The following is a 57,671-nucleotide window of genomic DNA, read 5'->3' on the forward strand; positions in this document are numbered from 1 at the left end:
CATTTCGTCTTGCTTACGAGTTAAAAATACCCTCAAACGAGCACCCATATCTCTATCACCTTGGTAGATGTCTTCTCCGTATTTACTTATCTTTACATAGTTTGGTTTTCTCACGCCGACTTACTTAGCTTACGCCACGCTATCAGACAAATGCTACAATCAATTAATAACAATAAGAAGTAAACAAAATGGAAAGCAGAATAACTATTCATCCAGATATTTGCAATGGACGACCCATTATTACTAATACTCGAATTTCTGTACAAACAATAATGGAGTTTTTAGGCGCTGGTGATTCAATTGAGGAAATTCTGGAAGAGTACCCCTCTCTACAACGAGAAGATATTTATGCTTGTATTCAATTTGCAGCAAAGTTGATGGGTAGTCACTACGAAGTGAGAAAAATCGCATGAATGGGTTTTTATTCGATGAAAATCTACCCGTGAAAATTCAATTTACCCCATCTTTACCCATTGTCCATGTTTCCATCTTAGGTGACAGTCCAAGTGATACCCAAATATGGCAGTATGCGAAAGAAAGAAAACTGGTAATTGTTACCAAAGATGCAGATTTTTCTGATCGCATGATGGTTGATTTACTCCCGCCTAAAGTAGTACATCTACGCTTTGGGAATGTGCGAAAACGTCAATTTCACTCACTCCTGTCCAGAGTTTGGCCAGAAATTGAAATTTTAGTGGCTGATAATCAGTTAATTAATGTTTATTTGGATCAGATTGAAGCTTTTAAATAATTAATGTTTGATACTAGAAAGCGATCGCTTAAAATGATAAATCACATCCTGTAAGCTATCAAACAATTTACCACAGCGATCGCTCGAATTAATCACCGAATACCTCATCCTGTAAATCCTCAAATCCTGGAAATCCTGATTCAGACAAATTCCCACAGCGATCGCCACCAATTAATCACCGAATCCCTCATCCTGTAAATCCTGAAATCCTGGAAATCCTGATTCAGACAATTAATTATCCTCAAATTAACAACCTTATTGTGGTGCGATTAGAGTTATTAAGGATAGTAATTTATTGGGACATTTATCAACAAAAATGTTATTATTTAGTAATAGTAAAGTGCTAATATTAAGATTCAACAGTTATTATGGGATACCCAAAGCACTGCAACGCCAAAATCGGGCGTTGCTGATTAAGAGTATGATTTTGTTTCACGCAGAGGCGCAGAGTCGCAGAGAGTAAGAGGTTGAAATGATTGATTTTTCAATTTCATATCCTAATTCAGCAACGCCTAAAATCGGTAATCGGTTTAATGTGATAATGTAACTAATTTTAGTTGCAAAAAATCGTTGAGGACAGATAATGGAAGTAAGCAGTCGGGAGTTCTCATGACCCGCAGGGAGAAATTAATTAAGCGGTTTCTTAGCATTCCCAAGGATTTCACCTGGGAGGAGTTAGTCAGCTTGCTTTCGGGGTTTGGGTTTGAGGAAGTCAGCACAGGTAAAACGGGAGGTTCTCGGCGGCGTTTTCTCAATGATGCGGGAGTGATTATTACGTTACATAAACCCCATCCTCAAAATATTCTCAAACGATATCAGATTGAACAGATTATCGAGATTCTCCAAGGGGAAGAATTGCTATGAATAACATGATGCAATACAAGGATTATTTCGGGTCTATTCACTATAGTGATGATGATAAAACCTTCTACGGACAGGTGGAATATATCCGCAGTTTAATTAGTTTTGAAGGGGAAGATGTGGCTAGTCTCAGGGCTAGTTTTGAGGAAGCAATTGATGATTATTTGTCTCTTTGTGAAGAAAAAGGGATTGAGCCTGAGAAGCCATTTAAGGGGAGTTTTAATGTCCGTGTAGGTAGCCAACTTCATCGTCAAGCGGCGTTATTTGCTCAACAACGGGGGGTAAATCTTAATAAGTTGGTGACGGATGCACTGGAACGTTATTTGAAAGGGGAATCTTTAGAAAATGCTTGAGGAATTGGGGATATGAAGTGGCCTGAGAAATCATTAGATGAAGTTGGTTATGTCGGTCGCGGAAAATCGAAACATAGACCTCGTGATGCTGCAGATCTTTATGGGGGACAATATCCATTTATCCTGTAAATCCTGAAATCCTGGAAATCCTGATACAGACTCGAATTTCTGTACAAACAATTATGGAGTTTTTAGGTGCTGGTGATTCAGGTGATTCAATTGAGGAAATTCTGGAACAGTACCCCTCTCTACAACAAGAACAGATTTATGCTTGTATTCAATTTGCAGTAAAGTTGATGGGGAATCATTATCAAGTGAATAAAACTGCATGAATGGATTTTTATTTGATGAAAATTCATATAAAATGTAAAATATTAATCAACTATATCTTATCTTTCAGGAGTCCAAAATTATGCCAATCATGACTATTAAAGATGTACAAAAACTGCAAACTGCTATCAATGAAGCTGGTTTAGATTATGATGTTGAATTAGAAAACGGTAACATTTCTATTATGGGTCCATCGGATATTGTTTCTAGTGAAATTGGGATTCTTTTCAGTCGAGTATTAGCTAACTGGGTTTATCCCCGTCGTCTAGGAAGAGTATTTGATTCTGCGGGGGGTTTTATTTTACCAGATAGTAATTTAACTGCTCCCGATGTTTCCTTTGTCCGTGCTGCAAGATTGCGTCAAAGTCCCCGCTATTTTGGGGAACTTGTACCCGATTTAGTAGTAGAAATTAAATCTCAAAGTGATAGAATAAGCACTTTAAAAAAGAAGATTATCAATTTTATTAATTTGGGTGCAGTGGTGGGAATTTTAATTGATCCTGATGAAGAAACTGTAACTGTTTATCGTTCTCAAGGTGAACCTGTTGTTTTTCAAAATAATGATATTTTAACTTTACCTGAACTATTACCAGGTTGGGAATTGCCTATTTCTGAATTATGGCCTCCTGTTTTTACGGAAGAAGAAATAGAAAGTTAGTTTTAGTTGATTTTCAAATTATGTGTAAGTTGGTAAGGTGTGTAAAACAGATACAGCAGTTTCGAGGTAAATGAGGTACAAGGTTAACAGGCAGGATGCCTGTTCCACAAGGGTTTTATGATTTGAGTTTGTACCTCACTGGTATGAAATATGCTGTAAGTTAGTAAGAAAATGATTAAATTTATAATCTGACACACCTTTAGGCAAAAGTTAAGAAATAAACGAACCACAGAGAACACAGAGAAATGAGGTTTTAAGAGAGATTTTCATAATTCTTTCTTGGTGGAAATCTTAATATTCTTTTGTTTTTTTTAATCAGGAAAAGCTAAACCAGTGCGTGGATCACGAATATATAAGCCTAGTGTTAAACTCCGCATTACTTCATCCCAAATAGGTGTTAATTGTTCTGCTTGATCCGCCCAATAATCAAAGGTAATTAAACACTGAATATTAGAACCTAAACCTACACAAATTCTAGAATATGCTTCCCTGGGTTCTGCTTGGGTGTCAATAAATTTAATTTGTCCCCACATTATTTTGGCAGTTTGGCGTTTAACTTGTATGATTTCCCCTGTTTCAATGACATCACGCTTATCATCTTCTATGATTTTTTTTAAGGTGCGTTTGAGGGGGAATAATGTCCAATCATTTGGGGGTAAATGATTATAGGAAACTTCTAAACAACAATCATCATTGGGTGGTTTTTTATCTGTGAATTTAAAAGATTTTTCTTTGGGTTCAAATACCCAATCTTGGGGAACGTTAAAACGAACTGCACCCCTACCAGCGACAAATATTTTATAATCTTCTGGTCCTTCCCAGTGATGATTTGGATCTAGTTCTAGGGTTTCTTTAATCCATTGCAGGTTGCTTTTTTTACGCTTGGACATTTTCAGTTTTTCCTTTTTGTGAGAGGTTTAATTTTCTGTATCTGTCTCTAATTCTACACCTTCATATAATAATTCAATGGGAAATTCAAATTCAATGCTTGATAATTTAATTATATCTCCAGTAGTGTAGGGATAGTAAAGCCACATTCTCCCTTCTCCTCGACAATAACGCTCAACATATATTCTTTCCGAATCAATTAAGATATATTCTTGTAAGGAGGGAATTGTTAAATAATATCTGAATTTTTCTCCTTTATCTTTACTGGCTGTACTGGGAGAAAGCACCTCTACAATTAATTTCGGATGTTGAATAAATTTGCGAGCGTTGATATCTTCATGGTGACAACTAACAACAAGATCAGGATAGAAGTAGACGCTGTTGGGATTAACTTGTACTTTGACATCTGATACGTTGACTCGACAACCTTGAGGATGGAGATGAGAATATAAAGGTCTGTAAAGATTGAGAGCAATATCATTATGGGGAATTGTACCACCAGTCATGGCGAAAACTTCGCCGTTGATGTATTCATAGCGAATATCTTGGTTAAGTTCCCATGTGAGATATTCCTCAAAGGTCATTTTTGGCGGTTTTTGGGGAATGGCGACCATATCAGAATTTTGAGAAGTTTGTTTTGATTATAGCTACAAATTTAATATTTTTTCTTGATTCACTGGCTGGTTATGTTGATGATTGAATTGCTCTTGGTTGGAAAAGAGTCAGACTTTTTGGAAAAATGAAATAGTTAAACCAGTGTTTTATACACCAGGGGATAATGATTGGACTGATTGCGATCGCGAAAACCTCAAGGTAAGACAATCAGAGTTAGAAATATTGAATGCTATGTAGAGATGAGAGTTCTTACCTATGGAACATCTCTATATCTCTACAGTGATTCATGTTTAGTTTCACCAACCTGCTATTTTTCTGATGAAACAGGTGATTTTAATTTTTGTAGGGCAGGGAGGAATGGTGTACCACAATACGCAGTTTACCATTGTTATCCTTGATGAACTTCCAGGTTTTGTCCACTGTGGTTACTTTACCAGTCTTGTCAGTAACTAAGACATTGCCCATTGTTGTAGCTACATTACCAACAATGAAGATTCCAGCGTTGCGAATTTCTACCTTTCGCCATCCTTTGAGGGCAAAGCCAGTATCATTAGGGAAAGACGGATCGCCACCCACGAAATAAGCCAATGCACCTTGGCGTGTTGTGCGGAAAGTCTGTGGTGCTTGTGTCAAAGTTGGCTTGAACAGCACTGCACCCATTTGGTAACCATAGGCTTGATCAATAATCTTCTCGGCTAATGCCTTAGCTGCGGCTTTTCCCTTCTCATCGTTGGTGGTGGAGATGGCGACTAATGCATCTCCCCAGGCTTTTTGGGCTGCCAAGACTTCAGACTCAGTGATTGTCATATTGACTACTGAAGTGTTGGGGGTTGATGAGGTTTGACCAATAATGACGCTATTAACTTGAGCTTGAGCTATTGATGGAGCAGCAGCTAACAAAGCCATAGCAGCAGCGGTGACGGAAAGATTGATTTGCATACTTATAAAAAAAACCTATCGGTTATACTTAACGATCACATTGAACCACATTAGAAATCTGGTAAAAATTATCGTAGTGACAATTCATGAACTGTCCATATAATGTCTATAGATACTTATTGTTTCAATAAAAGCTATTAATACTTAGAATATAATTTAAAAGTTACTTAGTGCCTCAAAAATATAACTGACAGTTAGTTGTCATATCTCGTAGAGAAGACATCTTCATCACTCAGATAAAATAATTACACTTAATCTTTCCTCTACTTCTTGAAGGTATGCCATTAAACCAGTTTTCACACCTCTTACACGTAAAATTTCTAAACTTGTTTCTTCCCAACATTGTTTTTCTCGTTCCATATCTTTTCCCGTTAGCTGTTCCACTACAAATTTAATATTTCTGATTCTTTCCGGTTCTTTCTCTGAAGTAGAACGTAATCTTTTAGGTTCTATGGAAGGATCAAAAGATAATTTATTTTTGATATCTTCTAAAATTACTTTTTCATCATCAAATGCAATAAACCCATTTAACACCCATGCTTCACGTTTTGGATCAGCAGCACCAATGATAATTTCTAATTTTGGTGTTTTATTAAGATGTTCTAAACGTGCTTGTTCAATACCTTCTTTACGTTCTGGTTGATTATCTAAATCACGGATAAATAAAATAGCTTTAATTTGTCGTGTTCTTTGCAGAAAGCGTACTAAATTCAGAACTTTAATAGATGCTGCACCATCAGCTTTTAAAGGTACACCATTACTATCATGACCTAAAAACCTACTAGGTTTATATTTTAATTTTTCTTTTGCATCTTCAATAATTTTGATAATATCTCGCCAACAGGAAAATTCTGTTCCTGACTCTAAACCAGTCCATTGAAAACAATGTTGCAGAATATCATCATCTAACCAATCGAATTTTTCCTTTAAAACTCGCTCGGCTAATTTAGTAGCTGTTCTCGCATCTGCACCACTTTCAACTATGACAATAACCTCAACCACTGACTTCTCCTTCTAACACCCAATCTTCCCCTTCAGCATCCCAAAATTCACCTGTTGTTAAGGTTTCCTTTGCCCATTCTATATCAGGATGTTCGTCTAAACGTTTGGCAACTGTAAAACCTGATTTACTGTTATTTAAGATATGGACTTGAGAAGGAGTAAGTTGATCAATTATATAAGGAGAATGGGTAGAGAAAATAATTTGCAGGTTAGGATTTTCAGCAATGATTTCTTTAAAAACATTCATTAACTGACGTTGTGCTTGGGGATGAAGTCCCTGTTCTATATCATCTAATAACACTAAATTAGGTTGAGTAGGATTCATTAACACAGTTAATAATCCTAAAGTTAACATTGTTCCTTCACTAATTGCATGGGCGGGAATACGTTCACCTGTATTCATATCTAAAACTACTTCTTGTCCGGTCATTTCTTGAGTTTCATCATAGGAAATAGATCGACCATCCACTTCGATTAAACGTTTCCGAATGACTGGCACTTTTGCGCGTCTGATGCCAATTTTGCGTACATTTGGTACAACTTTCTTTAACATTTCTTCTATGATTTGAAATTTATCTGGTGCTTCATCACGGAGAAAATCTAAGGTAGGTGCTAATCCTGATCCGTCAAATTCAACTCTGGGAGTGATTTCATCACTGTAAGCTGGTTTAGCGAGGTTGGAGGCTATTAATTTTAAATAAATAGTGTTTTTAAAAGATTGAGGAACATTCGATAAATTTCTAAAACGTGGATCTTGATCCCAATTATATTGATGTCCATCTATAGTTAATATTACGCTGGAATTGTAATTATAGATTTTCTCTTCTTCAATACTATAGAAAAATTCCCACTTTTTACTAAAATTATCTTGCCAATAACCACTTGCAGATATAGACATCCTTTTTTCACCCATTGTTGTAATAAATTGAGGTGATTTTTCATTTTTAAAGATTTGTGTGAATGATAAATGAGTTAGCATAGATAGACTATGCAATGCTTGTAATACTGATGTTTTACCAGCACTATTTTTTCCTACAATTCCATGGAATCGGGAATTATCGAAATGAAGTTCTGTAGATTTATGGCTTTTGAAATTATGAAGGATGAGTTTTTCTAGCATATTTTTACACATCACAATAATTCAGGAATATGTTCATTTTCATAATTTTCAATTAATACACCAATGACTTCCATCAGAGATGCTAGAGGATGGGTTTCATCTTCACCGATTTGATCAATGAGTGCATCAAGTATATTAACTAAATGTTCATATTCTGCTTCTGTGTGAGGAACAAAAACATTTTCGGCAATGGATGACCAAGCTGTGATAGTTTGATTTATGTTTAGGATTTGCATTATTTTCTGGTTGGACACACTTCAAAAGCTAAATCTGCACGGTAAAAACACACATCAAACTCTAAAAAGAAGTTCATACGCCCTAATAATAAAGGTACATCATCAGATAAGCACCAAGCAAAAACTAAGCGAACAGGCTCAAATGATCCAATATGAGCAGATATCAGTAAACCTCTTGCCTCTACTGGTGCTAAATTACCAGCTAACATTACAGAAGTAGTTTGTTCTTCCCAAATTGCACCTAGCTGAATACCTACACTGTATGGCAGAACGTTAACACTTGCACCAGTATCCAATAAACCAGAAACATCTACTGATAAGTTACGATAAGTAAGTGTTAATGGTAACTTTGGCAAGGCATCAGGTATACCAAAGGTATCATATCCTTCTGTAAAGGAAAATCTTTGAGGTTTATTCATGTTCCTTTTGTTTATCAGCTTCTAGTAGTTGGGCAAGTTGATGTGCAGCAGCATGGGAATTTAGCGGAGATACAATAGAATAAGTTGCTCCCTGTTCTAATGATGGTTCTTCATCTTTAGCTAATTCTGATACTAGAAACTGCATAACTTTTAGCTTATCTGCACGAGTTAAATTTCGTAGGGTGGGAAATAGTTCTATGGCGTTCATAATTGTCATAGTAGAGAGAATTTTATATTTCTATTTTTCCACAATTTTTATGATTGTGCGTTAGTGAATTTTACCGTGCGATCGCATTTATTATGAGTTAGTGGATTGTTTTGAGTTGTCTTGATTTTATGATTGGATATTTAGGATGAGGTGATCGCTTTTTGGGTTTAACAGTGCAATTAAGCTAATTGCTGCATAGGTTTAAACCCCTTTGAATAAAGGGACTTATATTAACTTTTAAACCAGAAGTATTGGGATTATCTTTCCAAATAGGATCAATATCTGGGTATCCTAAACCTTTTGCAATTCCGTTAATTGCATAGGTTTTATTATCAGTTGTAAATGTGATAGCAGGATATTTATCTCCTGGATTGACACAAGAGAGAATACCATTAGATACTGTAAATGCCCATTTGTCACCATAATCAGATTGACGGATGACTTTCTGCCTAGCAGAAGACGCAAAAGCTGGCGATGTAAGCAGTAAAAATAGGCACATAAGAATTACAAAAAAGTGACTACGTATCTTCATGCAAATCTCCATAATTTTCTAAATAAGTAGTTATACCATTCAAATACGACTATAGCAATCCGATTTGAGTTATGAACAAATAGTACAAATGATTTGGTAAGGTTAGGATACTCAAAGTCTTAATCTAGTTCGATTTACGCCAATAGTAACTATGATCTAATCGTTCTATAATCATTTAGGATTGCTATATATATAGTAATTATTAATTGTTTCTTTAACATAGGACAGGTTTCTTATGGCATATCTCACCTTCACTAGCAAAGAGTTAGACTACATATCCGCTAAAGCTCGAATTGTGGAAAGATGTTATGAAAATGACTATATTCCTCAGTATTTAAAAGCTACTGAAATAGCTACATATATTAATCATTTGTGTAAACGAGGCGACAGTTGTTCAGGAAGAATGGTAAATGAAGCTCTTCTCCGGTGTTTTGGAGATACTACTTTAGATGAAAACAATAATTGGGAAATTCCTCAGATTGTACCGCCAATTCTTTATCAGAAGCCACACACCAAAGGCAATCCTAGTTGTGTATACAAGTGGCATAAAATATTAATTCGAGTAATAGATGATCAAATATTTGGCAATCAAAATCCTTTATTACTAGCAGAGAAGATTTTGGATTTAACACAACAAATATCTTCTATGAACTAAAACTACCAAACTAATATTTGGTATCAGAAAATAAACAAGTTTGTAGGTTGGGTTGAGAAAACCCAACATTAGCTTATCTCTATTACTTATTCCGATTTTCATCCTGTAAATCCTTAAATCCTGGACATCCTGATTCAGACAATTTCCCTAACTAGCAACTTACGTTATAAATATCCTTTTCGTACAACCTATTTATCAGGTTGGGTTTCACCTCGATCCACCCAACCCACAAATAATTAATTATCTCCTTGACTTGCTACTAATAACTGCTCAAAATCCTCCACTGAAGCAATAGTAATTGCCTGTTTATGAAGACTTTTTAGCAATTGCAAATCCTCCAGAGAATTAATCTGATTTTTCAAATCATCTGAAACATTGCCAAATCGGATTTCTAGAATCTCAATCACATTTTCACGAGAAGTTTGTAAACTCCCTTTCCTGATTCCATCAATTTCAAAGCTAGTCAAAAATGGCATACGTTTTCCCTCCTCATAACGGTTTAATTCAGTCTTGAAATCAGATTGCAGTATTGGGGGTAATGTCATCATCCATTCAATAAACCGGAATAATTGACGAATCATTTCTCCGGTATAACCCAAGTCATAAAGTCGTTTCACTAGACTTAATTTTAACTGAAATCTTTGTTGTGAATTACCTTGAGTGGCTTGGGTTTGCAAATGTGCCATAATGATGATAGCAAAAGGATTATTACTTTGTGCTAGGGTATCATGGCTATAATCTAATAGTTTAACACTGGGAAATTGTAAATTAGTTGTAAACCCCCACTGACTATAACCATAAGATGTTGGTTTCCAATTGGGGTTATCATCTCCTAAAACCGCGAAACTAAAGACTTTAAGACGATAGCGATCAAATAAACGATGATTATAAATATACATCCTCTCTGCAAAATCGTCTTGTTCTTGTCCTTGTATTTCTATGTGAATCAGAACTAACGCTTTTTCTCCATTTCGTAGGGTGACTTTTACCAGTTTATCCGCTAAACGTCTTCCTGTTTCTGCATCTCTAATGAGTTCTTGTAATTCCGTGTCTAGGGTTTCATATCCTTTTTCCCAGTCAATATCTTGATAAACTTCAGGAAAACAGTATTCTATGAATTGTTCAAGATAAACTGTAATCGCTTCTTTCCATGCGCTGTCATAGTCTGAGTTTGGTTGGTAGTTCATCCCTGAAAATATATTTTTTGATCTCTTGTAATTATAACATATCAAATACTAAAATTTACCCTTATAAATCATTTCCATTTTTAACTTTTCTAACTCAATCTTCAATCTTTCATTCTCCAATTTCAAAACCAAATTCTCATCTTTAATCACCTCAACCTCATTCCGCTTACTCAATGCCTGATTTATCGCTAACTTCCGCATATCTAAAGAAAACCAACGTTGATAAGTTTTCGTGTGAATCTGCACACTATGACCTAAATTATCTGCCGCAGCTTTAATAGGAATCCCCAAAATATGCGCTCGAATTGCCCAACCATGTCGTAAATCATAAGGTTTAAAATCTAAACCAATTTTTCTAAACCACCAACTAACTCTTTGAATTAAAGCTGTAATTTCTGCATGATTATTTTTATCTTTTTTGTTTATAGCTGTCACTAACATTTCTAAATACTGGGGATTCCTTAAATCAAATTCTTCAATCCATTCTTTATATAAAGGTAATGCTTCTCTCTCTCCCGTTTTACAATCTTTATCAACCTTCCAAGTTAAATCTATATTTTCCTTACTTAACCACCAATTAATATCAGGATTGATAAATAATTCACGAGGACGTAACCCGAAAACCGCCAACATTCCATAAACCCAACGCCACAAGAACCAGCTATCTTTGACATCTTGATTAACTTGTTTACCTCTATTATTTTCGTATTTCTCAAATTTATAAAAACCTGCTATAATTTCCTTATCTGTAGGAATATTACGAGAGTTAGTTTCTGGTGTTTTAGCATAGTTAGTTAAATTAATCTCAATCTTGAAAAGTTGACAAAATACAGAAATTGCTCTCACAGCGTTATATCTTGCCCATTCCTTATCTATTTTCTCAATTGCATGAATAAAATTTTCCCCAATTGCCAAATCATCAGCTTTGGTATAGCGTTTGATTCGAGTATAATAATAAAAGAAAGTATGCTCACTTTTAGTTGTACGTTTATGGGTTTTAAAATATTCTTCCTCAAACTTTTCCAACAACTCACCCATAGTTCTTAAATTTTTTTCAATTGCTTCCTGTCCTAAATATTTGTCATTCCAAACAAAAGTTTTCCTAGCAATTAATTTTCCTAATTCATAAGCTTCTTCTTCCGCAGTTTTTAATCCTTCTAAGTTCGCAGGAATGTTTAAACTGAGGTTGTATTGCTTTTTACCTGTCTTCCTAATATCTGCATCATCTGGTTTAATAGGTAAAGTTGCCCGTAATTGCAGACATCCATTTGATTCTCGAATGGTAACTCTGGTTTTTGCAGATTTCAAACGCAGATTTACTTGCTGTATTTCCTGGGTTAAGTTGGTTTTCATGTTGGGTGTTTTGTGGCGATCGCATCAAAATAAACAAATAAACCATAAAGAATTAATTCAAAACCCCTGGTTCTGGATCTTGAATTTGTGAATCTTGCATTTTTAATTGTTTATTAGAATAAACTTAAATCCGAAATAAATATGTTAACTGCAAACATCCAGAAAACAGATACCAAACTTCTACAATCATTTCAGTATCTCGACAATATTATACATTATAAATTTGACTAGCTTTAATGACATCTTCAACCATAATATTTAATTCAGGAAAAGTAGGAGAAATAATTTTATCTGTACCTGTAAATGCTGTTTGTTGATATTTACCATCAACCAATTCATAAACAAACACCGTTGGTAACTTAGGATTTCCTAAATAACTACGAGAAGCTATAGCTAAATAATCCACTATCCAATATTCCTTAATTCCCAAATTTTCATATTCTTCTAACTTATCAACATAATCATCTTCCCAATTTGTTGATACTACTTCTACTGCTAATGGAATTGGTTCAATTAAAGCACCATAAGCTGTAACATTAGCATTCCATAAAGATGCAAAAACTACGCTCACATCAGGATTTATTCCCCTCTGTTCTCCTTTATTAGTAATAGTTCTAATAACTATATCTTTATCTACAATATAATCAAGCTGTAATCGTTCACTCTCTCTATCAAAAGCCTTTACCAAAAATCTGGCTACATTTTTATGCGCTCTAATTGCTTCCACTTTAACAATTTCTCCGTTAACTAATTCATAAATACCATCATCAGGACGTTGTTGTAAGAATTGTATAAAGTCTAGTTTAGTTAAAGTTGTGATGCTCATAGTGTCTTCACTCAACTATCTGTAAATATTATTATAGCACTTGTCTGAATCAGGATGTCCAGGATTTAAGGATTTACAAGATGTTATTAGTTTGGTATCTAATAAATATGCCATTATGATTTATTCCTGCTGGTTTTAACTGTAGTTTCATAATTTGCTATAAATCATCTTTCCTTAGAAAATTCTCGATAATTGGCACTATTCTATTAATTAATCAATCTTTGTTTGATTTGGATTTCTCCCCAATTAATATTAATCATTCTCTTCTCTTGGTGTATATTGTAATTTTAGCTTAATTGTAACTTAATTTCAGTTTAAATACAAACATTAAGCATTCACAAACTATTAAACCATTAATAAAAATACTCCGGTCCTTACCACGGTTACGACGGATTCGCAATCTTCGCTCGTGACATGGATTTGGCGCTCAACAGCCCAACCTGGGGATTAATCGGCGCTCCCTGGAACAAGTCTGCAAAGAAAGCTTTAAGAAAAGCTACAGCAGCAGTCTAGGAAACAGAGTAGAGAAAAAGTAGGGGCAACCCTGGCCGGATAGGAAAAGTCTGGGGTTTAGCCCCCAGGGGGAGTAGGGAATTCAAGATTCAAAATCAAAAATTCTAAGTTTTGAATTTTGCATTCTGAATTTTGAGCCACATTCCCCACTCTCCACCAAAAACGGACAGGAAAACCCCGCCTCTACCCCACCAAAAAATCACTGAAACACAACACACAGCAAGCTTGGAGAACTAGAAATGCCTCAGAATCCCGAAAATATTAAGGATCACGTTGAGCTATTCCACCAGCCAGAATACCAACAACTGTTCCAAAACAAGAAAGAATTTGAAAACGCTCACACCCCCGAAGAAGTTCAACGGGTTGCAGAATGGACAAAGACCTGGGAATATCGTGAAAAGAACTTCGCTCGTGAAGCTTTAACCGTTAACCCCGCTAAAGGTTGTCAGCCTTTAGGTGCTATGTTCGCTGCTGTGGGTTTTGAAGGCACTCTTCCCTTCGTTCAAGGTTCTCAAGGTTGTGTTGCTTACTTCCGTACACACTTAACCCGTCACTATAAAGAACCATTCTCCGGCGTTTCTTCTTCCATGACTGAAGACGCTGCGGTTTTCGGTGGTCTGCAAAACATGATTGATGGTTTGGCTAACGCTTACGCATTGTACAAACCCAAAATGATTGCAGTTTGCACCACCTGTATGGCAGAAGTTATCGGTGATGACCTCGGTGCATTCATCACCAACGCTAAAAACGCTGGTTCAGTTCCCCAAGATTTCCCCGTACCCTTCGCACATACACCTAGCTTCGTAGGTTCCCACATCACCGGTTACGACAACATGATGAAGGGCATTCTTTCTAACCTGACCGCAGGTAAGAAGAAAGCTACCAGCAATGGCAAAATCAACTTCATCCCCGGTTTTGACACCTACGTAGAAAACAACCGTGAAGTTAAGCGCATCGCTGAATTGATGGGCATTGACTACACCTTGTTATCTGACAACAGTGATTATGTTGACGCACCTAACGATGGTGAGTTCAATATGTACCCCGGTGGTACAAAGTTAGAAGATGCAGCAGATTCTATCAACGCTAAAGCTACTGTTGCTCTTCAAGCTTACTCCCTGAGCAAGACCCGTGAATACATCGCTAAGGAATGGAAGCAAGATGTTTGTGTTGCTCGTCCTTGGGGTATCAAGGGTACAGACGAATTCTTGATGAAACTCAGCGAACTAACTGGTAAGCCCATTCCTGCTGAATTAGAAGTAGAACGTGGTCGTGCAGTTGACGCTATGACCGACTCCCATGCTTGGGTACACGGTAAGCGTTTCGCTATCTACGGTGATCCTGACTTAGTTTACAGCGTTGTTAGCTTCATGTTAGAAATGGGTGCTGAACCTGTACACATTTTGGTTCACAACACCAACGAAGCATTTGAAAAAGAACTGCAAGCACTGTTAGATTCTAGCGAATTTGGTAAAGACGCTAAAATCTGGGGTGGTAAAGACTTGTGGCACTTACGTTCCTTGTTGTTCACCGAACCCGTAGACTTGTTAATCGGTAACTCCTACGGTAAGTACCTGTGGCGTGATTGTGGTGTACCTTTAGTAAGAATCGGTTATCCCATCATGGACCGTCACCACTACCACCGCTATGCAACCATCGGTTACAAAGGTGTAATCAACTTGTTGAACTGGGTTGTTAACACAATCTTTGAAGAAATCGATCGCAACACCAACGTTGCTGGTAAGACCGATATTTCTTACGACTTAGTACGCTAAGAATATCAACAGTCAGGTGTTAAAAAAACATCTGACTACTAGCAAAACAGCAAAGAATAAATGGGGATTGGGTATTATTTCCCAATTCCCTATTCCAGTAAATCATAACAGGAGTCAGGAGTCAGGAGAAATTGATTTTGGATTTTGGATTTTGGATTTTGGATTATTTTTATCATCTCCACCCTAAAATCTAAAATTTGTCTCAGAGGAGTCAGAATAACTGAATTTAGCTTCTTCCTCTGCGTCCTCTGCGCCTCTGCGGTTCGTTATTCTTATCCTAATTAATGACTGCTCAAACCTAGCTCTAAAGCTTGTCTTAATTGTAGTTATCTTAGGTTTGCATTATGGCATCTATTCCCCATTCTCATCCTCATCCTAACTATCATCCACCAAGGTACCAAAACCCTGGAAACTTTGATATTTTCCGCCCAATCAGAAGGTTTGTAGATGGTATCCCAGTTAAAAATAATCGCCTAGCCCATCTAATTTGTCGAGTAATTCCCTGTTGTTGTCCTTTCGAGCGCGATATTAATTTATTTGGTCGCACTTTCCATATTCCCGCAATTTGTCAAATTAATCCTCTGTATAACGAACTTGTCGGTTTACGATTTCGGGCTTTGTCATATCTTGCTGACGAATGTGGCGAAGATGTGACGCAATATATTTGCTAAACATCAGTTATTATTCATTACCCATTACTTTTTTCTTGGTCATTAGTCATTGGTCATTAGTTATTAGTATTCAACCAAACAGAAGAGCAATTATCAAGGATTGATGTTATTAAAATTCAGTTACAGATAAATAGATATCTTTTCTGAAAATTTAACTGTGTAAATCTAATGTAAAGAGGAATTTTGCGGTAAGTCTATAGAGTTTTGCTGACATTTTAATTAATAAAAATCAACCCAGGCGAGACATAAATATGAAAATGACCCAAAGCAAAATTAACGAACTTCTGAATGAATCAGGATGCGAACATAATCAAAAAAAACAAGGAGAAAAGAAAAATAAATCTTGTACTCAACAAGCTCAACCTGGTGCTGCTCAAGGTGGTTGTGCTTTTGATGGCGCAATGATAGCATTAGTGCCTATTACTGATGCTGCTCATTTGGTACATGGTCCTATTGCTTGTGCTGGAAATTCTTGGGGAAGTCGCGGAAGTTTGTCTTCTGGACCAATGCTTTATAAAACAGGTTTTACCACCGACTTAACAGAAAATGATGTGATTTTTGGTGGTGAGAAAAAACTTTATCAAGGCATTCTCGCAATTCACAAACGTTATAACCCAGCAGCCGTTTTTGTTTATGCTACTTGCGTAACTGCTTTAATTGGTGATGATATGGAAGCAGTTTGTAAAGCAGCAGCAGAAAAAATTGGTGTTCCTGTTGTTCCTGTGATTTCTCCTGGTTTTATAGGTAGTAAAAATCTGGGAAATCGCTTTGGTGGTGAAGCTTTATTAGATTATGTAGTAGGAACTGCTGAACCTGAATATACTACACCTTATGATATTAATTTGATCGGTGAGTACAATATTGCTGGGGAAATGTGGGGGGTTTTACCTTTATTTGAAAAGTTAGGTATTCGCGTCTTATCCAAAATTACCGGCGATGCTCGCTATCAAGAAATTACTTATGCTCACCGCGCTAAATTAAATGTGATGATTTGCTCACGGGCATTATTAAACATGGCGCGGAAAATGGAGGAACGTTACAACATTCCTTACATTGAAGAATCGTTTTATGGTATAGATGATATTAACCGTTGTTTGCGAAATGTAGCCGCAAAATTAGGAGATCCTGATTTACAAACACGGACAGAAAAATTAATTGCTGAAGAAACAGCAGCTTTAGATATTGCTCTTGCTCCTTATAGAGAAAGACTCAAAGGTAAGCGAGTTGTACTCTATACTGGTGGTGTAAAAAGTTGGTCAATTATTTCCGCTGCTAAAGATTTAGGAATAGAGGTAGTTGCCACCAGTACCCGCAAAAGTACAGAAGAAGATAAAGCTAAAATCAAGAAATTACTAGGCAATGATGGCATTATGTTAGAAAAAGGAAATGCCAAAGAATTGCTCAAATTGGTGGAAGATACCAAAGCAGATATGTTAATAGCTGGGGGAAGAAACCAGTACACAGCATTAAAAGCCAGAATCCCATTTTTAGATATTAACCAAGAACGTCATCATCCCTATGCTGGTTATATGGGAATGGTAGAAATGGCACGGGAATTATACGAGGCTTTATATAGTCCAATTTGGGAACAAATTCGTAAACCAGCACCTTGGGAATAAATTAAAAATTGATAATGGATAATTGATAATGGGAAATTATTAATTATCAATTATCAATTGTCAATTTTCAATTATTGAGATTATATTTATGGCACTTGTTACACTTCCAGAAAAACCTGTTTCTGTTAATCCCCTTAAACAAAGTCAAGCATTAGGAGCTTCTTTAGCTTTTTTAGGATTAAAAGGAACTATCCCTTTATTTCATGGTTCTCAAGGTTGTACTGCTTTTGCAAAAGTTGTTTTAGTGCGACATTTTCGGGAAGCAATTCCTTTAGCTACTACAGCAATGACAGAAGTTACTACCATTTTAGGTGGTGAGGAAAATGTTGAACAAGCTATTTTAACAGTAGTAGAAAAACTGCAACCAGAAATTATTGGTTTATGTACTACTGGGTTAACAGAAACTAGAGGCGATGATATAGAACGTTTTTTAAAAGAAATTAGAAAACGTCATCCAGAATTAGATCATTTAGCTATTATTTTTGCTCCCACTCCTGATTTTAAAGGTGCATTACAAGATGGTTTTGCAGTTGCAGTAGAAAGCATTGTTAAAGAAGTTCCTAAAGCGGGAGGAGTTAAACCAGAACAAATCACAATTTTAGCTGGTGCTTCTTTTACTCCGGGAGATGTTCAAGAAATCGAAGAAATGGTCAAATCCTTCGGTTTAGATCCGATTTTTGTGCCTAATTTGGGAGCTTCTTTAGATGGACATTTAGAGGATCATTATAGTGCTATAACTGCTAGTGGTACAACCCTCAAACAATTGCAATCTTTAGGTAGTTCTGCTTTCACTATTGCATTAGGTGAAAGTATGCGGGGAGCGGCGAAAATTCTCCAGCAAAGGTTTAATACAGACTACGAAGTTTTTAGAGATTTAACAGGTTTAGAACCTGTGGATGAATTTCTGCAAGCGTTATCTGTGTTAAGTGGAAATCCCGTACCAGAAAAATATTGTCGCCAACGTCGTCAGCTACAAGATGCGATGTTAGACACTCATTTTTATTTTGGTGCAAAACGGATTTCTTTAGCCTTAGAACCGGATTTAATGTGGTCTATGGTGCATTTTCTTCAGTCAATGGGGGCGCAAATTCATGCGGCTGTAACTACCACAAAATCACCTTTATTAGAGCATCTACCCATTAAAAATGTAACGATTGGCGATTTAGAAGATTTGGAAGATTTAGCAGTAGGTTCTGATTTATTAATTGGTAATTCTAATGTTAATACTATTGCTAAACGTCTTTCTATTCCTCTCTATCGTTTAGGGATTCCTATCTACGACAGATTAGGAAATGGCTTATTTACTAAAGTAGGCTATCGCGGTTCTATGGATGTTTTATTTGGTATTGGCAACCTGTTCATAGAACATGAAGAAGCTTTGATGATGAACCAGTGGAAAGAGGTAATGAATAGGTAATGGGTAATTGGTGATTGGTGATTGGTGATTGGTGATTGGTGATTGGTAATTGGTAATTGGTAATTGGTAATTGGGAGTATAAAGAACTCAATAACTAATAACTAATGACTAATGACTAATGACTAATGACTAATAACTAATGACTAATAACTAATGACTAATGACTAATAACTAATGACAAAGGACAAATGAAAGTGAAAATTGCATTTACAACAACTGACAGAATTCATGTTAATGCTCATTTTGGTTGGGCTAAGGAAATTGATGTCTATGAAATTACAGATGAAGGATATCAATTTCTAGAAACTCTAACCTTTGATGGCGACTTGAAAGAAGATGGTAATGAGGATAAAATTACCCCTAAACTTGATGCTTTAAAAGATTGTACAATAGTTTATGTAGTAGCTATTGGTGGTAGTGCGGCTGCTCGTCTAATTAAACATGGTGTGACACCTGTTAAGGCGAAGTCTGAAGAAGAAAAGATTGAAGAAATCTTGACTAAATTAGTGCAAACTTTAAAAGGGAATCCTCCACCTTGGTTGCGTAAAGCTTTAGGTCAAAAGAAATCTAACTTTTTAGAGGAACTAGAAAACGAAGCTGCGGTATGAGTGAAAATAATAGTGTGAACGGAAACGCGACAGATACAGTAATTTCTTCACCTTTTCTGAAAACATTGGTCCAACAAATCCGCGCTAATGATAGCTATGGATTTTACAAAAATTGGTCTGATGAATTGATTCTTAAACCTTTTGTAGTGACTAAACAAAAGAAAAAAGAAATTTCTACTGAAGGTGAAGTTGATCCAGCTACTATTTCCCGAATTAATGCTTTTTTTAGAGCGATCGCCTCAAGCATAGAAAAGGAAACTGGATTACTTTCTAATGTGGTAATTGAATTAGGTCATGAAGGTTTTGGTTGGGCTTTAGTTTTTTCTGGTCGTTTATTATTAACTGTAAAAACTTTGCGTGATGCTCACCGTTTTGGTTTTGAATCCCTAGAAAAGCTAAATGAAGAGGGAGAAAAGTTTGTTGAGAAAGGAATTGAACTAGCCAAACGTTTTCCCGAAGCAGGAAATTTGTAATTTTAGGTGATTGGTGATTAGTGATTGGTGATTGGTGCTTGGGAAAATAACCGAATAACCAATGACTAATGACTAATAACCAATGACTAATGACTAATGACTAATAACCAATGACCAATGACCATTGAGGAACTCACAACGAAAATTAAAAAGCTAAATAGTAAAGCAGGTCAAATGAAAATGGATCTGCATGATTTAGCTGAAGGACTACCTACAGATTACGAAAAATTGATGGATGTTGCCAATGAGACTTACAAAATCTATCAAGAGTTAGATCAACTCAAGCAACAACTAAAAAAAATGGAGAACGGTAAATGACTGGAACTATTGAAGAATTTAAAAAAATCGTAGATGCAGAAGCATATTTTCAGTTTTTTAATCTGCCTTACGATCAACACTTTGTCAATGTCAATCGTCTGCATATCTTAAAAAAATTCTCTCAATTTATGTATCAAATTGATGAGCAATATCCTAATCTAAGTGCAGCAGAAAAATTAGAAAAATACAGCCAAGCTTTGCAACAAGCTTATCAAGTTTTTATAGAATCCACACCTCATGAACAAAAGTTGTTCAAGGTGTTCAATGACAAACCAAAAAATGTAGTCACGCTAACAGAAATCACGTCTGATTAGGAGGTATAAATTGATCAACCTAACGCCTAAAGAATTAGAGCGATATAGTCGCCAAATGATGCTGCCAAATTTTGGCGAAGTGGCTCAAAAGCGCCTAAAATCAGCGACGGTTCTGGTGACTGGTGTGGGGGGATTAGGTGGAACGGCGGCGCTTTACCTAGCAGTAGCGGGCGTTGGGCGGCTCATCCTAGTCCGGGGTGGTGATTTGCGTCTCGATGACATGAATCGTCAGATTTTAATGACTGATGATTGGGTGGGAAAACCAAGAGTTTTTAAGGCTAAAGAAACTCTGGAAGCTATTAATCCTGATGTGCAAATTGAGGCAATTCATGATTATATTACCCCCGAAAATGTAGATTCGTTGGTGCAATCTGCGGATATGGCTTTGGACTGCGCCCACAATTTTACCGAGCGTAATTTATTAAATGAAGCTTGTGTAAAGTGGCGTAAACCAATGGTGGAAGCAGCAATGGATGGAATGGAGGCTTACCTAACAACAATTATTCCTGGTGTAACTCCTTGTTTGTCCTGTTTGTTTCCAGAAAAACCAGATTGGGATCGCCGGGGTTTTTCAGTTTTAGGGGCTGTTTCTGGGACTTTAGCTTGTTTAACTGCTCTGGAAGCTGTCAAGTTAATTACCGGTTTTAGTCAACCATTATTATCGGAATTGCTAACAATTGATTTCAGTAGAATGGAATTTGCTAAACGTCGTTCTCAACGCGATCGCAATTGTCCAGTCTGCGGTAATACTGCACCTTGGAGATATTCCCAATCTCAATCTCTATCAGTTTAAAGTTTCACCACCAAACTAATAATTAATCCACATCTGAAAATCAGAATAATCGCTACAGGAAACAAAATGACTGTTACTTTAACAGAAAAAGCCGAATTTCGTTTGCGGGCTTTTTTAAAAGGTTCTGCTGCGGAAGAAAATCAAGCTAAAAAAGGTGTCCGCATCTCCGTTAAAAACGGTGGTTGTAGTGGCTATGAATATGGTATTGAAATTACCAATAAGCCCCAAAATGATGATATTGTCACCCAACAAGGTAATGTATTGATTTACGTTGACGCTAAAAGTGCGTCTTTATTAGAAGGTGTCGTCATTGATTTTATTGAGGGTGTCATGGATAGCGGTTTTAAATTCTCTAACCCCAATGCAACTGACACCTGTGGTTGTGGCAAATCTTTTAAATCAGGAGATTGTTCACCTAACGGTGTACCTTGCAGCTAAAAAAATTTGGAACTTAGGAAAAAATAGATATGGAAACTTTTCTAAGTTCCATTCCATCACCTACAAATTTACAACTTTTCCGTAGACACACTCTACATTTTTTTGTGTACGGAAGAGATTATTTACCTTACTAAAAAAGGTAAGCATTCACCAACAAATTACAAGTTCTATTCAAATTTGAGGAGAAGTAAAACATGGCAACTTATCAAGTAAGATTGATCAACAAAAAAGAAGAATTAGACACCACAATTGACTGTGATGATGATGTCACAATTGTTGATGCAGCAGCAGATGCAGGTATTGATTTACCAGTTTCTTGTCACGCTGGTTCTTGTTCTAGCTGTGTAGGTAAAATTGTTGAAGGTGAAATCAACCAAGATGATCAAAACTTCTTGGATGATGATCAATTAAAGCAAGGTTTTGCTTTATTGTGTGTTACTTATCCTCGTTCCAACTGCACAATTAGAACCCACCAAGAAGCTTATTTGGTTTAATACAAAACTAGGGTTTAGCTTTCTTTGCTAATTAAACCCATAATTGAATTTTGACGATGATGGAGGATGTTTATCATCTTTCATCATTTCAGGTTTCATTTTTTTACTGTTAATTATTGTCGGACAATGTTTACTCCTTTTAGTGTCACTGGTTGCTCTTTGGAATTGCTCAAACCTGGAGAAATAGGAATTGTTACTGTCTGTCAAACTCAGGATGAAACTATTAGGAAGAAACTGATATCAATGGGTATTCATACAGGAACTAATATCACTGTTGAGCAGCATTTTCCGTCCTTCATAATTAAGGCTGGTAATGTATCCATGACTTTAGATCGGCAAACCGCACGGGCTATTTATGTGCGGGTGATTGAGGGTTGAACTAATAGATTATTAAAACAAAAAATAATTTTTGGTATTATGTGATCCAAAAGAACGGAATATTGTATACTGTATAAATTCCAGATTCAATAAACGTCGGTTGCTCATAAATATGCCATTACAAGAAATATCAAAATTAAAAGATAAAATTATCCTTGGTGATAACTTATCTAGCTAATAGTCGTATGGCAGAATCTAATTTTCAACAACAGGAATTATTTATTATTTGAAATATGATTATTTTAGCCAAATTTTAATGATTAAGCTATAACACTTGTTGATACCCAGATCCCCGACTTATGTGATACAGTCAGATTTTATTAACATGATAATAAAAGAAGTCCGGGATCTTATGACTAGATTCCTGAATACTTTATGCCAGATTATCCCACAAACCAATTATCATCTAAAACCTGTTCTAAAGAACCAATGGGATTGATAGGAAATGTATCCAGGGGAAGTTGAGAGCGATCGCTTGCTTCTTTTCTTGCTTCTTCATAACATTCCTCAAAGATTTCTAAAATGTAAGGTTTCAAACTAGGACTATCTTTTAATTCTTTTTTTATCTGTCTGCGAAAAGTCCTGATTTCCCCTTTCCAATGTCCCTCATTACGCTCTCTTTCACTATCCCAATATTTAAGTTTTAACAAATGTTCGAGAAGTCTAATCAATAAACTTTCCATAGCTCGTTTCTGACTTCTACCCATAGTTTCTAATTCTTCAATCAAATTCTCTAAATCCACAGATGAAAATTGCCCAGCACGAAGTTGATTAATAGTTGTCCGCAACCACAAATAATAATCTTGTTCATATAAAGTTTGATTTGCTAATTCTACTGGTAACAGCATAAACTCACAGTTCCAATTTCACATTTACAATTTCTGGTGTACTTCGTCAGTCTTCAATATATTGATAAGTTAACCAGGTTATTAATACCTAGATTATAACTATGATAACCCAAAAATGTATCTATTGACTACAAATGAAAAATCTATTTTGTCAAACCTCATATTTTCCGCTGCTGCCATAATTCAGAAATAGTATTTCTAGTCAATAATTTTTATATTTATTTAATGGAATTTTTCTAAATGTTTAACTAATAAATTTCATAATAAATCGTAATATCTGATATCAAAAACATCAAATATAATTTTTTGCTTCTGTCATCCACTTAACAATTTTTTAATCCGATTTATGGTCAAAAATGGGTGGATCTTTATAAATCATTCATATTTCCTGCTGACCAGAGTGATACTATATAAGTAAGCTAAATTGTTGGCAGTGAACCTAAACATCAACAAGAAGCAATTACAGAGTAAATCCCAAATCTCTTACTTTGATCCCCAGTTAAACCAAAACCAAGGTAAAGAGTAAGAACGGTAGATCAAAATATATAGAACCTGCGTAAATCTTATTTCTAAATTTACCGGATTCATGAAAATCTCTCAGATTATTAATAATTCGGTTTAGGAATGTTCACATCAAGTAATTGCTTTTTAGCCAGTAGTAAATAACACGCCTCACAATTCAATATCTATTGATGATTAAGGTGCAAAGGTGCAAATACTACCGAGATAAAGTTTAGGAGAATCGCAGCAGTTTAGAAGTAATTCAATGATTCGCTCAACCGAATTAAAGGAGCAGGAATTATGAGAGCCAAACAAATTATGACTCAAGATGTTGCTACTATTCGCGGTTCCGCAACCGTAGCAGAAGCAGTCAAACTAATGAGGCTCAAAGAACTGCGGGCTTTAGTTGTTGAACCTCGTCACAGTGGTGATGCTTACGGTATGATTACCGAAATGGATATCGTGGGCAAAGTTGCAGCTTTTGGTAGAGATCCCGAAGCGGTTCATGTGTACGAAGTGATGACTAAACCCTGCGTAGTTGTCAATCCTGACTTAGATGTTGAATATGTAGCGCGGTTATTTGCTAATACTAATACATGGCGTGCGCCTGTTATTCAAGGTGAATTATTAGGCATTATTTCTGTGACTGATATTCTCACCAAGGGTAACTTTGTAGATAAACCAAAATTAAAATTCCTACGCAAAGAGATACAGAAAGCTGTGTCTGAAGCTCGGTTAATTTCTGCTAACTATGGTCCAGATTCTAAACGAGCAATTGAAGCTTGGGATATAGTAGATGAACTCGAAGCAGAAGCTAGTTTTTATGGTGTACCAAAACCATGCAAATCTGCTAGAGAACTGTTTGCTGACGATAAAAAACCAGTGACAGCCGGCTAACAGTTTTACTAGGTGACAGGTGACAGGTGACAGATTTGAAAGTTAATTTGTATCTTAGTTTTGTCATCAGTTGATGTCCTAATTACCTGAGTGCTTGCTATACTTTTTCTCTTCCTGGATGATTAATTCATCTCTTAGCCCCCCTTACTAAGGGGGGTTGGGGGGATCAAATCTCTGGCAATATCACAAAGAATTGGTATTACACTTGTTCTCCAGCGACTGTGTTTTTTTCTGATTCAAATAAAGTTTTAAATATGGTGGGCATTGCTCACCATTCCGTTTTTATTTGCAGCTATCAGTAATCAGTAATCAGTAATCAGCTTTTTTCTGTCTTGTAAATTCTTGCGTGAGTTATTTTCCTATCTATAATTATGAGTCAACAAGATCAACCAAAATTAAGTACAGAAACCTGCCAATGGCTATTAGCAAATAATTACAATCCCGAAGATTTAAATCAGCGGGGTAAAAATGGTGATACAGCTTTAATGAAAGCTACTAGAGATAGACTTTACCGAGTGGTGAAAGAATTAATAGATGCAGGTGCGGATATCAATGCCACCAACGATGATCACAATAATGCTTTGTGGTTTGCGTGTTTTGGCAACCACTACGATTTAATGAATTTACTACTAGAAGCCAACATAGATATTAACAATCAAAATGATAATGGTGCAACTGTCCTGATGTATGGTGCATCGGCTGGAAAGACAGAAGTAGTGAGATTGCTATTACAACATAATCCTAACATGAATTTACAAAATTTGGATGACTATAAAGCAATTGACTTTGCCAGCAATATAGAAGTTTTAAGGTTACTGAAAAATGCCACACAGTAAGCTTTCTGGAACAGCCTTTCATGAGGCTACCAAGCATTCTTACCTATCTGTGCAGATGAATCCCAATTATGTGGATGGATCAACTCAACCCCGCGCCTTTAAAGTTTATCCTAAATTTTATCGGCGATTGAAATTAATTCCTGATAATCCCTTTCATGCTTTTATCAAGTTAACAAGCGCCATTACTTTTGAGAAGATTTACAAAAATGAAACCTATCAACTTCGGGTAAATCCCTCTGCTGGGGCGTTATATCCCACAGAAGTTTATATCCAAATTCGTGAGGTTGAAGGATTTATAAACGGCATCTACCATCTAGAAGTTGAGAATAATTGTCTGACGTTGATTTATGAATTAATTGATGATGGGTTAGAGAGTTATATTATACCTAATAAACGTATCAACGGCTGCATTTTTTTAGTTAGTTGTGTTTATTATAGGTCTAGCTGGAAATATCAAGACAGGAGCATTAGATATTGCTTATTGGATAGCGGACATCATTTGGGCGCTATTGCAGCTTCAGCGTATCTTCATGAAAAAAACATCAAATTAATCTTTGACTTTGATAAACTCTCTCTCAATGCTGATTTAGGATTTGAGAATAAGGAGTTTATTAGTAGTTGTGTGATATCGGGGGAGACGCAAGAAAAGCCAGTCAGACGTTTAAGGTTATCCATTCCTTTTGTCTGTGGAACTGACTATTTTCAAGCGAATCAATTCATTGAAGATGCTTATCAAGCAACATCAATGCAACCTAGTCACCAGCAAAAGCTAGAACATCCTCAATTTAATTTTCACCGAGAACGGTTTTTTGAGAGCGTTTGGAACAGGCGTTCTATTCGACGTTTTCAAAGAAATTCTATTACTCAAGAAATCTATTGGCGAATTTGGCAAGATATTCACCAACCAATCCCCACAGAAAATTTTGAGGAAATAGAAATTTACTCGGTGGTGCATCGTGTTGAAGGTATGACACCCGGTTTATATCATGGTAGGAATCTCATTCAGTCGGGTGATTTGAGTGAAAAAACAGGTTACTTGTGTATTAATCAGGCGCTGGCTAAAGACTGCGCTGTAACTTTGTTTTTTGTGTCCGATTATTTGAGTTATCAAACTGCTATGCAATTAGCTGGTTTTATCGGACAACGAGTATATCTATCCTGCAATTATTGGGGAATAGATTGTAGTGGTATTGGTGCTTTTTATGATGATGAAGCCCAAGGATTTCTACGAACCAATAAGGATGTTCTTTATGTAATGGCCATTGGTAAATAAAATAGGAAAAGCAACCGAAATGAGCAGAAGAGAATCAGAATTCAATGCTGATGATAAGCACCCTATCCAAGCAACATCAGCAGATATTATCCTGCGACAACAGCTAGAATATTCTATTAGTCGGTACTTTTATCAAGGATGCGATCGCATTATTCAAAATTTACTCTCTCATTGTCGTTGGTATATGACAACTGATGCTAGTGCTTTAACTTTAGTAATTGAATGTCCAGATCAAGTTAGCAATTGGAAAATTTTGCAAAAAATCGTCCCAATGGCTAGTATTCTTTATGGTATTGTTCGCAGTGCCAAAATTCGCGTTTGTCCTCCTGACCCTAATGCTGTACCATTTGAAATGAGGGTAGATGAACTCTCCGTTTACCGTGATTGGGCTTAGTTGGATTTTGGATTTTGGATTTTGGATTTTGGATTTTGGATTTTAGATTATCAATTCTCTGCATTCAGCTATCAGCTTTCAGCAGTCAGCTTTGTAGCAATGACATCAAAAATTATCAGATGATAATTTGCTTTTTGATCAAATATTCTGACTTCTGACTCCTGACTCCTGACTTCTGAGAATCAAGCCATCACATTCTGATTTATAATTGTGATTAGTTCTGCCAAAACTAACTCAGCAGAATGTTGAACAGCAGCACTTAAATCTAGTCCAAAATCAAGATTTGCAGCTTCAATTAAATACACAGTCACATCCTGGGGAAAATCATCTAAAAAGATTTTTCTCCCAGCAGCTAAAGCATGATCCCAACGAAAATCATGCAAATTATAACTCGGTTCGGGTAGAGCTTCTAATTCTTTCCCTGGGACTTTAAATATAGCACCTGGTTGGGAATCTGTGCAACTAGCATCCAGAATAATTAATTTTTCACTTCCTCTCGCTTGAAACATCACTTCCATTCCCGCAGTACCACAATCAAAAACGCGGACTTTGGGGTGGGGATTTTCGGCGAGATATTGCTGTAAACGTTGGGCAATGATTACGCCTACAGCGTCGTCATTACGATTGAGATTTCCACAACCAATAATCGTGAGCATGGGATATTTATAATAACATGAATATTCTCAATTTTGCACAATTCCCTCACAGAAACATCAATAAAAATTAAAATTTACGGAAATTTTGATGATGTTTATAAATATTAACTTTATAGTGACTATAGCAGCCGTAAGTAAGTGACAAAAATTTGTCTTTATTGTCTCTGCGTCTATCTGTAGTGATTAGTTAAACATCATTCTCACAGATCAGACAAAATAGATTTATGTTAGTAGTTCGTGATACAGAAATCAAAGGAAGAGGTGTTTTCGCTCAGAGGGATTTTGAGCCTGGGGAAATAATTGATATCGCCAATGTGATTGTTATTCCTAAACAACAAGTTAAGTTAATTACTCATACAGTATTATGTAATTATTATTTTGGTTGGCATGGAGAAAGTGGGGCGATCGCGCTTGGTTATGCTTCTCTTTTTAATCATTCTTATCAGCCTAATGCGTTGTATGTGAAAAAGTTTGATCAACAAGTTATAGAGATTATTGCTTATCAATATATTCGGAAAGGTCAGGAAATTACTATTAATTATAATGGACAAGTTGATGATTTAACCCCTATTTGGTTTGATGTCATGGAATAAGTTTTACTCACGCAGAGGCGCAGAGAGGGAAAGAAAATATCTTTAAGCCGTTGATACATGATAGAACAACTATGTTATACTAGGCGTTGACATATTTTCATTTCCCAACTAATCACCCAGTCCAAGATAATACTATTAAATTTTACTTACACAACTATGGCAGAAATCATTAGTCGTCCAGAGAAGATTAGGATTGCAGAAAATCAAATTGAAGAAAAGAGACAGGAAATTGATTATGATACTAGAGAGTTTACTATAGAGATCATAGTCAATAAATATATCTCTAGGGATGATGATGATGATACTGGTGAGATTTATGTGCCAGAGTACCAAAGAGAATTTGTATGGGATTTTACGCGCCAATCTAGACTCATTGAGTCGGTAATTCTTGGCTTACCCATTCCTTTAATTTTTGTTGCTGAAATTCAAGAAACAGGGAAACTAGAAATTGTTGATGGTTCACCAATCATCAGCACATTAGTAGATTTTTTAACCAATAAGTTGCAATTACAAAACCTAAAAACTTTAGACTCATTAAATGGATTTTATTTTAATGATCTTTCTCCATTACGTCAAAGAAGATTTAAAAACACTCCATTAAGAATGGTAATTTTAGAAAAATCTGATGAAAAAATCAGACATGAAATATTTAATCGTTTAAACACAATCGGTTGGAATTTAACAGACAAATAAAACATTGAAATCTACAAAAATTTACTCAATATATCAAGGTGCTACTACTAAAGCCAAAATAGTCTATGAAGCCATTTATCAGAGATTTTCAAAAGCGAGTAGCCGAAATTGAGAAGTATTTTGATTTGGTAGACAAAATTGAGAACTTAGGGGTATTGTCTACCAATTCTATTACTTTTCCATCAGGTGAATACATTGTTGATAGTGATCTCCAAAAAATCTTAAAATCTCATTGCTACTTACTTTTGTATAATTTAATAGAATCTTCTATTAGAAATGGTATAGTTGCTATTCATGAGTCCATATCTTTGGAAGGGATAACTTATAAAGATTTAAGTCCAAAAATAAAAATGATTTGGTTAGCAAATGACAAAAGCAAAATTTTTATAGATTCTTTCTTGGATTCATCAATGCAAAATGAAAAGCAGGTAGTTAAGGATAATTTAGCAAATAAACTCAAAGAATTACTAGACTCAGTGATAGATAATACAGAAATTTCATTGTCAATAGATAATATTCCAATTTCCGGAAACCTAGATTCTAAAACTATTGAAGGGCTGAAAAATATGTATGGTTTTTATGGAGAGCAAGTTCCCAAAAAAGAGATAGATCATATACTTGATAAAGTCGTTAAGTTGAGATGTGATTTAGCTCATGGAAACTATTCATTTTCTGAGGTTTCTAATCTAATTCCTTGGCATCAGATTGTTGATGAAAAAAATAAAATAGTGGAACATTTAACTAAAATTTTACAAAACATTGATAAATATATAGATGAAAAAAAATTCTTATCAGCCTAATGCGCTGTATGTGAAAAAGTTTGATCAACAAATAATAGAGATTATTGCTTATAAATATATTCGGAAAGGTCAGGAAATTACTATCAATTATAATGGGAATGTTGATGATTTAACGCCTATTTGGTTTGATGTCATGGAATAAGTTTTACTCACGCAGAGGCGCAGAGAGGGAAGGAGTAGGTTATTGTTTAACTTTTATCATTACTCTCTAGAATTTCTTTGAGTTTTTCTTCTGTCATACCTTTTGCTTCAGCATTTTCACCAACTTGATCACAAAATTTTTGAAATTCATCTTTTAGCAATCTAGTCATGACTGCATTTGCTCGATCAATTTGCATTACTAAAACAGTTCTGATTCCTGCTTGTTCTGTGCCAATAACAGGATTAAGATCACAGAAAACTACATCTCCTCTTTTGATATCTACCACTTAATTTCCCCACTTGCCAAACGTTGTTCATAATCTTATAAATTAGATAAGTATGCAGAAAAATCATATTCTTCAATATCCAGAGATTCTTTAAACTCAAGCCATAATTCCCATTGATTACCGCTATGCTTAATTAATAGAAAGTCGATAAAATCACTCACTTCCTGAACTAAAGAATCTGGCATTTGCCGAATTTGATCAATAATTTTATTTATCTCGTAAATTGATCATAATAAATCTGAGTTGCGTGTTTCCCTATTCTCATTGTAACCTAACTCTTCCTTTGCGCCTTTGCGTCTTGGCGTGAAATATAAAAATCCCCGACTTATCTAAAAAATCGGGGATCTATTTATTTATGAATGATTGAAAATAGCTAAATTACTATTTTTTCTATTCACCCTCAAATGTGCCAATGGGAGAATTTTTAGAATGATGTTTTTGTTCTTCAACAAACTCTTCCACTGCGTAAACATCAGGCCAAACAGTAGCACCGTGTTCGTAAGCATCAATCCCGATTTCATCACCTTTGGGATGAACACGCAATTTATCAATGGCGTTGAGTCCACTAAACATCACAAAGGCAAAAGCAACAGTGAATACAGCGATCGCGACTATACCCAAAATTTGCACGCCCAATAAATCAAAACCACCACCTAAAAGTAGCCCTGCTTTTCCATTCATGGTCAATTCTTTTTGACCTAAAAAGCCTACAGCGATAGTACCCATCATGCCGTTGATACCGTGAACTGCAAAGGCACTTACTGGATCATCAATGTGCATTGCTTCAATGATATCAATGCCAAGAACGATTAAAATACCACCAGTGATTCCAATTAATACTGCCGCCCAAGGTAAAACAAACGCACAACCAGCAGTGATGCCCACCAAACCAGCTAAAGCACCGTTGAGACAGTAGCTTAAATCCCATTTATGAGAACGGGTATATTGGAAAAATATTGCCGTTAAAGCACCTGCACCGGAAGCTAAGGCTGTATTGATAGTTACCAAACCAATTAAACCAGTATTTCCAGTTCCCAGAGTTGAACCGGGGTTAAACCCGAACCAACCAAACCATAAAATCATTCCGCCCAAGGTTGCTAAACCTAAGTTGTGTGCTGGTGGGAGTGTTCCCCAAGCAGGACGACCAGGACGCGGACCAATCAAATATGCACCCACTATAGCTGTCCAACCACCCACGCTGTGAACTACAGCACTACCAGCAAAATCATGGAAACCCATTTTGGCTAACCAACCTTCTGAGTTCCATACCCAATGGACAATTATGGGGTAACTAAATGCACCCATAATGGCGCTGTAAATTAAGTCACCAACAAAGTTAGCTCTTCCCGCCATTGAACCAGTGGTGATGGTACTGGCGGTAGCAGCAAAGGCAAATTGGAAGAAGAATAAGGTATAGGTATTAAGTGCAGCAGTAGAACCAGGTGCGCCCATTGGGTAACTACCATCAGCACCGGGTAACTGACTCAGGAAAAAGGTATCAGTGCCAATAAAACCGCCCGCACTTGTACCGAAAGCAATCCCAAAACCAATACCCCACCAAACGAGGATGGTAATACATGGATCAATAAAGTTTTCTACTAAGGCGTTAACTACTCCTCTTTGTCGCAATAAACCTGCTTCTAACATTGCGAAACCTGTTTGCATGAAGAAGACTAAAAAGCCCGTCAGCATTACCCAGGTGGTATCAATGGAAATTTGCAATTTTGTGGTTGTGTCCGCTAAAGATTCCACTGTTGGCGGATCAGCAGCTTGGACAATTGTCGGAGCGAAAATTGCAAAAACCATTGAGCCTATAGCGAGTGCTAGTAGGCGGTGTAAGGGACGAATTCGTTGATTCATTGCGGTTTTTATTACTAGAAAAGCTTGACCAATTGATAATTGACAATTGACAATTGACAATTGATAATTGCCCATTATTGAATGATTTTCTTTGGCTTACCCAAATAATTTAAGTTAAATTAATTAGGGTAATTGCACAAGATTTCGCTAATAAATGTGAAAAATCGTGGTTTTGATGTTTTAGTTTTGAGATGTTTCTCTTTTTTGCTAAAACATATTTTTTTGAATAGCATAAGATACATTACCTCCTATGCCAAAAGGAATTAGGAGTTTGTTGTTATTAACAATTCCCGATTTTTTATGAAGGATGATCACTCCTCAATGTGCAGTTTTGAATTTGGCACAACCTAATTAATTCAACAATTAATAATGTTAACCTTGTTAATGTTTCTGTATATTCAATTACAGTTTTTAAGGTTTTGATATAAATGATGCTTCTGCACAGGATAGGGAAATGTCGATATATCCTTTGTAATACAAGCATTTTCTCCTAATAGCACTGTACCCTCAAGGTAAAATATATTTATTTATATAAATTCTTAATAATTTATTAATTTTTTATATGTAAAAATTATGTATTCCAGATTCCCGGTTTCTTAAAGAAGTCGGGGATCTATGTACGAAGTTACATTTTTGGCTAGTGTGTATTTATTGGGAAGGCGATCGCTAGATTAACAAAACTGTTAACCAGTTACTTAATATACTTGTATAGTATACGAACTCTAAATCTAGTAGTTTATGCGTCTACACCACAATTGTGCAGAAAAAATCTTAAATTAATCTTAAATTAATGTCGGATAATGTCGGATTATTTAAGTAAATTTCCTGAGATGTAAATTCAAATTTAATCAAGTATACAATTTAGTCCCAAAGTAATAATTACGCAAAAATACTGATTACAGAGCAAAAGATAGGTTATTTAATAGTGATTAAACAAAACGATAAACAAATAAAGTAAAACTGTTACATCATTTCTAGTTGTAACATTACCTAAGCACCAAATTTAGGCTTTTAGGTCAACAAAGAGTAAACTTTAGTTTGTCATATTGTTTTAGATTGTGCATTGTCCGTACTGACAACAATTCTGTAAAATACTGGCTGCAAAATTTATGTACTGATATTTTTTCAAAGCATTTGACATCTTGTATCATGCTGAAAGTCTGATTTTGTGCTAGTAAATTGCAGATTTATTGTAAGCATTCAGCCGTCAGCCATCAGCTATCAGCAAGAGCCTAAAAAACATCAATACTAACCTCTAGCTTTCTCTCATTAACAGTTGTGAAATTTGAAAGCATTCTGCTCATTTTCAGACAAATCTGTCTAACTGTAGGTAAAAGCTGTTAGCGCAGCGTGGCGTAGCCATTTACTGATTACTGATAGCTGAATACTTGCGATTTATTTTACCGAAAAATTGGGTCTAAAGCCCCGTCCTTCTAGGACGGCTTTTCTTCCTGCAACCTATCAATCCAGTCTTCAATCATTTGAGTCATAGTTTTTCGCTTCTGTTTGGCGACCTTTCTCAGTTTTTCCAGTCTTTGAGGGTCAACCCGTACACTCAGTCTTTCTTTCATGCTGCTATCCACCGGCTACCCATTTATGGTATCATGGGCGATATGAGAACACTGAAGTTTAAGCTCTATCAACACAAGCGGAATAGACACCTCAAGCGCACAATTAACGCTGCTGGGGTGATTTATAACCATTGCATTGCCCTTCATCGACGCTACTACCGGATGTATGGCAAGTATTTGAGTTGTGCAAAACTTCAGTCACACATTGCCAAATTGAGAAAGCGTAATTCATTTTGGCAGCAGGTAGGATCGCAGGCAGTGCAAGATATTTGTCAACGCATTGACAAAGCCTATCAATTGTTTTTTAAGCACAACAAGAAAGGAGTAAGACCACCAGGATTTAAGAAAGTTAAGAAGTACAAATCCTTCACCTTTAAGCAAGCAGGTTATAAGTTTTTGGGTGGTAACAGGGTGAAAATTGGTAGCCGAGTTTATCAATTCTGGAAGTCTAGAGAGATTGAGGGAACAGTCAAAACCCTAACCATTAAACGCACGACCCTGGGTGAATTGTTTATGGTTATTGTTGTTGATGATGGTAGTAGCCCAGAAGTTGAAGTTAAGACAGGTAAAATCGCTGGCTTTGACTTTGGGCTGAAAACATTTCTCACTTGCTCAGACGGTACTAAGATTGAGTCTCCCCAGTTTTTCAAACAGTCTCTAAATGCCATCACCAAAGCGGCTAGGCAACATTCTAAAAAGCTAAAAGGCTCATCCAACAGGGAACGAGCAAGAAAGAATTTAGTACGCAAATATGAAGATATCTCTAATCGTCGGCGTGACTGGTTCTGGAAGTTAGCCCATGAGTTAACAGACAAGTTTGATGTACTGTGTTTTGAGACATTAAACCTCAAGGGAATGCAGCGACTTTGGGGTAGAAAAATATCGGACTTGGCGTTTGGTGAGTTTCTACAAATCTTAGAATGGGTTGCTAAAAAGAAAAATAACTTGGTTGTTTTCATCGACCAGTGGTATCCCAGTAGTAAAACTTGCTCTAGTTGTAGGCACGTTTTAGAAAACTTGGATTTATCAGTCAGAGAGTGGCGTTGTCCGTCATGTCAATCAGTTAACGGGAGAGACGAAAACGCAGCACTTAATATTCAAATGGTTGGGGCATCATCCATTAGGTTAGGCGATGTCAGACAGGCTATGCCTGCAATTGCTGTTTGAGCCTAGAATCCCCATGCCTTTAGGCTGGGGAGTATGTCAATCATGTTCAGGTGCTATTTCATCATCAACCAGTTGACTATTTAGGAATTGCTAGTTTTAGTCCTGGTAAAGTGACAAATATTGCTGCTGTGCGGATAGATCAAATACTTCATGCTTCCTATTGTGCTGATTTGAATTTAGAGCAATTATCTAATTTAATTGCTAATACTATCACCCACGAAATTGGACACACTTTAGGTTTAGACCATTCTAATTTACCAACTGATGTGATGCACGATGGACTGGATCACAGAATTCATAGTTTGATGCCACCATCATTTCATGCAGAGCAAATTATCTTAATGAATTATGCTATTAGTCAGCATAAATCTTAGTTGATATCCTTCAATATTATACAGCAGTTTCGAGGTAAATGAGGTACAAGGTTAACAGGCAGGATGCCTGTTCCACAAGGGTTTTATCATTAACATCTGTAACTCAGAATACCGAACACTGCTGTATGTTCTAGTCCGTGTAGGCGAACTTTGTTTGTATAGCTGCGATTTACAATCGCCTTTTCTTTTTTAAAACTTTTCTTTTTTAAAGCCTCTGTTCTAAATACTGCTGATAACCCAATTCTGCTAATTTACTTTGTTTATCCATCACCATATCAAGTAAACTTTGACGATATGCTTGGACTTTTGCTAACAATTCTGGTTTATGAGTAGCGAGGATCTGCACTGCTAAGAGTCCGGCATTTTTAGAATTACCAATAGCTACAGTAGCAACAGGAATACCTGCTGGCATCTGCACAATAGAATATAAAGAATCAACACCTTGTAAATTACGAGTTGCAACAGGAACACCGATTACAGGAAGGGGGGTTAAAGATGCTACCATACCAGGGAGATGAGCAGCACCACCAGCACCAGCGATAATGACCTTAATACCGCGTTGGTGGGCGGTTTGGGCATACTCTACCATGCGTTCTGGGGTACGATGGGCAGATACAATAGCTACTTCGGATTCAATGCCAAATTCCTCACAAACAGCGATCGCATCCTTCATAGTAGGCAGATCCGAATCACTGCCCATAATAATACCAACTTCAAGACTCATAGAATTTTAGATTTTAGATTTTGGATTTTGGATTTTGGATTTTGGATTTTAGATTTTGGATTTTGGGTGAATTGTGGATATTTCCATCTACAATCAAGTTTAGGTTTATCTTGGCAGGGTAATGACTACCGCGACACTCAACCCGATTCTTTCCAACGTTGATATTATCAATGCAAAAGTACCCGGTTATCAAGGTTTACAGATGATTTGGGTGAATAAAGAGGGTAAAATTGAAGAGATTTTACCAATGGGCAAAGTGTGTCAACGAGAGACACCGGAAAATTTACAGATTGTGGATGTTGCCGGAGATTGGATATCATTAGGTGGAGTTGATATTCAAATTAATGGGGGTTTGGGTTTAGCGTTTCCTGAGTTAACGCGAAAAAACATCCATCGGTTAGAAGAAATATCACAATATTTGTGGGATGCAGGAGTAGATGGATATTTACCAACACTGGTAACAACTTCTGTAGAAAATATACAGCGATCGCTCACCCTCATTGCCAACTATAGCCAAAAATCCGGTGCAAAAATTCTGGGAGTTCATCTCGAAGGACCATTTTTAAACTACGGTAAACGAGGCGCACATCCAGCAGAATATTTATTACCCCTGACAATGAATGAAGTCAAACGGGTATTAGGTGATTATGCCTCAATTGTCAAAGTTATCACCTTAGCGCCAGAATTAGATCCTACAGGGGAAGTAATCCCCTATTTGCACTCCTTGGGTATCACCGTTAGTTTAGGACATTCCCAAGCTACAGCAGCACAAGCACAACAAGCATTTAAAGCCGGTGCAACAATGGTAACTCATGCGTTTAATGCCATGCCACCATTACATCACCGCGAACCGGGATTATTAGGTGCAGCAATGAACAATCCCGACGTGATGAGTAGTTTTATCGCTGATGGACAGCACGTAGTCCCCATCATGTTAGAAATTTTGCTACGTGCAAGTAAAGGATTATTTCTTGTCAGTGATGCCTTAGCACCGTTAGGATTACCAGATGGTGTGTATCCTTGGGATGATCGCAAAATTACCGTTAAAAACGGCACAGCCAGATTAGCAGATGGGACATTATCAGGTACAACTTTTCCTCTATTAACGGGAGTGCAGAACTTAGTCAAATGGGAAATTTGTGATGTAGAAACAGCCATTTTCTTAGCCACAGATGCACCCAGAAAAGCGATCAATTTACCCACACTTACGCCCAAGCAACCGGCTAATTTAATACGCTGGCATTGGGAAGAAAAGACAAAAGAACTGACTTGGAAAAGAATAAATAATTAGTAAGAATTCAGGAGTCAGTAAGTAATAGGTTGGAATATTTGATAAATTAGTAGATTATTAAATAGTGAATTTGGGGGTACATTGGAAAAAGCTGAATGCTGACAATAAAACTTTCAATAACATCCTGTAAATCCTGAAATCCTGGACATCCTGATTCAGACAAATAAAGATTTTATCTCACGCCAAGACGCCAAGACGCAAAGAAGAAATTTTCTGTTTTTCTCTGTGTCCTCTGGGGTTCATTTATCCAAAAAATAGATATATAATATTATTTTCAATAACATTCTGAAAATCCTGAAATCCTGAAAATCCTAATTCAAACAAAATTAATCATCATGACTTTAACAGAAGAAATTCTTTCTCAACTTCCCGGAAATGTCTTAAATGGTTTACGGCGCACCGACCAAATTTTAACATCTTTGCGAAGCGATAACCAAACATTCACAGAAGTAGTTAAACAAAACTCCACACCTTTAAATTCTGTAGACTGGGATGTAATTATTTGCGGTGGAACTTTAGGAATTTTAATAGGTTGCGCTTTAGCAGTGCGCGGTGTGCGGGTAGCATTATTAGAAAGAGGAATTTTACAAGGAAGAGAACAAGAATGGAATATTTCCCGTAAAGAGTTGTCAATATTTAGAGAATTAGACTTATTAACAGAAACAGAGTTAGAAACAACTATTGTCACAGAATATAATCCCGCACGAGTGAGTTTTGCAGGTGGTACAGAAGTTTGGGTAGAAGATGTTTTAAATATTGGTGTAGATCCGGTTTATCTTCTCGCAACTTTAAAAAATCGTTTTCTAGCGGTAGGAGGAATTTTATTTGAAAATACTCCTTTTAATGAAGTGGTAGTTCATCCCGATGGGGTAATAGTCAATAACCAATTTAAAGCCAGATTATTACTTGATGCAATGGGACATCTTTCACCTATTAGTAAACAAGCACGTCAAGGAAAAAAACCAGATGCACTTTGTTTAGTTGTCGGAAGTTGTGCGGAAGGTTTTCCGAAAAACGACTCAGGGGATTTGTTGTTATCTTTCACCCCTTTACAAAATCAATGTCAATATTTTTGGGAAGCTTTTCCCGCAAAGGATGGAAGAACAACATATTTATTTACCTATATGGATGCAGCACCCCAACGCTTGAGTTTAGAAGATTTATTTGAGGAATATTTGCACCTGTTACCAGAGTATCAAGGTGTGGAAATTAATCAATTAAATTTTAAAAGAGCGTTGTTTGGTTTCTTTCCTAGTTACCGCGAAAGTCCTTTACAAACTCTTTGGGATCGTATTTTACCTGTGGGTGATAGTAGCGGAAATCAATCACCTTTGAGTTTTGGCGGTTTTGGTGCAATGATTCGCCATTTACAACGGTTAACTTTTGGCATTGAGGAAGCATTGCAAACCGATCAATTATCATCTTCATCCTTAAAACTTTTGCAACCATATCAACCGAGTTTAAGTGTAACTTGGTTATTTCAAAAAGCTATGAGTGTGGGAGTAAATCAACAAATTTCCCCAGATCAAATTAATCAACTTCTATCATCTGTGTTTGCAGAAATGCAAAAGTTAGGAAATCCGGTTTTAAAGCCTTTTTTACAAGATGTGGTACAGTTTTCTGCTTTAACCAAAACTTTGTTAAAAACAGGTTTCTCTCATCCTGTCTTGGTTGCTAAGATTATTCCTCAAGTGGGTTTATTAAGTTTAATTGATTGGATATTAAATTATGTGAATTTATTGATATTTACTCTTTTGTTTTCTGTGAGTTCTATGTTAGAACCGTTAGTTAAGAATCTGCCCATCGAACAACAATATTATTATCATCGTTGCTTAGATGCTTGGAAATTTGGTTCTGGTGGTGATTATTTGGAATAAGTTATTATCTAATAATTTAGCTAAGGCGATCAGATCCCCGACTTCTTTTATATTTATCAGGACTTACGCAAAAGGGAACGAAAGTAGGGGTAATTCATGAATTACCCCTACTTTCGTTCCCTTTTGCGTAAGTCCTATTTATATTGATGTCAATAAATTGTGAATTGATCACAGGAGTCGGGGATATTAAGTAAGTCGGCACGAAAAAACCGAAGCAAGTACAAAAATGTAAAAAAAACGACGGAAGTGGTCAAATGCTCTCGGTGTCACGCTCGGCGTAAACGCCTTGATTGGCTTTCATCCCTCCTATCAAAAACGGTTAAGTTTTGGAGAGTGGCGGAAAAACTTAACCTCAAGGGTTTTTAGCCTATTTTCTTATAAATTGCTTACAACGTCTCTGCATCAATTCTGGGATATACAGCATTTTCCGGTGTAATGAGGTACACTTTGGGCGGGCAAGATGCCCACCCCACAAGAGTTTCATGATTATGATTTGTACCTCATAAGAACGAAATCTGCTGTATATACTTGTTGAGCAATATATATACAGCAAATTGTAGATTAATGAGGCTTCGCTATCAAGGAGTCAGGAGTTTAAGGATATCAAGGAGTTTTTTGTATTTGGAAACGAGGTAAAAACCAACAAAGCGCAAGGTTTTCCTACTCATAGTTTCCAAAACCTTGCACATATTTTCTTTGTTATCACCCTCAAACTCTTTATTCATCGTGGTTTTCAGTTTATTCAGCAAACCCTATTTGATTATTGAATCAAAATGGAGTGTTGACCTTTAATGAGAATATTTTTAAATAATTTTAGCAATCTAGTTGACAAAATATTTCATTACTGTTTTAATAATTTGCATAAAACTACTGAGACTGAAAAAGTGAAGTTGCAAAAGCCAGCATTTCTAGGCAAAGTTTTGGGCAACGAAGGCTTAGATAGTCGCAGACATCGCTTGCTGTTAGTAGCTTTGCTTTTGTGTGCCACTTTACTGCTCATGATGGGGGTTTCCCTGAGTTTAGGGGCAGTGTCAATGACACCGCAGCATTTATTACAAGCCATTTGGCATCAAGGAGAACCCCTCTATCAAACTATTCTTTGGGATTTGCGGCTACCGAGAATCCTGGCGGCTGTGCTTGTGGGTGCAGCTTTAGGAACATCTGGCGCACTACTCCAGGGAATGTTAAAGAATGGGTTGGCTGATCCATTCTTGTTAGGAATCTCCGCAGGTGCTGGTTTAGTAACCATAGCTATGTTTAGCTTTGGATTATTGCAAACGTGGATACCTTTAGCATCTTGGTCTGGAGGCTTATTGACATCAATTATTGTGTATTGGCTGGCTCGCAGAGGAAATGCTATTTCAATTGAACGATTAATTTTAGGTGGAGTTGCAGTCAGTTCCCTATTTGGTGCAATCCAGTCCGTGTTATTGCTGATGGCTGAGGATGGGCAAGTACAAGCAGCACTGAATTGGCTCATTGGCAGTTTAAATGGACGTGGTTGGACGGAAGTTAAGGCCTCTGGAGTCTACATTGTGGTAGCTCTGTTGTTGGGATGTTTATTAGCTCGTACTGTCAATCTGTTGAATTTAGGAGATGAACTAGCGGTAAGTTTGGGGGTGTCAATATTGCGATCGCGCATTTTTATTGGTGGGATTGCTTCACTTTTAGCAGCTAGTGCCGTTAGTATCGGCGGATTGATCGGTTTTGTGGGTTTAATTGTTCCTCATGGTATCCGCTTACTTGCAGGTACTGATTACCGAGCAGTCATACCGTTAAGTGCTGTTGGCGGTGCTTTAGTTCTCACGTTTGCTGATTTGGTGGCTCGTTTAGGTGTAGTGGAGTTACCTGTTGGTGCTGTCACCGCTTTATTTGGCTCACCTTTATTTATTTGGTTACTTTATCGTCGTCAGACAGGATTTTAAATATTTTTCCCTGTTCCCTGTTCCCTGTTCCCTGCCTCAACGGAAAGACTTTTTCAGCAAACCCTATGTATGCCTATACAAACTCGTCATCTTAGTGGTGGTTACACCAACCAGCAGATACTCACAGAAATTAATCTCACTATTGCCAATGGAGAATGGCTGAGTTTAGTAGGTGCTAATGGTTCAGGAAAATCTACTCTCTTGAAACTAATTAGCCGCTTATTGCACCCACAACAGGGAACTGTACTCCTTGATGGTAAAGCAATTCATAGCCAACCAGCTGCGGAGGTAGCGCGAAAACTGGCATTTTTACCACAGCAACAAATTATTCCCCAAGGTTTAACAGTTCGACAATTAGTTAGTTTAGGGAGAACACCACATCAACCTTGGTGGCAATGGGAATTAAACGCTGAGGATCAACAGCAAGTAGCAATTGCCTTGCAGTTAACACAACTAGAAAAACTAAGCGATCGCCCAGTAGAACAACTCTCAGGAGGAGAAAGACAAAGAGCATTTTTAGCCTTAGCTTTAGCTCAAAAACCTAAAATTTTACTGTTAGATGAACCCACCACATATTTAGATATTCACTATCAACTGGAATTATTAGAACTGTTAAAAAAGCTAAATCAACAGCAAAATTTAACAATCCTAACAGTTTTACATGATGTTAATCTTGCTGCCCGTTATAGTTCGCGCATCGCCTTTCTACGACAAGGTAAGTTATTCACCATAGGAGCGATAGAAGATGTTCTCACACCCGATGTCTTAGCAGAAGTTTTAGATATCAGAGTTTCCATTCTTGAAACCCCAGTAGGTTTACAAATCTGCCCTCTAGCTCCTTTGAGTTAAAGGTTTTCTATTCATGAATTAATTATTTATTGGTTATGCCAAATTAACCATTATTTTCCAGTGCCAAAAAATCATGAAAAACAATTTACTTTTTTTCAACATCCTATTCATTACCTTTGGTAATCTTTCAGTTGCATCAGCAGAAATTGTCCAGTTAAGTGATATTAATTTGCCCAATCGTAACGCTCAGTTACTCCAAGAACAACCACAGGAAACAGAGGAAGAATGTCCCCCAGATAATCAAGCTCAATCTAATAATCGAGACGTACCGGAAGGCTGTCAAAAGGAAGAGGAAACAACTAGCTCCCAAGCAGATGCAGATATTGAAATTAGCGTCACAGGTACTCGTACACCCAGAGCATTACAAGATTCTCCTGCAACAATTACCGTCATTGATGATCAAGATATTCAAAATCTTTTTATCCGCGACATCAAAGATTTAGTTCGTTATGAACCCGGTGTATCTGTACGCAATCGTCCCACCCGTGCAGGTAACTCTAGTATTAATATTCGTGGGATTGAAGGCAATCGTGTATTAATCCAAACAGATGGTGTTCGTGTACCTGATATTTTTTTCAACACTAGCCGAGATTTAGTAGATTTTGAATCTCTCAGCAGAGTAGAAATTATTCGTGGTCCGGCTTCTACTCTTTATGGTAGTGATGCCATTGGCGGCGTTGTCTCTTTCATTACCAAAGATCCAGAAGATTATCTCAATGTTTTTAACCGTCCCTTTTATGTAAGTGGGAAAGTAGGCTATAACACCTCTGATTATGGATTATCTGGAACGCTCACTTTAGCAGGAGGAGATGAAAAATTATCAGGTGTATTTCAATATACGCGCCGTGATCAAAATGAGCAACAAAACTATGGTGGACTTGCACCGAATCCCCAAGAAATAGGAAGTAATAACTTCTTTGGTAAAGTTGTTTTTCGACCTAATAATAATCATACTTTTAGGCTGACTAGCGAATTACTTGATCGCAAAACCGACACTGATGTTAGGAGTTCGGCGGGATTTAACCCTTTTACGCGATTAACTACACTTAGTCAATTTGCAGAAGATGATGTGCGAAGAGGCAGAATTAGTTTGAGCCATGACTATGCTAATTCTAATAGTTCCCTCTTCCAAAATTTAAAATGGCAAGTTTATTATCAAGATGCCAACACTACAGAGCAAGTAGAAACCAGTTTTATTAACAATGCCAGACAAAACATTCGTCGATTACAGAAAAATGAGTTTTCTCAACAAATTATTGGCGGAGATGTTCAGTTAGAAAGTAATTTCAACATAGGTAGTGTGAATAATCGCCTGACTTATGGTTTTGATTTATTTAATACTGCTACTACCCGTCCCCGTGATGCGACAGAATTTAATCAAACTACTGGAGCAGTTACAAAAAATGTCATAGGTGAACTATTCCCCAATAAAACATTCCCCGACACTAACACATTAAGGGGTGGCATTTATATCCAAAATGAAATGGAATTTGCCGATGGTAGAATTACTTTAATTCCGGGAATCCGTTATGACTATTATCAATTAAGTCCTAATCGAGATGATGATTTTAATAGAGTCAACACTCAAAATTCTGAAGTCAAGGGTTTTTCTGATTCGGCTATTTCGCCGCGCTTGGGTATAGTTGCCAAAGTTACACCAGAAGTTTCATTATATGCTCAATATGCCCGTGGTTTTCGTAGTCCTCCCTACGATGATGCCACACTGGCTTTTACTAATTTTGCTTTTGGTTATACAGTATTACCTAACGCTAATTTAAAACCCGAAACCAGTGATAGCTACGAAGTTGGTATACGGGGTAATTTCCCACAAGGCAAATTTAGTCTCACAAGCTTTTACAACCGCTACAACAATTTTATTGACACTGTACAAGTAGGAGTATTACCTATAGGTGGTAGATCATTCCAACAATTTCAAAGTCAAAATATCAGAGGTGCAACAATTTACGGGATTGAAGCGAAAGGTGAATACAACTTTAGTAATACTGATGACGGTGTGAGCTTATTTGGTGGTTTAGCTTATGCTGTAGGTGATAACAAAGAAACAAATCAACCTTTGGATTCTATAGATCCTTTCAAAGCAGTTTTCGGACTACGCTATCGTTCTTCGGGTAACATTTGGGGTGCAGAATTAGCAACTACTCTTGTAGCAGATAAAGACAGAGTTAGTGATGCTAATTTCTTTAAACCTAAAGCTTACACCGTTGTAGATTTACTCGGTTACTACAACTTTAATCGCAATACAACATTAAATGTTGGGATTTTTAACTTATTCAATGAACGGTATATTGAATGGTCAGATGTTAGGGGTGTGAATGCAAGCGATCGCTTCCTCGATTTATATACCCAACCTGGTATTAATTTGGCTGCAAGTCTCACAGTTCGTTTTTAATCTTGTAATCAAAACAGAATACATCCGTCAGTTGTCAGAATTTAGAATTTAATTCTGAAATCGTGTCTGAATTTTCTACTCCTTGATGCTGATGGATGTATTCTCACTTCTAAATTTTTCTGCAATTTTCAAGCTTTTTAATATGTCTAAAATTTTGATATCTGGCTTATTAGTTCTAGCTTTAGTAGCTTGTAATTCTACAGTTACCCCTGAAGCACAAGTCACACCCTTAACTCAAAATAATTCTGTCAAATCACCAGAAACATCTGCTCAAAGAGTAGTAGCACTTTCTTCTATTGCTGCTGATATTATCTACCAATTAGATCAAACTAAATTGGTAGGCATGACTGGAAGTAGTTTATTACAAAAAGATTCCAGATTTAAAGATATTCCTCGTGTCAGCGAAAATCAAACCCCACCTAATTTAGAAAAAATTCTCTCTCTCAAACCTGATTTAGCTATCATTCCAGAGGGCTTTTTTACCAAAGAAGCGCAGAGATTACAAGAACTAGGAATTTCTGTATATACTTATAGGCTTAATAGTTGGCAATCATTAGAAAAGCTGACACAAGATTTAGCAAAACATATTAACGCCGATCCTCAGCCTTTAATCAACCGCTATCAAGGTTTCATTAGTGAAATACCCCAACAGAATGTATCAGCTTTAGCATTAGTCAGTTCTCAACCAATTTTATCACCGAATCAAAATAGTTGGGCAGGAGATTTATTGATGAAATTGAAAGTGCAAAATATCACTGCTGACTTACAAGGGCAAAGTCAATTTCGTGGTTATATTACCCTCTCACCAGAGAAAGTTTTAGAAGCGAATCCTGAAGTTATATTTCTTATTAATTCGCCGCAACAACAATCAGCAACAGCAGTGTTAGATGAATGGAAAAAACAATCTTTTTGGCAAAAATTAAAAGCCACTCAAAACAACCGCGTTTATGTACTTGATTATTACGGATTTATTAATGCTGGTAGTATAGATGCCATTGAAAAAAGTGTTAAAAATTTACAGCAAGCTTTATCTGGAGGTCAAAGCGAAAGCATCTAAATCGGCGATGTTCTTGAAAGTCTTTTCCTTGATGTCCAGGAGTCACTTGTCTGCCCCAGGAAAAGACTTTCTGCTGCAAACCCTAATTTCTATTTCTTTTATCCAAAAATTTCAATTGTTGATATATGGAACGAATCAGAGGTAAATTTACATTATTTTCTGCTGCTATTCTTAATGGGTTGCCAATTAGTGCTTCTACTTCTAAAGGACGATTTTCATCAAAATCAATTTTCATGCTGGTGCGATAGGGTTTCATTTTTACGGTATAATCCAACATGGTTTGAATGAAACTATCAGGAATAATTCGCCCTGTACTTTTTGCCCCTAATTGTACTTCCTTCATCAATTGTTCTACTAATGTCCGAGTGTACATATCCGCCATTAATTCATCTGTTTTAGCATCAAGAATGACGGATAACCCATTATAGGGAATATTCCACATCAATTTTTTCCAACGTCCTAATAATAAATCTTCTGTTAGTTCTATTTCAATTCCTGCATTTTCAAAGTCTTGAGAAATTGCTTTCATTCTCTCTGTAATTCCTCCAGCATGATAATTAGTAGCATATTCCCCCAAGGTAATTTGTCCATAGTCTAAATGATGTATGTGTCCTGGGGCAATTTTATTAGAACACAGAAAACATAAACCACCCATAATATTAACGTTGCTGACAATTTGGGCAATTTCTGTTTCTATGCCTAACCCATTTTGTAATACTAAAACTATGCCATTATCTTTAACTACTGGTGGTAATAATTGTGTTAGTATATGGTTTTGGGTGGTTTTTAGTGACACAACTACCACATCGCAGCTAGGCATTTTTTTGACTTGATCGTAAACTTGCACTTGGGGTAAACGAAAGTCACCGTCTTTAGACTGGATCAATAAACCATTTTGCTTAACTTGTTGATAACCACTATTAACTAAAAAGTGGACTTCATTACCAGCTTTTTGCAGTTTAGCCCCGTAAAAACCGCCTAATGCACCTGTTCCTAGAATTGCGTAACTTAAATTACCCATTTTAGCTATAAAGGAATCTTACAACAATCATAAGTTGTTATTTTACCAGGATTTTAACGTAATAAAACTTAAACATGATTTACTATTTTGTATAACCTTCAACAGATATGAGGTGACATGAATGGCTGATATTGTTGATATTGCAGTTAGTAATGATGGTTTTCAAACTTTGGTAGCTGCGGTAAAAGCTGCGAGTTTGGTGGAAACTCTAAAAAGTCCTGGTCCTTTTACTGTGTTTGCACCTAATGATGATGCTTTTGCTAAGTTACCACCGGGTACAATTACCACTTTATTACAAAATATTCCCCAGTTAACCAGAATTTTAACTTATCATGTCGTTCCGGGAAAGTTGACTAAAGCGGATTTAGCTAAACTGGGTACTGTGACTTCTGTGGAAGGTTCACTGATTAAAATTAATTGTGAAGATGGTTTTGAGGTGAAAAATGCCACGGTTTTAGCAGCAGATATTGATGCTGATAATGGTATCATTCACGTTTTAGATACTGTAATTTTGATGGGTTAAATTTTCAGGAGTCATTCGATTTTGGATTGACGATTTTGGATTTTGGATTGACGTTAGCGAAGCGTACGCAGCGCAGCGAGTATTTTTCTGTTCTGAAGGTCTCAGACCTGTATCAAATTTTTTAATCTAAAATCTAAAATCTAAAATCTAAAATTACCAGTCAGGAGTCAGGAGTCAGAATACTTGATTAATCATTAAAAAGCTGATTACTGATTACTCACTACTTGCGTTATATCAATAATGGTGGGCATTGTCCACCATTTATAATTATCTATGGCTAAGTTGTTTTTTGGGTTAATTCTTTAATTTATGTAAAATAATTCCGGTGATTACTCACTATTACGCTATGGTAGATGAAGACCAAATACTTTTCGGATAAGATCCCCCCGCCTACGGCGACCCCCTTAAAAAGGGGGTAAAAGAGGGCTAAAGCCCCCCTTTTTAAGGGGGGTTGGGGGGATCTTCACAGTTTTTAAACCTTAACCGAACAGTATTGGATTAAGACCAATAAATTAATAAATCAATAAATTAATAAATAAATGTTTAATTGGTAATTTAACTGGTAATCAAACTTTTCATCATCATCTAACCCTATCATCACAAGTTCAAATTAATGCTCGATTTCAACACTTTAGCTGAATTTTCCCGTGCCAACTGTGCTGGTATATGTGCATTTCTTGTACCTGCAAATATTCTGGCTACTTTGTTAACAATTATCCTCACATTCTTAAACCGTCCTAAATTGCAAATATGGCAATCTGCTGGTTTTGCAAGTATGTTTGCTTTTGTAATGATATTCCACGTTTATACTTGGTTTATGATTGGTGTTGTGATGTTACCAACTTTTATTTTATTAGGTTTAGCAATTACTTGTTTGTTGGCTAATTTAATTGCTATTATCTGGCGCAGCAATTCTCTACAATTAGGTTATTTATGGAAGTCTATAAAAATTTAATTGATTGATTTATTCATGATCTGGGATTTTTGAATAAATTGCTGACTTAGATAATTTCGCTCTTTCCTATTCCTGATTTGGAAGATGTGGGAGAGCGATAAATTATTGAACAATTGATTTGTTTTTATTGATAGATTTATTGTATAATGTAATCAATATTAGATAGAGTCAGGAGAAATTTATATGCTGACTGATACTACGAAAAAATTATATGAACAAGATTTTTACTTGTGGATACAAACTACAGTTAAACTGTTAAGTGAAGGCAAGCTAGAAGAATTAGATATTGAGAATTTGATTGAAGAAATTGATAGTATGGGAAGGAGAGAGAAAAAAGAACTAAAAACTCGTTTAATAGTCTTAATAGAACATTTATTAAAACTGCAATATTGGACAAAAGAAAAAAATTATAATGCTAGAGGTTGGCGGAATACTGTTGTGGAACAAAGAAGACAAATAGCTTATAGTTTGGCAGATAGTCCTAGTTTGAAATCTATATTAAATGATGTATTTTTAGAATGTTATCAAGATGCGAGAAATGATACTTTGAGAAAATATCAACTACCTTCGGAATTATTTCCTGAAGATTCACCTTTCTCTTTATTGGAAGTTCTAGATGCAGATTTTCTACCTTAAATTGAGTTTTAAGTTGAGTCTTAAATTGATTGCGATCGCCACCTTTTGGGTAGCTATCGCTTTGTGAATTACAAACTAATTAAAAACTAATTTCCCAGCTTCATTTCTGAGAAAATAAAATCTACAGCAGCTTGTAAATTTGCAACAATTAAATCAGGTTGATAAGATTGTAATTGAGTGCGATCGCGTATTCCACTTTCGACACCTATCATCTTTACACCGTGTTTTTTAGCTGCTGTGATATCCGCTTCTGTGTCTCCCACCATCCAAGTTTCAGCAACGGGAGGAAGTTCTTTAATAGCTTTGGCCATCAACAGTGGTTTATCTTCAATATCACGGGTTTTTACATAATCGTTACTTAAACAATAACGTCTATTTTCTGGGAAGAATTGCCCCAAATCATACTTATCAAAAGCATAATCTAATTCTCGCACTCGACGCATAGTCATGACAACTAAATCAACTCCTGCTTGTTGCACTTTGGTTAAAGCATCTAACGCACCAGGAACAAGAACATCATATTGAAAATAGGGTTGGGTGTGTACAGTTTGTTTACGAATTTTCGCAAATTCTTCCCCTTGTTCTGCATTTAAACCCGATTTTAAAGCAACTTCTTTTTCAGGAATGTGCGATCGCTTGAGTTGCCAAAATTCCGCTTTAGAAAGTTCCCTTACCTCTTGATCAGGATATTTAGTTTTTTCCAGACAAAGTTGATAAACTTGATAGTACCTTTCGGAAACGTCCATAATTGGACCATCAAAATCTGTAATTAGTCTCAGCATCAGTTATTCATGTTAATTTTTTTATCATTATCTCAGGAAAGAGGGAACAGGGAACAGAAAGAGATGGGGAGGAAAGGGAAACAGGGGAAGAAAAATTAGTTCTTTATTGTTCAATTCTTCTTTCTCTTGCCTTTTGCCTTCTTACTGTCACCTGTCACCTGTCACCTGTCACCTCTTCGACTGACAAACCCCCGTTTAATTTGTTCACTTTCCATAGCAGTAAATAAAGCGTGAAAGTTACCTTCACCAAAACCAGAAGCGTGAGAACGACGTTCAATAAATTCCAAGAAAAAAGTCGGTTCTGTAAAAATTGGTTGGGTGAAAATCTGCAATAATAAAGCTTCTAAAGGTGCATCTTTTTGAGAGTCTACCAAAATTTCTTGTTGGGCGATCGCTTGTAATTCTTCAGGTGATAAAGGCAAATTTAAACGTTGTTGTAACTGTAAATAATAGCTTTTGGGAACAGAGAGAAAAGATAAACCAGCAGCACGAAAACGAGCGATCGCATCAATTAAATTTCGAGTATGTAAAGCGATATGTTGCACACCAGAACCACGATTAAATTCTAAAAATTCCTGGATTTGGGAATTAGCAGAAGCAGGTTCATTAATTGGTAATTGTACCTTACCATTAGCAGAAATCATCACCTGACTATGCAAACCAGAAAAATCAGTTTGAATATTAAAACTTTGTTGGGGTTGAAAATCAAGAATATTTTGATACCATTTAACAGCAGTTGGTAAATCCCCAACTTCCACATTTAAAACCACATGATCTATACCTATAAAACCATCCTGTTCAATAATTGTTTTTTCAATATTTCTTTCTATTAGTGAATGACTCAATTTACCCCAACCAGAAATTTTTGCATATTTGTAAAATTCACAATTTTCAATAGGTTGTAAAAGTGTAGCACCATTAACAGTAGCCTTTGCTGTAACCGTCTTTAAATCGTCCACAACAAAAGCCACATCAACCACACCAGGAGGATGAAAACGTAAATATTCCGCTACAGGGCTACATGGTAAAAGAGGTGAAGAAAGTAAAAAATAGACATCACCATTTTTCACAACTTCAGTGTGAGTGTGTAACGAATTTCCCTGATTTTCATAACTGGGAAACAATGAATTAACTACTCTTTGAAAACCCAGATATTTGACAAACCAATCCCGCCAAATGTGGGCATCTTCTACATAGAAGTGAACGTGATCAATTTGGATCATAATTGTCTAAATCAGGATTTACAGGAGTTAAGGAGTGACAGAATTTAAGAGGTTGTTTGAAAAGTTTTAGATGGTGACTTTAGATACCCCCCTGATCCCCCCTAACCCCCCTTAATAAGGGGGTAACTAGAGTCAAAGTCCCCCTTTTTAAGGGGGATATAGGGGGATCTGAAAATGTTTGATACATCATGAGAGACTTTTAAAACATCCTCTAAGCTGTTCCTCATTTAAACTGTATAACCTAAATAAGTTTAAATCTTGTGGGGTGGGCATCCCTGCCCGCCCAAACCAAATATTTAAACTATATTTAAACTAAGTGATTTTTCACTAGAAAAATAAATGACTATCAGGCTGAATATTAATTTCCATTGGCACAGCTTGAGGTTCAGCCGATAAAGCATAGAAAATAGCATTAGCCGCAGTTTCACAACTAAGCATTTTTGTTCTATCAACCTTCAAGTTTACATGATCCCAAAAAGGAGAATCTACACCACCAAAATAAAACAAAGTAAACTTCACACCAAAACGTTTAAGTTCATCCGCCATACACTTACTAAAACCCACAACCCCAAACTTAGAAGCAGAATAGGCCGCAGCCATCGGCATTGAATGTTTACCTAAAATTCCCACTACATTACAAATATGCCCAGATTTGCGTTTTTGCATTTCCTTAGCAGCAGCTTGAGAAGTATAAAAACAACCTTTTAAATTCAAATCCAGAATTTTATCTAATTCCCCTGGTTCTATATTGTTATAACCTTTGAGAATACCAATACCAGCCGCATTTACTAAAACATCAACTTGCCCAAAATGCGCCAAAGTTGTTTGTATTAACGCTTCCACCTGTTCTGGTTTTGTAATATCCGTCGGCACTGTCAGCACTTTCCCTGATAACTCACCAGCCAATGTTGTTAAATTCAAGCCATTTCTAGCAGCTAGTACCAACTTAGCCCCATTGAGTGCCAGTTTACGAACTAAAGCTGAACCAATACCACCAGTAGCACCAACGACGACAATAACTTTATCCTGCATGACAGTATTGATAATCTCTTTACATTTCTTTATATACTATAGCACTAGTCATGAGTCAGTCGGGGTTATTGCATAGAACCCGACTTCTTTAAAAAGTCCTGGATCTAAATAAAAACTTTATATTTCATATTTCTCATTTTTCTTTTTCCTGGGATCTCTTTAATTTCTTCACACTATCTTTTACTAGTACAAAACCAGTATACTTGGTTGGTACATCAAGAATTTTCTCGAAATGTTTTTGCAATTCCTGAGTCAAATCTTGCAGTTTTGGCAATAGCTGATCATTTTCTACATTTGTTATTTCCATAGGAGAATTGATAATTTCTACGTTTTCAACACCCAAATTATTGAGAATTTGCCAATGCTCATCCTCTGTAATTTCCAATTCTTGACGCATTTTTTCTAATACTTCTAAACCTTCAGAGTATTTCATCTTTCCTTCCACTAAAAATTCCCGTGCCACACCTTTGTATGCTTGATAAATTTTGTTTTTTGTGAAACTTGGTAATACCTTGGCTAATACATATATTTCCTGAGTGTTTAATTCTTTGATAGAACGTCCATCTAAATATTTGGGCAAATTGATATCTAGTTTTTCTAGTTGCTTGCGTAAACGATTCGCAACACTTTCTCTTGAGTAAATATCCGGGCTACGTTTCCAAGTTTTGTATAGCCACATTGTACTCAAGATGACTAATAATATAATCAGAGGACGACCAGCAAAAATAAAAAAGAAGTTGAAAATGCCAAAGGTGCAAATGGTAAAAATTCGATGTCTGATAGTATCAATAGAAAGATGAAGATGATGACGCAGACTATAAGCTTTTGCTTTTTTTTCTATTACTTTTCCGCACACATAGGCAAGAGCTGTAAATCCTCCAAGAGTCATCGGCACTGCAACTATTTTAGGTATATTAACTGTTTTTCCTAACACATAAAATCCTGGTGCAAACAGTGATGCAAGTTGATCGGTTTCTCTTGCCCAAACACCAGAAAAGTAATAATCCCAATTACCAGCATACAGATAGTAATAAACAAAATAACCAATAACCAAACCAACATAGCCGTAACGTAAAAACGATGATTCTGGACGTTTTAAATCAGCCCAATAAGTTCTTTCAGAATCAATATCAATACAAGGATTTTGACAAGCTACACAAGCACTTTTTTCTTTACCATCTGGTAATGTAGTACGGCACATTGATTGAGTAATTAATTGCTCACTTGTATGAGCCTGACTGCTAAATAATCCACCCGGTTCACCATAAATCTTTTGCACTGTAGCCATCGGACAAAAGTAGTTACACCAAGACTTGCCACTATATAAATAACCCACAGTAATAGCGAATACAATGGTAAATAATAGCCATAATGTTAACACTAAACGATCTGCATTAAAAAATAAAATACGACCACATAAACCTACAAACAGCCATGCAAATTGTACATAGGGATAATTTTTGCCTAACCATGAATCAGGCTTAATTTTTACTAACTCATAACGTATTTTTCCAGTTTGAGGATCTTCTCGTTTGATTTGACGCTGCCAACCTAAAGAGCGGGGAATTTGTGATAAAAAAGATAGGGGGCAAATTCTTCGCCACATTTCATGTCCAAACACTAGTAAAATGAATATAGAAATGGGAATAATTGCTCCCCAAAATAAGGTTGTTCCCAAAGCATAAGGCTGTTCTGAGAGGCATTTATCTTGTACTTGAATACAAGTATTGGACAATCGGAAAGGACTCCAAGTATTTTCAGGTTTAGTCAATATTGAAGATAAAGGATCATATAAAAAAGATGCAATTAATCCTAGCCATAGGATAGTTAATACCCAGCGTATTTTGTGTATTAGACTTTCAGATATACGATCAAACATGATTCTTCGGTACTTGTTATGCTAAATTACTAATTGGGTAAGAAAGAACAGGGAACGGGGAACAGGGAAAAAATCTTTAATTTTCTATTTTTTTAATAGTAATAATAATTATTGCTACAGCTATGGTTAGAGTTTTGTTGTATGACGTAATGCTTATATCCTGATTATAGCTATCTATTCTTACATCTGTCAATGGGAAAAGTCGGATCTCTAAAGTCAGAAAAGTCAGGGAGGGGTTAGTTAGAGATTGTTTGAAAAGTATTATATGAAACCCGTAATCTCCAACAACCTAACCTCCTAACCCCCTTCCTTACAAGGTAAGCGGGTTTTAAAGCATCTCCGCTTGCAGGGGATAAGTTTGGAGAGGGGTTCATTTATACCTTAAACACTTTTCAGACATCCTCTGAGGTTTATTTAATGTTTTTTTAAAGTTAGATCACTTATTGTCCTGAATATTTTTCATACTTAATATATTTCCTATTTATCCTTCATTAAATATTTAAAATTCTTATGAATAAATTTACTATCATAGTGCTGACTGGACATATATCGGGATGAATTAATGATCTAAGAGCTATGTAGGATATGTTCTGTCAAGTAGTTCATCGGGAGCATCCCAATTGTGACAAAATAAACGCAACAACACTAAAAAATCTCTCACAATCTCTTACCTTTGTGTCCTTTGCGTCCTTTGCGGTTCAATCATATCAAATCTTGGAGCATTTTATTTCCCTAGATCAAAATAAATTTACACATTTGGGATGCTCCACTTCATCAACCTGGAAAGAATAACTCTTATTGATGTAAGAAACAACTTTGAGTATAAATCATCTCCAAGGAAAAATATCTCAAAGTTTGATCTCCAAATTTGCCCTCATCATTATCTTCCAGATATATTGTTTTTATAGTAGAGGACTTTTATAGTGGCTACAAGTCATCTCAATCGTAAACAAGTAATTACTACCTCTAAACAAAGCGTATTTGATCTTAGACAAATAGCTACAATTTTGTTTTACAGACGCTTTTTAATTTTAGGGGTTTCCTGTGCAGTAATATCAGTTACAAGTCTTTTGGCTGTCATTACAAAACCGATGTACCAGAGTTCTATGCAAATCATGGTAACTGATGATTTGGATCAAGAATTACGATCAACTCAGAGCCAAACACAGAGCCAAATAGATGTAACCAGTGAGTTAAATAATTCTGATAATTCATCTAGAGAATATACTCAGCAGATGAAATTAATGCTGAGTTCTAAACTAGTACAAAAAGCAGTTGATTTACTACGTGCTGATTATCCCAATATTACCTTAGAAGATATCAAAGGTAACAGTGATACTGGCAAAACTGGATATTTGCAAATCAAACCCGCAGAAGAAAAATTATCATCTAATGAGGTTAATAATCAAGTATTTGTCGTCTCATTTAAAGACCCCGATCCTGTCAAAACCCAAAGAGTATTACAAGCTCTGCAAAAAGTTTATCAAGACTATAATATTGAACAAAAAAATCAGCGTGTTAATCAAGGTTTAGCGTTTGTTAACAACCGATTACCAAGGTTACAGAACGAGACATTAGCGGCTGAAAAAAGATTAGCATTTTTTCGCAGGAAACATAATGTAATTGATCCACAAATACAAAGTAAAATATTGTTAGAATCTCTGGCTGATATTCAGAAACAACGACAAACTAACCGTTTACAACTCGAAACTGTAGAAAATCGCTACAAAAGTCTAGAACAAAAATTAGCATCTTCCCAAAAGAATGCACAGTTAAATGCTAGTTTAAATCGTTCCAGTAACTATGAAGCTTTAGTCAATGAACTTAGAAAAACAGAAACTAATTTAGCTCAGGAGCGTTTGCGCTACACCGATAATTCTCCAGTGGTGATCAGACTGAAGGAAAAACGCCAACTTCAGATGGCATTATTACAAGAACAATTGCAAAATCAAGCTACTAATACTGATAAAAATACAGAGAATTTATTAACTGTTGATAACAAATTATCTGAGGAGTTAGCCGGGTTGAGTAAACAACGCAATTTACTCATGAATAAGGAAAATAACTTAGTTAAATCTGAACAAGAAATTCGCACACAGTTAAATACATACCCCAGCCTCATATCAGAATATAATCGTTTGCTATCAGATGTAAAAATCCAACGCCAAACACTTGAACAACTGGTGCAATTCCAACAATCATTAGGATTGAAAATTGCTCAAAGCGGATTTGAATGGGAAATTTTGGAAGAACCAGCAGTAGGTATTTATATTGGTACAAAAAAATGGTTATTGATTATTGGTGGAATAGTAACTGGACCAATTTTAGGTGTGATTGTAGCCTTAATTTGGGAAATGTTTAACAAGGCAATTTTTTCACCTTTACATTTACAAAAACTAACAAATATCAGATTACTTGGTTCTGTGCCAAAATTGGGTAAACCTAGTTGGAAAAGCAGATTGAAAGAAATATTGAGACAGAAGCAAGAAAAAACAGCATCGGTAATTCCAGAAAACATAATTCCAGAAAACAAAAGTAAATTATCCAGTCATGAAACCCTGGATATGATTTACCAAAATCTGCAAATCTTTAAAAATTCCTTACCTTTTAAATCTTTGATGTTGACTTCTGCACTACCGGGAGAAGGGAAAACAACCTTAACTTTAGGGTTGGGAGCGAGTGCAGCGAATATGCACCAACGGGTATTAGTCATTGATGCTAATTTGCGATCGCCCAGCTTACACAAAATTTTGGGAATCTCTAATGATTGGGGTTTATCTTTATTATTGCTGGATGACATCAAGACACAATTTCAAAATTATATCCAACCTATTCACCCATCAATTGATGTTTTGACTGCTGGACCAAAACCAGATGATGTCACCAATCTCCTCAGTTCAGGAAGACTCAAAGAATTAATCGAATCTTTTGAAAAAATCTATGATCTAGTTTTAATAGATACTTCTTCTATTTTAGATAGTGTTGATGCTAGAATTATTGCCTCTGTTTCTAATGGTATTGTCATCGTCGGACGCATCGGGCAATTAACACCACATCAACTAATGCAAACAACAGAAATTTTGAGTCAGTTAAATTTAATTGGTATTGTTGCCAATGAAGTCAATAATTCAGGTGACAGGTGACAGGTGACAGGTGACAGGTGACAGGTGACAGGTGACAGGTGACAGGTGACAGTGAAGAAGAACTTTCTATGATTTCTGACTTCTGACTCCTTGATCTCCTGACTCCTTGATCTCCTAAAGTTGAAGTCGCAACTTTCTCACAAGGAAAAATATCTTTTAAACTGGTAAAGGCTTGTGATTCAACGGTCAGCATGAAAATCCAACTTTATTTAGGCGCTTTATTTTCCCAAATTCAAGGAAAACATTGGTGGATAGGTATCCTGTTATGGTTTATTTTAGTTGCTCCTGCTCAAGCATCTGTGATCCTGCGCGTAGCAATTGAAAAGGGAGTCAATCAAGTTAAAGTTGGTGCTTCCACGACAGCAATAGTTAAAGATAGTTCTGGCCGTACCCTGGGACAACTACCAGGAATGAGTGCTTATGCAGCGCAAGCAGTTCCCGGAGGAGTAGCGTTAGATAAATGGCAATCTGGTTTATTTTGGATTGAACCTACAGCTAAAGGATTTGTTTATATAGGCGATCGCTGGTTTCGCGGTAGAACTTTGGTTATCCCTACCGAAAACGGCTTAACCGCTGTCAACTGGGTAGACTTAGAAGAATATCTTTACAGCGTTATCGGTGGAGAAATGAACTCTAGCTGGCCGCAAGAAGCTTTAAAAGCCCAAGCGATCGCCGCCCGCACCTATGCCCTCTACAAACGAGAACAACA

Annotated in this window: 62 protein-coding genes and 1 pseudogene (1 of these 63 running past the window's edge); 40 read left to right on the forward strand and 23 right to left on the reverse strand. The window is 36.3% G+C overall.

Annotated features, from left to right (window positions below; translation table 11 throughout):
* Positions 1–188: 188 nt before the first annotated feature.
* The 6 genes from IQ237_RS02315 to IQ237_RS02340 all read left to right on the forward strand — a co-directional run bounded on the left by IQ237_RS02315 (position 189) and on the right by IQ237_RS02340 (position 2,953).
* Positions 189–413, forward strand: a complete 225-nt coding sequence (locus IQ237_RS02315) for a DUF433 domain-containing protein (protein ID WP_194051875.1) — start codon at positions 189–191, stop codon at positions 411–413.
* On the forward strand, positions 410–751 hold the full coding sequence (locus tag IQ237_RS02320) for a DUF5615 family PIN-like protein (RefSeq protein WP_194051877.1): 342 nt from the start codon (positions 410–412) through the stop codon (positions 749–751). The genes IQ237_RS02315 and IQ237_RS02320 overlap by 4 nt, the downstream gene beginning before the upstream one ends.
* A 609-nt stretch (positions 752–1,360) precedes the next feature.
* On the forward strand, positions 1,361–1,615 hold the full coding sequence (locus IQ237_RS02325) for a type II toxin-antitoxin system HicA family toxin (protein ID WP_168466313.1): 255 nt from the start codon (positions 1,361–1,363) through the stop codon (positions 1,613–1,615).
* Positions 1,612–1,965: a type II toxin-antitoxin system HicB family antitoxin gene (locus IQ237_RS02330; protein ID WP_039201632.1), complete on the forward strand. Its 354-nt coding sequence runs from the start codon at positions 1,612–1,614 to the stop codon at positions 1,963–1,965. The genes IQ237_RS02325 and IQ237_RS02330 overlap by 4 nt, the downstream gene beginning before the upstream one ends.
* 164 nt (positions 1,966–2,129) lie before the next feature.
* The gene (locus IQ237_RS02335; RefSeq protein WP_309225615.1) at positions 2,130–2,297 is read left to right on the forward strand and encodes a DUF433 domain-containing protein; all 168 of its coding nucleotides are present in this window, start codon (positions 2,130–2,132) and stop codon (positions 2,295–2,297) included.
* An 80-nt stretch (positions 2,298–2,377) separates the two neighbouring features.
* Positions 2,378–2,953 carry a Uma2 family endonuclease gene (locus IQ237_RS02340; protein ID WP_194051881.1) on the forward strand — a complete coding sequence of 192 codons (576 nt, stop codon included), beginning with the start codon at positions 2,378–2,380 and terminating at the stop codon, positions 2,951–2,953.
* Between the two features lie 311 nt (positions 2,954–3,264).
* On the opposite strand, the gene IQ237_RS02345 is transcribed toward IQ237_RS02340, so the two are convergent.
* The 9 genes from IQ237_RS02345 to IQ237_RS02385 all read right to left on the reverse strand — a co-directional run bounded on the left by IQ237_RS02345 (position 3,265) and on the right by IQ237_RS02385 (position 8,879).
* Positions 3,265–3,843, reverse strand: coding sequence for a hypothetical protein (locus IQ237_RS02345; RefSeq protein WP_194051883.1), 579 nt, complete (start codon positions 3,841–3,843; stop codon positions 3,265–3,267).
* A gap of 27 nt (positions 3,844–3,870) precedes the next feature.
* Positions 3,871–4,455 carry a Uma2 family endonuclease gene (locus tag IQ237_RS02350; protein WP_194051885.1) on the reverse strand — a complete coding sequence of 195 codons (585 nt, stop codon included), beginning with the start codon at positions 4,453–4,455 and terminating at the stop codon, positions 3,871–3,873.
* A gap of 334 nt (positions 4,456–4,789) precedes the next feature.
* Positions 4,790–5,395 (reverse strand): hypothetical protein, encoded by a 606-nt coding sequence (locus tag IQ237_RS02355; RefSeq protein WP_194051887.1) that lies wholly within the window; start codon positions 5,393–5,395, stop codon positions 4,790–4,792.
* Positions 5,396–5,623: 228 nt separating this feature from the next.
* Positions 5,624–6,397 (reverse strand): hypothetical protein, encoded by a 774-nt coding sequence (locus tag IQ237_RS02360; protein ID WP_194051889.1) that lies wholly within the window; start codon positions 6,395–6,397, stop codon positions 5,624–5,626.
* Positions 6,390–7,517 (reverse strand): ATP-binding protein, encoded by a 1,128-nt coding sequence (locus tag IQ237_RS02365; RefSeq protein WP_194051891.1) that lies wholly within the window; start codon positions 7,515–7,517, stop codon positions 6,390–6,392. The genes IQ237_RS02360 and IQ237_RS02365 overlap by 8 nt, the downstream gene beginning before the upstream one ends.
* Before the next feature lie 11 nt (positions 7,518–7,528).
* Positions 7,529–7,753 (reverse strand): hypothetical protein, encoded by a 225-nt coding sequence (locus IQ237_RS02370; RefSeq protein ID WP_194051893.1) that lies wholly within the window; start codon positions 7,751–7,753, stop codon positions 7,529–7,531.
* Positions 7,753–8,172, reverse strand: coding sequence for a retroviral-like aspartic protease (locus IQ237_RS02375; protein WP_194051895.1), 420 nt, complete (start codon positions 8,170–8,172; stop codon positions 7,753–7,755). The genes IQ237_RS02370 and IQ237_RS02375 overlap by 1 nt, the downstream gene beginning before the upstream one ends.
* Positions 8,165–8,380, reverse strand: coding sequence for a hypothetical protein (locus tag IQ237_RS02380; RefSeq protein ID WP_096572694.1), 216 nt, complete (start codon positions 8,378–8,380; stop codon positions 8,165–8,167). Before IQ237_RS02380 ends, IQ237_RS02375 begins: the two co-directional genes overlap by 8 nt.
* 184 nt (positions 8,381–8,564) lie before the next feature.
* Positions 8,565–8,879 (reverse strand): DUF2511 domain-containing protein, encoded by a 315-nt coding sequence (locus tag IQ237_RS02385; RefSeq protein WP_194051897.1) that lies wholly within the window; start codon positions 8,877–8,879, stop codon positions 8,565–8,567.
* A 268-nt stretch (positions 8,880–9,147) separates the two neighbouring features.
* Here IQ237_RS02385 and IQ237_RS02390 point away from each other — a divergent pair, with 268 nt between their 5' ends.
* On the forward strand, positions 9,148–9,567 hold the full coding sequence (locus tag IQ237_RS02390) for a hypothetical protein (RefSeq protein ID WP_194051899.1): 420 nt from the start codon (positions 9,148–9,150) through the stop codon (positions 9,565–9,567).
* 236 nt (positions 9,568–9,803) lie between these two features.
* Here the strand turns inward: IQ237_RS02390 and IQ237_RS02395 are convergent, their stop codons facing one another.
* From IQ237_RS02395 to IQ237_RS02405, 3 genes are all read right to left on the reverse strand, one after another.
* A complete protein-coding gene (locus IQ237_RS02395; RefSeq protein WP_194051901.1) occupies positions 9,804–10,754 on the reverse strand; it encodes a transposase in 951 nt (316 codons plus the stop codon).
* 48 nt (positions 10,755–10,802) lie between these two features.
* Complete coding sequence (locus tag IQ237_RS02400; RefSeq protein WP_194051903.1) at positions 10,803–12,107, reverse strand: site-specific integrase; 1,305 nt, start codon at positions 12,105–12,107, stop codon at positions 10,803–10,805.
* A gap of 208 nt (positions 12,108–12,315) precedes the next feature.
* On the reverse strand, positions 12,316–12,933 hold the full coding sequence (locus tag IQ237_RS02405; protein WP_194051905.1) for a Uma2 family endonuclease: 618 nt from the start codon (positions 12,931–12,933) through the stop codon (positions 12,316–12,318).
* A 752-nt stretch (positions 12,934–13,685) separates the two neighbouring features.
* On the opposite strand from IQ237_RS02405, the gene nifK reads away from it, so the two are divergent.
* The 12 genes from nifK (at position 13,686) to IQ237_RS02465 (ending at position 22,744) form a co-directional block, all read left to right on the forward strand.
* Positions 13,686–15,221, forward strand: coding sequence for a nitrogenase molybdenum-iron protein subunit beta (gene nifK, locus IQ237_RS02410; protein ID WP_194051907.1), 1,536 nt, complete (start codon positions 13,686–13,688; stop codon positions 15,219–15,221).
* Between the two features lie 344 nt (positions 15,222–15,565).
* Positions 15,566–15,892, forward strand: a complete 327-nt coding sequence (locus tag IQ237_RS02415) for a Mo-dependent nitrogenase C-terminal domain-containing protein (RefSeq protein WP_194051909.1) — start codon at positions 15,566–15,568, stop codon at positions 15,890–15,892.
* 251 nt (positions 15,893–16,143) lie between these two features.
* Positions 16,144–17,511 carry a nitrogenase iron-molybdenum cofactor biosynthesis protein NifE gene (gene nifE / locus IQ237_RS02420; RefSeq protein WP_194051911.1) on the forward strand — a complete coding sequence of 456 codons (1,368 nt, stop codon included), beginning with the start codon at positions 16,144–16,146 and terminating at the stop codon, positions 17,509–17,511.
* 88 nt (positions 17,512–17,599) lie between these two features.
* On the forward strand, positions 17,600–18,928 hold the full coding sequence (nifN, locus tag IQ237_RS02425; protein WP_194051913.1) for a nitrogenase iron-molybdenum cofactor biosynthesis protein NifN: 1,329 nt from the start codon (positions 17,600–17,602) through the stop codon (positions 18,926–18,928).
* 188 nt (positions 18,929–19,116) lie between these two features.
* Positions 19,117–19,536, forward strand: a complete 420-nt coding sequence (nifX, locus tag IQ237_RS02430; protein ID WP_194051915.1) for a nitrogen fixation protein NifX — start codon at positions 19,117–19,119, stop codon at positions 19,534–19,536.
* Positions 19,533–20,009, forward strand: coding sequence for a NifX-associated nitrogen fixation protein (locus IQ237_RS02435; protein ID WP_194051917.1), 477 nt, complete (start codon positions 19,533–19,535; stop codon positions 20,007–20,009). The genes nifX and IQ237_RS02435 overlap by 4 nt, the downstream gene beginning before the upstream one ends.
* Before the next feature lie 117 nt (positions 20,010–20,126).
* Positions 20,127–20,327, forward strand: coding sequence for a CCE_0567 family metalloprotein (locus tag IQ237_RS02440; RefSeq protein ID WP_194051919.1), 201 nt, complete (start codon positions 20,127–20,129; stop codon positions 20,325–20,327).
* Entirely contained in the window at positions 20,324–20,641 is a 318-nt protein-coding gene (gene nifW, locus IQ237_RS02445) for a nitrogenase-stabilizing/protective protein NifW (protein ID WP_096568518.1), read from the forward strand. The genes IQ237_RS02440 and nifW overlap by 4 nt, the downstream gene beginning before the upstream one ends.
* 10 nt (positions 20,642–20,651) lie before the next feature.
* On the forward strand, positions 20,652–21,434 hold the full coding sequence (locus IQ237_RS02450) for a HesA/MoeB/ThiF family protein (RefSeq protein ID WP_194051921.1): 783 nt from the start codon (positions 20,652–20,654) through the stop codon (positions 21,432–21,434).
* A gap of 66 nt (positions 21,435–21,500) precedes the next feature.
* On the forward strand, positions 21,501–21,872 hold the full coding sequence (locus IQ237_RS02455) for an iron-sulfur cluster assembly accessory protein (protein WP_194051923.1): 372 nt from the start codon (positions 21,501–21,503) through the stop codon (positions 21,870–21,872).
* A 194-nt stretch (positions 21,873–22,066) separates the two neighbouring features.
* Positions 22,067–22,366 carry a 2Fe-2S iron-sulfur cluster-binding protein gene (locus IQ237_RS02460; RefSeq protein ID WP_194051925.1) on the forward strand — a complete coding sequence of 100 codons (300 nt, stop codon included), beginning with the start codon at positions 22,067–22,069 and terminating at the stop codon, positions 22,364–22,366.
* Positions 22,367–22,492: 126 nt separating this feature from the next.
* On the forward strand, positions 22,493–22,744 hold the full coding sequence (locus IQ237_RS02465) for a FeoA family protein (protein WP_194051927.1): 252 nt from the start codon (positions 22,493–22,495) through the stop codon (positions 22,742–22,744).
* 383 nt (positions 22,745–23,127) lie between these two features.
* Here the strand turns inward: IQ237_RS02465 and IQ237_RS02470 are convergent, their stop codons facing one another.
* Entirely contained in the window at positions 23,128–23,592 is a 465-nt protein-coding gene (locus IQ237_RS02470; protein ID WP_194051929.1) for a DUF29 domain-containing protein, read from the reverse strand.
* Positions 23,593–24,393: 801 nt separating this feature from the next.
* Between IQ237_RS02470 and IQ237_RS02475 the strand changes: the two genes are divergently transcribed.
* From IQ237_RS02475 to IQ237_RS02490, 4 genes are all read left to right on the forward strand, one after another.
* Positions 24,394–24,990: a CBS domain-containing protein gene (locus IQ237_RS02475; protein WP_194051937.1), complete on the forward strand. Its 597-nt coding sequence runs from the start codon at positions 24,394–24,396 to the stop codon at positions 24,988–24,990.
* Positions 24,991–25,361: 371 nt separating this feature from the next.
* The gene (locus IQ237_RS02480; RefSeq protein ID WP_194051939.1) at positions 25,362–25,826 is read left to right on the forward strand and encodes an ankyrin repeat domain-containing protein; all 465 of its coding nucleotides are present in this window, start codon (positions 25,362–25,364) and stop codon (positions 25,824–25,826) included.
* Positions 25,813–27,099, forward strand: a complete 1,287-nt coding sequence (locus IQ237_RS02485; RefSeq protein ID WP_194051941.1) for a SagB/ThcOx family dehydrogenase — start codon at positions 25,813–25,815, stop codon at positions 27,097–27,099. The genes IQ237_RS02480 and IQ237_RS02485 overlap by 14 nt, the downstream gene beginning before the upstream one ends.
* 19 nt (positions 27,100–27,118) lie before the next feature.
* Entirely contained in the window at positions 27,119–27,493 is a 375-nt protein-coding gene (locus IQ237_RS02490) for a hypothetical protein (protein ID WP_194051943.1), read from the forward strand.
* Between the two features lie 182 nt (positions 27,494–27,675).
* Here IQ237_RS02490 and IQ237_RS02495 read toward each other — a convergent pair whose 3' ends face one another.
* Positions 27,676–28,149 carry a hydrogenase maturation protease gene (locus IQ237_RS02495; RefSeq protein WP_194051945.1) on the reverse strand — a complete coding sequence of 158 codons (474 nt, stop codon included), beginning with the start codon at positions 28,147–28,149 and terminating at the stop codon, positions 27,676–27,678.
* 224 nt (positions 28,150–28,373) lie between these two features.
* Here IQ237_RS02495 and IQ237_RS02500 point away from each other — a divergent pair, with 224 nt between their 5' ends.
* The 4 genes from IQ237_RS02500 (at position 28,374) to IQ237_RS02515 (ending at position 30,377) form a co-directional block, all read left to right on the forward strand.
* Positions 28,374–28,742, forward strand: a complete 369-nt coding sequence (locus tag IQ237_RS02500) for an SET domain-containing protein (protein ID WP_194051954.1) — start codon at positions 28,374–28,376, stop codon at positions 28,740–28,742.
* A gap of 156 nt (positions 28,743–28,898) precedes the next feature.
* Complete coding sequence (locus IQ237_RS02505) at positions 28,899–29,435, forward strand: DUF262 domain-containing protein (RefSeq protein WP_194051956.1); 537 nt, start codon at positions 28,899–28,901, stop codon at positions 29,433–29,435.
* 65 nt (positions 29,436–29,500) lie between these two features.
* Positions 29,501–30,235: an MAE_28990/MAE_18760 family HEPN-like nuclease gene (locus IQ237_RS02510; RefSeq protein ID WP_194051958.1), complete on the forward strand. Its 735-nt coding sequence runs from the start codon at positions 29,501–29,503 to the stop codon at positions 30,233–30,235.
* A complete protein-coding gene (locus IQ237_RS02515) occupies positions 30,210–30,377 on the forward strand; it encodes an SET domain-containing protein-lysine N-methyltransferase (protein ID WP_194051967.1) in 168 nt (55 codons plus the stop codon). The genes IQ237_RS02510 and IQ237_RS02515 overlap by 26 nt, the downstream gene beginning before the upstream one ends.
* 46 nt (positions 30,378–30,423) lie before the next feature.
* On the opposite strand, the gene IQ237_RS26975 is transcribed toward IQ237_RS02515, so the two are convergent.
* From IQ237_RS26975 to IQ237_RS02535, 3 genes are all read right to left on the reverse strand, one after another.
* A complete protein-coding gene (locus IQ237_RS26975; protein WP_375539894.1) occupies positions 30,424–30,663 on the reverse strand; it encodes a type II toxin-antitoxin system PemK/MazF family toxin in 240 nt (79 codons plus the stop codon).
* Positions 30,664–30,698: 35 nt separating this feature from the next.
* Positions 30,699–30,887: a DUF2281 domain-containing protein gene (locus IQ237_RS02530; protein WP_194052229.1), complete on the reverse strand. Its 189-nt coding sequence runs from the start codon at positions 30,885–30,887 to the stop codon at positions 30,699–30,701.
* Positions 30,888–31,053: 166 nt separating this feature from the next.
* A complete protein-coding gene (locus IQ237_RS02535; protein ID WP_194051969.1) occupies positions 31,054–32,523 on the reverse strand; it encodes an ammonium transporter in 1,470 nt (489 codons plus the stop codon).
* A gap of 1,613 nt (positions 32,524–34,136) precedes the next feature.
* Between IQ237_RS02535 and IQ237_RS02540 the strand changes: the two genes are divergently transcribed.
* The gene (locus IQ237_RS02540; RefSeq protein WP_194052231.1) at positions 34,137–35,261 is read left to right on the forward strand and encodes an RNA-guided endonuclease TnpB family protein; all 1,125 of its coding nucleotides are present in this window, start codon (positions 34,137–34,139) and stop codon (positions 35,259–35,261) included.
* Between the two features lie 47 nt (positions 35,262–35,308).
* Positions 35,309–35,635 (forward strand): annotated as a pseudogene (locus tag IQ237_RS02545) (matrixin family metalloprotease); the annotation flags it as partial.
* 205 nt (positions 35,636–35,840) lie between these two features.
* Here IQ237_RS02545 and purE read toward each other — a convergent pair.
* The gene (gene purE / locus IQ237_RS02550; protein ID WP_194051973.1) at positions 35,841–36,359 is read right to left on the reverse strand and encodes a 5-(carboxyamino)imidazole ribonucleotide mutase; all 519 of its coding nucleotides are present in this window, start codon (positions 36,357–36,359) and stop codon (positions 35,841–35,843) included.
* Positions 36,360–36,480: 121 nt separating this feature from the next.
* Between purE and nagA the strand changes: the two genes are divergently transcribed.
* From nagA to IQ237_RS02580, 6 genes are all read left to right on the forward strand, one after another.
* The gene (nagA, locus tag IQ237_RS02555) at positions 36,481–37,650 is read left to right on the forward strand and encodes an N-acetylglucosamine-6-phosphate deacetylase (RefSeq protein ID WP_194051975.1); all 1,170 of its coding nucleotides are present in this window, start codon (positions 36,481–36,483) and stop codon (positions 37,648–37,650) included.
* Positions 37,651–37,985: 335 nt separating this feature from the next.
* Complete coding sequence (locus IQ237_RS02560; RefSeq protein ID WP_194051977.1) at positions 37,986–39,527, forward strand: NAD(P)/FAD-dependent oxidoreductase; 1,542 nt, start codon at positions 37,986–37,988, stop codon at positions 39,525–39,527.
* Positions 39,528–40,483: 956 nt separating this feature from the next.
* Positions 40,484–41,452: a FecCD family ABC transporter permease gene (locus IQ237_RS02565; protein ID WP_375539895.1), complete on the forward strand. Its 969-nt coding sequence runs from the start codon at positions 40,484–40,486 to the stop codon at positions 41,450–41,452.
* A 69-nt stretch (positions 41,453–41,521) separates the two neighbouring features.
* Positions 41,522–42,301, forward strand: a complete 780-nt coding sequence (locus tag IQ237_RS02570) for an ABC transporter ATP-binding protein (protein WP_194051979.1) — start codon at positions 41,522–41,524, stop codon at positions 42,299–42,301.
* 73 nt (positions 42,302–42,374) lie between these two features.
* Positions 42,375–44,711 (forward strand): TonB-dependent hemoglobin/transferrin/lactoferrin family receptor, encoded by a 2,337-nt coding sequence (locus IQ237_RS02575; RefSeq protein ID WP_194051982.1) that lies wholly within the window; start codon positions 42,375–42,377, stop codon positions 44,709–44,711.
* A gap of 142 nt (positions 44,712–44,853) precedes the next feature.
* Positions 44,854–45,768 carry an ABC transporter substrate-binding protein gene (locus IQ237_RS02580; protein ID WP_194051984.1) on the forward strand — a complete coding sequence of 305 codons (915 nt, stop codon included), beginning with the start codon at positions 44,854–44,856 and terminating at the stop codon, positions 45,766–45,768.
* A gap of 82 nt (positions 45,769–45,850) precedes the next feature.
* On the opposite strand, the gene IQ237_RS02585 is transcribed toward IQ237_RS02580, so the two are convergent.
* Positions 45,851–46,789, reverse strand: a complete 939-nt coding sequence (locus tag IQ237_RS02585) for a putative 2-dehydropantoate 2-reductase (protein WP_194051986.1) — start codon at positions 46,787–46,789, stop codon at positions 45,851–45,853.
* A gap of 121 nt (positions 46,790–46,910) precedes the next feature.
* Between IQ237_RS02585 and IQ237_RS02590 the strand changes: the two genes are divergently transcribed.
* The 3 genes from IQ237_RS02590 to IQ237_RS02600 all read left to right on the forward strand — a co-directional run bounded on the left by IQ237_RS02590 (position 46,911) and on the right by IQ237_RS02600 (position 48,903).
* Positions 46,911–47,312 (forward strand): fasciclin domain-containing protein, encoded by a 402-nt coding sequence (locus tag IQ237_RS02590; protein WP_194051988.1) that lies wholly within the window; start codon positions 46,911–46,913, stop codon positions 47,310–47,312.
* A gap of 613 nt (positions 47,313–47,925) precedes the next feature.
* A complete protein-coding gene (locus IQ237_RS02595) occupies positions 47,926–48,267 on the forward strand; it encodes a hypothetical protein (RefSeq protein ID WP_194051990.1) in 342 nt (113 codons plus the stop codon).
* A 183-nt stretch (positions 48,268–48,450) separates the two neighbouring features.
* Positions 48,451–48,903: a DUF29 domain-containing protein gene (locus IQ237_RS02600; protein WP_194051992.1), complete on the forward strand. Its 453-nt coding sequence runs from the start codon at positions 48,451–48,453 to the stop codon at positions 48,901–48,903.
* Between the two features lie 86 nt (positions 48,904–48,989).
* Here IQ237_RS02600 and IQ237_RS02605 read toward each other — a convergent pair whose 3' ends face one another.
* The 4 genes from IQ237_RS02605 to IQ237_RS02620 form a co-directional block, all read right to left on the reverse strand.
* On the reverse strand, positions 48,990–49,685 hold the full coding sequence (locus tag IQ237_RS02605; RefSeq protein WP_194051994.1) for an HAD family hydrolase: 696 nt from the start codon (positions 49,683–49,685) through the stop codon (positions 48,990–48,992).
* A 161-nt stretch (positions 49,686–49,846) separates the two neighbouring features.
* A complete protein-coding gene (gene hppD / locus IQ237_RS02610; protein ID WP_194051996.1) occupies positions 49,847–50,908 on the reverse strand; it encodes a 4-hydroxyphenylpyruvate dioxygenase in 1,062 nt (353 codons plus the stop codon).
* 327 nt (positions 50,909–51,235) lie between these two features.
* Complete coding sequence (locus IQ237_RS02615; RefSeq protein ID WP_194051998.1) at positions 51,236–51,940, reverse strand: SDR family oxidoreductase; 705 nt, start codon at positions 51,938–51,940, stop codon at positions 51,236–51,238.
* Between the two features lie 133 nt (positions 51,941–52,073).
* Positions 52,074–53,819 carry a 4Fe-4S binding protein gene (locus tag IQ237_RS02620; RefSeq protein ID WP_194052000.1) on the reverse strand — a complete coding sequence of 582 codons (1,746 nt, stop codon included), beginning with the start codon at positions 53,817–53,819 and terminating at the stop codon, positions 52,074–52,076.
* 923 nt (positions 53,820–54,742) lie between these two features.
* On the opposite strand from IQ237_RS02620, the gene IQ237_RS02625 reads away from it, so the two are divergent.
* On the forward strand, positions 54,743–56,962 hold the full coding sequence (locus IQ237_RS02625; RefSeq protein WP_194052002.1) for a polysaccharide biosynthesis tyrosine autokinase: 2,220 nt from the start codon (positions 54,743–54,745) through the stop codon (positions 56,960–56,962).
* Positions 56,963–57,153: 191 nt separating this feature from the next.
* Positions 57,154–57,671, forward strand: partial view of a SpoIID/LytB domain-containing protein gene (locus tag IQ237_RS02630; RefSeq protein WP_194052004.1) — the start only. 628 nt of this gene lie beyond the right edge of the window; only the first 518 of its 1,146 coding nucleotides appear in the window; it begins with the start codon at positions 57,154–57,156; its stop codon lies off the right edge, out of view.

The sequence above is a fragment of the Sphaerospermopsis sp. LEGE 08334 genome, assembly GCF_015207205.1.
Classification (GTDB): Bacteria; Cyanobacteriota; Cyanobacteriia; order Cyanobacteriales; family Nostocaceae; genus Sphaerospermopsis.

Excerpts from the sequence above, each read along its gene's own strand:
- IQ237_RS02315 (WP_194051875.1), top strand. The coding sequence starts at position 189 with ATGGAAAGCAGAATAACTATTCATCCAGATATTTGCAATGGACGACCC.
- IQ237_RS02320 (WP_194051877.1), top strand. The coding sequence starts at position 410 with ATGAATGGGTTTTTATTCGATGAAAATCTACCCGTGAAAATTCAATTT.
- IQ237_RS02325 (WP_168466313.1), top strand. The coding sequence starts at position 1,361 with ATGACCCGCAGGGAGAAATTAATTAAGCGGTTTCTTAGCATTCCCAAG.
- IQ237_RS02330 (WP_039201632.1), top strand. The coding sequence starts at position 1,612 with ATGAATAACATGATGCAATACAAGGATTATTTCGGGTCTATTCACTAT.
- IQ237_RS02340 (WP_194051881.1), top strand. The coding sequence starts at position 2,378 with ATGCCAATCATGACTATTAAAGATGTACAAAAACTGCAAACTGCTATC.
- IQ237_RS02345 (WP_194051883.1), bottom strand. The coding sequence starts at position 3,843 with ATGTCCAAGCGTAAAAAAAGCAACCTGCAATGGATTAAAGAAACCCTA.
- IQ237_RS02350 (WP_194051885.1), bottom strand. The coding sequence starts at position 4,455 with ATGGTCGCCATTCCCCAAAAACCGCCAAAAATGACCTTTGAGGAATAT.
- IQ237_RS02355 (WP_194051887.1), bottom strand. The coding sequence starts at position 5,395 with ATGCAAATCAATCTTTCCGTCACCGCTGCTGCTATGGCTTTGTTAGCT.
- IQ237_RS02365 (WP_194051891.1), bottom strand. The coding sequence starts at position 7,517 with ATGCTAGAAAAACTCATCCTTCATAATTTCAAAAGCCATAAATCTACA.
- IQ237_RS02370 (WP_194051893.1), bottom strand. The coding sequence starts at position 7,753 with ATGCAAATCCTAAACATAAATCAAACTATCACAGCTTGGTCATCCATT.
- IQ237_RS02375 (WP_194051895.1), bottom strand. The coding sequence starts at position 8,172 with ATGAATAAACCTCAAAGATTTTCCTTTACAGAAGGATATGATACCTTT.
- IQ237_RS02380 (WP_096572694.1), bottom strand. The coding sequence starts at position 8,380 with ATGAACGCCATAGAACTATTTCCCACCCTACGAAATTTAACTCGTGCA.
- IQ237_RS02385 (WP_194051897.1), bottom strand. The coding sequence starts at position 8,879 with ATGTGCCTATTTTTACTGCTTACATCGCCAGCTTTTGCGTCTTCTGCT.
- IQ237_RS02390 (WP_194051899.1), top strand. The coding sequence starts at position 9,148 with ATGGCATATCTCACCTTCACTAGCAAAGAGTTAGACTACATATCCGCT.
- IQ237_RS02395 (WP_194051901.1), bottom strand. The coding sequence starts at position 10,754 with ATGAACTACCAACCAAACTCAGACTATGACAGCGCATGGAAAGAAGCG.
- IQ237_RS02400 (WP_194051903.1), bottom strand. The coding sequence starts at position 12,107 with ATGAAAACCAACTTAACCCAGGAAATACAGCAAGTAAATCTGCGTTTG.
- IQ237_RS02405 (WP_194051905.1), bottom strand. The coding sequence starts at position 12,933 with ATGAGCATCACAACTTTAACTAAACTAGACTTTATACAATTCTTACAA.
- nifK (WP_194051907.1), top strand. The coding sequence starts at position 13,686 with ATGCCTCAGAATCCCGAAAATATTAAGGATCACGTTGAGCTATTCCAC.
- IQ237_RS02415 (WP_194051909.1), top strand. The coding sequence starts at position 15,566 with ATGGCATCTATTCCCCATTCTCATCCTCATCCTAACTATCATCCACCA.
- nifE (WP_194051911.1), top strand. The coding sequence starts at position 16,144 with ATGAAAATGACCCAAAGCAAAATTAACGAACTTCTGAATGAATCAGGA.
- nifN (WP_194051913.1), top strand. The coding sequence starts at position 17,600 with ATGGCACTTGTTACACTTCCAGAAAAACCTGTTTCTGTTAATCCCCTT.
- nifX (WP_194051915.1), top strand. The coding sequence starts at position 19,117 with ATGAAAGTGAAAATTGCATTTACAACAACTGACAGAATTCATGTTAAT.
- IQ237_RS02435 (WP_194051917.1), top strand. The coding sequence starts at position 19,533 with ATGAGTGAAAATAATAGTGTGAACGGAAACGCGACAGATACAGTAATT.
- IQ237_RS02440 (WP_194051919.1), top strand. The coding sequence starts at position 20,127 with ATGACCATTGAGGAACTCACAACGAAAATTAAAAAGCTAAATAGTAAA.
- nifW (WP_096568518.1), top strand. The coding sequence starts at position 20,324 with ATGACTGGAACTATTGAAGAATTTAAAAAAATCGTAGATGCAGAAGCA.
- IQ237_RS02455 (WP_194051923.1), top strand. The coding sequence starts at position 21,501 with ATGACTGTTACTTTAACAGAAAAAGCCGAATTTCGTTTGCGGGCTTTT.
- IQ237_RS02460 (WP_194051925.1), top strand. The coding sequence starts at position 22,067 with ATGGCAACTTATCAAGTAAGATTGATCAACAAAAAAGAAGAATTAGAC.
- IQ237_RS02465 (WP_194051927.1), top strand. The coding sequence starts at position 22,493 with ATGTTTACTCCTTTTAGTGTCACTGGTTGCTCTTTGGAATTGCTCAAA.
- IQ237_RS02470 (WP_194051929.1), bottom strand. The coding sequence starts at position 23,592 with ATGCTGTTACCAGTAGAATTAGCAAATCAAACTTTATATGAACAAGAT.
- IQ237_RS02475 (WP_194051937.1), top strand. The coding sequence starts at position 24,394 with ATGAGAGCCAAACAAATTATGACTCAAGATGTTGCTACTATTCGCGGT.
- IQ237_RS02480 (WP_194051939.1), top strand. The coding sequence starts at position 25,362 with ATGAGTCAACAAGATCAACCAAAATTAAGTACAGAAACCTGCCAATGG.
- IQ237_RS02485 (WP_194051941.1), top strand. The coding sequence starts at position 25,813 with ATGCCACACAGTAAGCTTTCTGGAACAGCCTTTCATGAGGCTACCAAG.
- IQ237_RS02490 (WP_194051943.1), top strand. The coding sequence starts at position 27,119 with ATGAGCAGAAGAGAATCAGAATTCAATGCTGATGATAAGCACCCTATC.
- IQ237_RS02495 (WP_194051945.1), bottom strand. The coding sequence starts at position 28,149 with ATGCTCACGATTATTGGTTGTGGAAATCTCAATCGTAATGACGACGCT.
- IQ237_RS02500 (WP_194051954.1), top strand. The coding sequence starts at position 28,374 with ATGTTAGTAGTTCGTGATACAGAAATCAAAGGAAGAGGTGTTTTCGCT.
- IQ237_RS02505 (WP_194051956.1), top strand. The coding sequence starts at position 28,899 with ATGGCAGAAATCATTAGTCGTCCAGAGAAGATTAGGATTGCAGAAAAT.
- IQ237_RS02510 (WP_194051958.1), top strand. The coding sequence starts at position 29,501 with ATGAAGCCATTTATCAGAGATTTTCAAAAGCGAGTAGCCGAAATTGAG.
- IQ237_RS02515 (WP_194051967.1), top strand. The coding sequence starts at position 30,210 with ATGAAAAAAAATTCTTATCAGCCTAATGCGCTGTATGTGAAAAAGTTT.
- IQ237_RS02535 (WP_194051969.1), bottom strand. The coding sequence starts at position 32,523 with ATGAATCAACGAATTCGTCCCTTACACCGCCTACTAGCACTCGCTATA.
- IQ237_RS02540 (WP_194052231.1), top strand. The coding sequence starts at position 34,137 with ATGAGAACACTGAAGTTTAAGCTCTATCAACACAAGCGGAATAGACAC.
- purE (WP_194051973.1), bottom strand. The coding sequence starts at position 36,359 with ATGAGTCTTGAAGTTGGTATTATTATGGGCAGTGATTCGGATCTGCCT.
- nagA (WP_194051975.1), top strand. The coding sequence starts at position 36,481 with ATGACTACCGCGACACTCAACCCGATTCTTTCCAACGTTGATATTATC.
- IQ237_RS02560 (WP_194051977.1), top strand. The coding sequence starts at position 37,986 with ATGACTTTAACAGAAGAAATTCTTTCTCAACTTCCCGGAAATGTCTTA.
- IQ237_RS02570 (WP_194051979.1), top strand. The coding sequence starts at position 41,522 with ATGCCTATACAAACTCGTCATCTTAGTGGTGGTTACACCAACCAGCAG.
- IQ237_RS02575 (WP_194051982.1), top strand. The coding sequence starts at position 42,375 with ATGAAAAACAATTTACTTTTTTTCAACATCCTATTCATTACCTTTGGT.
- IQ237_RS02580 (WP_194051984.1), top strand. The coding sequence starts at position 44,854 with ATGTCTAAAATTTTGATATCTGGCTTATTAGTTCTAGCTTTAGTAGCT.
- IQ237_RS02585 (WP_194051986.1), bottom strand. The coding sequence starts at position 46,789 with ATGGGTAATTTAAGTTACGCAATTCTAGGAACAGGTGCATTAGGCGGT.
- IQ237_RS02590 (WP_194051988.1), top strand. The coding sequence starts at position 46,911 with ATGGCTGATATTGTTGATATTGCAGTTAGTAATGATGGTTTTCAAACT.
- IQ237_RS02595 (WP_194051990.1), top strand. The coding sequence starts at position 47,926 with ATGCTCGATTTCAACACTTTAGCTGAATTTTCCCGTGCCAACTGTGCT.
- IQ237_RS02600 (WP_194051992.1), top strand. The coding sequence starts at position 48,451 with ATGCTGACTGATACTACGAAAAAATTATATGAACAAGATTTTTACTTG.
- IQ237_RS02605 (WP_194051994.1), bottom strand. The coding sequence starts at position 49,685 with ATGCTGAGACTAATTACAGATTTTGATGGTCCAATTATGGACGTTTCC.
- hppD (WP_194051996.1), bottom strand. The coding sequence starts at position 50,908 with ATGATCCAAATTGATCACGTTCACTTCTATGTAGAAGATGCCCACATT.
- IQ237_RS02615 (WP_194051998.1), bottom strand. The coding sequence starts at position 51,940 with ATGCAGGATAAAGTTATTGTCGTCGTTGGTGCTACTGGTGGTATTGGT.
- IQ237_RS02620 (WP_194052000.1), bottom strand. The coding sequence starts at position 53,819 with ATGTTTGATCGTATATCTGAAAGTCTAATACACAAAATACGCTGGGTA.